Source organism: Mucilaginibacter aureus (assembly GCF_053514885.1).
On the sequence record NZ_CP170601.1, the window covers coordinates 3,860,394 to 3,918,064 of the forward strand.

48 protein-coding genes (2 of these 48 cut by a window edge) are annotated in these 57,671 nt (G+C 44.4%); 27 read left to right on the plus strand and 21 right to left on the minus strand.

Annotated features, from left to right (window positions below):
- Positions 1 to 411 carry the 3' portion of an energy transducer TonB gene (locus ACFGVR_RS16310; RefSeq protein WP_448698394.1) on the plus strand. The gene continues 51 nt to the left of window position 1, outside the view, so the window shows 411 of its 462 coding nt (coding positions 52–462); its start codon lies beyond the left edge, outside the window; its stop codon occupies positions 409 to 411.
- A 205-nt stretch (positions 412 to 616) separates the two neighbouring features.
- Here the strand turns inward: ACFGVR_RS16310 and ACFGVR_RS16315 are convergent, their stop codons facing one another.
- Complete coding sequence (locus ACFGVR_RS16315; RefSeq protein ID WP_448698396.1) at positions 617 to 2,938, minus strand: DUF5703 domain-containing protein; 2,322 nt, start codon at positions 2,936 to 2,938, stop codon at positions 617 to 619.
- Positions 2,925 to 4,373 (minus strand): sialate O-acetylesterase, encoded by a 1,449-nt coding sequence (locus tag ACFGVR_RS16320; protein ID WP_448698398.1) that lies wholly within the window; start codon positions 4,371 to 4,373, stop codon positions 2,925 to 2,927. The genes ACFGVR_RS16315 and ACFGVR_RS16320 overlap by 14 nt, the downstream gene beginning before the upstream one ends.
- A gap of 189 nt (positions 4,374 to 4,562) precedes the next feature.
- Here ACFGVR_RS16320 and ACFGVR_RS16325 point away from each other — a divergent pair, with 189 nt between their 5' ends.
- From ACFGVR_RS16325 to ACFGVR_RS16360, 8 genes are all read left to right on the plus strand, one after another.
- Entirely contained in the window at positions 4,563 to 5,258 is a 696-nt protein-coding gene (locus ACFGVR_RS16325) for a DUF3826 domain-containing protein (protein WP_448698399.1), read from the plus strand.
- A gap of 29 nt (positions 5,259 to 5,287) precedes the next feature.
- On the plus strand, positions 5,288 to 6,943 hold the full coding sequence (locus ACFGVR_RS16330; RefSeq protein WP_448698401.1) for a polysaccharide lyase: 1,656 nt from the start codon (positions 5,288 to 5,290) through the stop codon (positions 6,941 to 6,943).
- 175 nt (positions 6,944 to 7,118) lie between these two features.
- A complete protein-coding gene (locus ACFGVR_RS16335; protein WP_448698402.1) occupies positions 7,119 to 8,357 on the plus strand; it encodes a ribulose-bisphosphate carboxylase large subunit family protein in 1,239 nt (412 codons plus the stop codon).
- Positions 8,357 to 9,748, plus strand: coding sequence for a four-carbon acid sugar kinase family protein (locus ACFGVR_RS16340; RefSeq protein WP_448698404.1), 1,392 nt, complete (start codon positions 8,357 to 8,359; stop codon positions 9,746 to 9,748). Before ACFGVR_RS16335 ends, ACFGVR_RS16340 begins: the two co-directional genes overlap by 1 nt.
- Positions 9,745 to 10,404 (plus strand): aspartate/glutamate racemase family protein, encoded by a 660-nt coding sequence (locus ACFGVR_RS16345; protein WP_448698405.1) that lies wholly within the window; start codon positions 9,745 to 9,747, stop codon positions 10,402 to 10,404. Before ACFGVR_RS16340 ends, ACFGVR_RS16345 begins: the two co-directional genes overlap by 4 nt.
- Complete coding sequence (locus ACFGVR_RS16350) at positions 10,405 to 11,691, plus strand: bile acid:sodium symporter family protein (RefSeq protein ID WP_448698406.1); 1,287 nt, start codon at positions 10,405 to 10,407, stop codon at positions 11,689 to 11,691. It abuts the gene before it with no gap.
- Positions 11,692 to 12,228: 537 nt separating this feature from the next.
- Positions 12,229 to 14,271: a polysaccharide lyase family 8 super-sandwich domain-containing protein gene (locus tag ACFGVR_RS16355; RefSeq protein ID WP_448698407.1), complete on the plus strand. Its 2,043-nt coding sequence runs from the start codon at positions 12,229 to 12,231 to the stop codon at positions 14,269 to 14,271.
- A 179-nt stretch (positions 14,272 to 14,450) separates the two neighbouring features.
- Positions 14,451 to 14,831, plus strand: coding sequence for a response regulator (locus tag ACFGVR_RS16360; protein WP_448698408.1), 381 nt, complete (start codon positions 14,451 to 14,453; stop codon positions 14,829 to 14,831).
- Between the two features lie 8 nt (positions 14,832 to 14,839).
- Here ACFGVR_RS16360 and ACFGVR_RS16365 read toward each other — a convergent pair whose 3' ends face one another.
- Positions 14,840 to 15,073 (minus strand): hypothetical protein, encoded by a 234-nt coding sequence (locus tag ACFGVR_RS16365; RefSeq protein ID WP_448698409.1) that lies wholly within the window; start codon positions 15,071 to 15,073, stop codon positions 14,840 to 14,842.
- Between the two features lie 81 nt (positions 15,074 to 15,154).
- Entirely contained in the window at positions 15,155 to 16,453 is a 1,299-nt protein-coding gene (locus ACFGVR_RS16370) for a DEAD/DEAH box helicase (RefSeq protein ID WP_448698411.1), read from the minus strand.
- 75 nt (positions 16,454 to 16,528) lie between these two features.
- On the opposite strand from ACFGVR_RS16370, the gene ACFGVR_RS16375 reads away from it, so the two are divergent.
- From ACFGVR_RS16375 to ACFGVR_RS16385, 3 genes are all read left to right on the plus strand, one after another.
- A complete protein-coding gene (locus ACFGVR_RS16375) occupies positions 16,529 to 17,830 on the plus strand; it encodes a DEAD/DEAH box helicase (RefSeq protein ID WP_448698412.1) in 1,302 nt (433 codons plus the stop codon).
- Positions 17,831 to 17,841: 11 nt separating this feature from the next.
- Positions 17,842 to 18,066: a DUF1456 family protein gene (locus ACFGVR_RS16380; RefSeq protein ID WP_448698413.1), complete on the plus strand. Its 225-nt coding sequence runs from the start codon at positions 17,842 to 17,844 to the stop codon at positions 18,064 to 18,066.
- Between the two features lie 79 nt (positions 18,067 to 18,145).
- Entirely contained in the window at positions 18,146 to 19,492 is a 1,347-nt protein-coding gene (locus ACFGVR_RS16385) for a PAS domain S-box protein (protein WP_448698414.1), read from the plus strand.
- A gap of 5 nt (positions 19,493 to 19,497) precedes the next feature.
- Here the strand turns inward: ACFGVR_RS16385 and ACFGVR_RS16390 are convergent, their stop codons facing one another.
- Positions 19,498 to 19,812: a ferritin family protein gene (locus ACFGVR_RS16390; protein ID WP_448698415.1), complete on the minus strand. Its 315-nt coding sequence runs from the start codon at positions 19,810 to 19,812 to the stop codon at positions 19,498 to 19,500.
- A 65-nt stretch (positions 19,813 to 19,877) separates the two neighbouring features.
- Here ACFGVR_RS16390 and ACFGVR_RS16395 point away from each other — a divergent pair, with 65 nt between their 5' ends.
- Complete coding sequence (locus tag ACFGVR_RS16395) at positions 19,878 to 20,384, plus strand: DinB family protein (RefSeq protein ID WP_448698416.1); 507 nt, start codon at positions 19,878 to 19,880, stop codon at positions 20,382 to 20,384.
- A gap of 32 nt (positions 20,385 to 20,416) precedes the next feature.
- Here the strand turns inward: ACFGVR_RS16395 and ACFGVR_RS16400 are convergent, their stop codons facing one another.
- A complete protein-coding gene (locus ACFGVR_RS16400) occupies positions 20,417 to 22,006 on the minus strand; it encodes a peptide chain release factor 3 (RefSeq protein WP_448698417.1) in 1,590 nt (529 codons plus the stop codon).
- A gap of 175 nt (positions 22,007 to 22,181) precedes the next feature.
- On the opposite strand from ACFGVR_RS16400, the gene ACFGVR_RS16405 reads away from it, so the two are divergent.
- From ACFGVR_RS16405 to ACFGVR_RS16415, 3 genes are all read left to right on the plus strand, one after another.
- Complete coding sequence (locus ACFGVR_RS16405) at positions 22,182 to 23,177, plus strand: hypothetical protein (protein ID WP_448698418.1); 996 nt, start codon at positions 22,182 to 22,184, stop codon at positions 23,175 to 23,177.
- A 72-nt stretch (positions 23,178 to 23,249) separates the two neighbouring features.
- The gene (locus ACFGVR_RS16410; RefSeq protein ID WP_448698419.1) at positions 23,250 to 24,200 is read left to right on the plus strand and encodes an MBL fold metallo-hydrolase; all 951 of its coding nucleotides are present in this window, start codon (positions 23,250 to 23,252) and stop codon (positions 24,198 to 24,200) included.
- Positions 24,201 to 24,304: 104 nt separating this feature from the next.
- Complete coding sequence (locus tag ACFGVR_RS16415) at positions 24,305 to 30,406, plus strand: alpha-2-macroglobulin family protein (protein WP_448698420.1); 6,102 nt, start codon at positions 24,305 to 24,307, stop codon at positions 30,404 to 30,406.
- A gap of 57 nt (positions 30,407 to 30,463) precedes the next feature.
- On the opposite strand, the gene ACFGVR_RS16420 is transcribed toward ACFGVR_RS16415, so the two are convergent.
- A complete protein-coding gene (locus tag ACFGVR_RS16420; RefSeq protein WP_448698421.1) occupies positions 30,464 to 31,456 on the minus strand; it encodes a Gfo/Idh/MocA family protein in 993 nt (330 codons plus the stop codon).
- 133 nt (positions 31,457 to 31,589) lie between these two features.
- Here ACFGVR_RS16420 and ACFGVR_RS16425 point away from each other — a divergent pair, with 133 nt between their 5' ends.
- A complete protein-coding gene (locus ACFGVR_RS16425) occupies positions 31,590 to 32,126 on the plus strand; it encodes a pyridoxamine 5'-phosphate oxidase family protein (protein ID WP_448698422.1) in 537 nt (178 codons plus the stop codon).
- A gap of 59 nt (positions 32,127 to 32,185) precedes the next feature.
- Here ACFGVR_RS16425 and ACFGVR_RS16430 read toward each other — a convergent pair whose 3' ends face one another.
- The 3 genes from ACFGVR_RS16430 to ACFGVR_RS16440 form a co-directional block, all read right to left on the minus strand.
- Complete coding sequence (locus ACFGVR_RS16430) at positions 32,186 to 34,255, minus strand: YfbK domain-containing protein (RefSeq protein WP_448698423.1); 2,070 nt, start codon at positions 34,253 to 34,255, stop codon at positions 32,186 to 32,188.
- Between the two features lie 30 nt (positions 34,256 to 34,285).
- Complete coding sequence (locus ACFGVR_RS16435; protein ID WP_448698424.1) at positions 34,286 to 35,116, minus strand: energy transducer TonB; 831 nt, start codon at positions 35,114 to 35,116, stop codon at positions 34,286 to 34,288.
- A gap of 84 nt (positions 35,117 to 35,200) precedes the next feature.
- Complete coding sequence (locus ACFGVR_RS16440; RefSeq protein WP_448698425.1) at positions 35,201 to 36,049, minus strand: energy transducer TonB; 849 nt, start codon at positions 36,047 to 36,049, stop codon at positions 35,201 to 35,203.
- A 124-nt stretch (positions 36,050 to 36,173) separates the two neighbouring features.
- On the opposite strand from ACFGVR_RS16440, the gene ACFGVR_RS16445 reads away from it, so the two are divergent.
- The 3 genes from ACFGVR_RS16445 to ACFGVR_RS16455 are packed head-to-tail and all read left to right on the plus strand — an operon-like array spanning position 36,174 to position 39,173.
- Entirely contained in the window at positions 36,174 to 36,743 is a 570-nt protein-coding gene (locus tag ACFGVR_RS16445; protein WP_448698426.1) for an RNA polymerase sigma factor, read from the plus strand.
- A complete protein-coding gene (locus ACFGVR_RS16450) occupies positions 36,733 to 38,088 on the plus strand; it encodes an energy transducer TonB (protein WP_448698427.1) in 1,356 nt (451 codons plus the stop codon). The genes ACFGVR_RS16445 and ACFGVR_RS16450 overlap by 11 nt, the downstream gene beginning before the upstream one ends.
- On the plus strand, positions 38,088 to 39,173 hold the full coding sequence (locus ACFGVR_RS16455) for a DUF3810 domain-containing protein (protein WP_448698428.1): 1,086 nt from the start codon (positions 38,088 to 38,090) through the stop codon (positions 39,171 to 39,173). The genes ACFGVR_RS16450 and ACFGVR_RS16455 overlap by 1 nt, the downstream gene beginning before the upstream one ends.
- Positions 39,174 to 39,239: 66 nt before the next feature.
- Here the strand turns inward: ACFGVR_RS16455 and ACFGVR_RS16460 are convergent, their stop codons facing one another.
- From ACFGVR_RS16460 to ACFGVR_RS16470, 3 genes are read right to left on the minus strand one after another with little or no spacing between them, the layout of a single operon-like run.
- Positions 39,240 to 40,217: an alpha/beta hydrolase fold domain-containing protein gene (locus ACFGVR_RS16460; protein ID WP_448698429.1), complete on the minus strand. Its 978-nt coding sequence runs from the start codon at positions 40,215 to 40,217 to the stop codon at positions 39,240 to 39,242.
- Positions 40,218 to 40,574, minus strand: coding sequence for a TfoX/Sxy family protein (locus ACFGVR_RS16465; RefSeq protein ID WP_448698430.1), 357 nt, complete (start codon positions 40,572 to 40,574; stop codon positions 40,218 to 40,220). It abuts the gene before it with no gap.
- Between the two features lies 1 nt (position 40,575).
- Positions 40,576 to 41,160 carry a porin family protein gene (locus tag ACFGVR_RS16470; RefSeq protein ID WP_448698432.1) on the minus strand — a complete coding sequence of 195 codons (585 nt, stop codon included), beginning with the start codon at positions 41,158 to 41,160 and terminating at the stop codon, positions 40,576 to 40,578.
- 121 nt (positions 41,161 to 41,281) lie between these two features.
- Between ACFGVR_RS16470 and ACFGVR_RS16475 the strand changes: the two genes are divergently transcribed.
- Entirely contained in the window at positions 41,282 to 41,959 is a 678-nt protein-coding gene (locus ACFGVR_RS16475; protein WP_448703042.1) for a pseudouridine synthase, read from the plus strand.
- A gap of 447 nt (positions 41,960 to 42,406) precedes the next feature.
- Here the strand turns inward: ACFGVR_RS16475 and lepB are convergent, their stop codons facing one another.
- On the minus strand, positions 42,407 to 43,489 hold the full coding sequence (lepB, locus tag ACFGVR_RS16480; RefSeq protein WP_448698433.1) for a signal peptidase I: 1,083 nt from the start codon (positions 43,487 to 43,489) through the stop codon (positions 42,407 to 42,409).
- A 259-nt stretch (positions 43,490 to 43,748) separates the two neighbouring features.
- Here lepB and ACFGVR_RS16485 point away from each other — a divergent pair, with 259 nt between their 5' ends.
- On the plus strand, positions 43,749 to 44,222 hold the full coding sequence (locus tag ACFGVR_RS16485; protein WP_448698434.1) for a hypothetical protein: 474 nt from the start codon (positions 43,749 to 43,751) through the stop codon (positions 44,220 to 44,222).
- 97 nt (positions 44,223 to 44,319) lie between these two features.
- On the opposite strand, the gene ACFGVR_RS16490 is transcribed toward ACFGVR_RS16485, so the two are convergent.
- The gene (locus ACFGVR_RS16490; protein ID WP_448698435.1) at positions 44,320 to 44,496 is read right to left on the minus strand and encodes a hypothetical protein; all 177 of its coding nucleotides are present in this window, start codon (positions 44,494 to 44,496) and stop codon (positions 44,320 to 44,322) included.
- 133 nt (positions 44,497 to 44,629) lie between these two features.
- Here ACFGVR_RS16490 and ACFGVR_RS16495 point away from each other — a divergent pair, with 133 nt between their 5' ends.
- From ACFGVR_RS16495 to ACFGVR_RS16505, 3 genes are all read left to right on the plus strand, one after another.
- Positions 44,630 to 45,805 (plus strand): redoxin domain-containing protein, encoded by a 1,176-nt coding sequence (locus ACFGVR_RS16495; protein WP_448698436.1) that lies wholly within the window; start codon positions 44,630 to 44,632, stop codon positions 45,803 to 45,805.
- Positions 45,806 to 45,873: 68 nt separating this feature from the next.
- The gene (locus tag ACFGVR_RS16500; protein ID WP_448698437.1) at positions 45,874 to 47,499 is read left to right on the plus strand and encodes a M28 family peptidase; all 1,626 of its coding nucleotides are present in this window, start codon (positions 45,874 to 45,876) and stop codon (positions 47,497 to 47,499) included.
- Positions 47,500 to 47,589: 90 nt separating this feature from the next.
- A complete protein-coding gene (locus ACFGVR_RS16505) occupies positions 47,590 to 48,786 on the plus strand; it encodes a threonine synthase (RefSeq protein WP_448698438.1) in 1,197 nt (398 codons plus the stop codon).
- Here the strand turns inward: ACFGVR_RS16505 and ACFGVR_RS16510 are convergent, their stop codons facing one another.
- From ACFGVR_RS16510 to ACFGVR_RS16535, 6 genes are all read right to left on the minus strand, one after another.
- Complete coding sequence (locus ACFGVR_RS16510; protein WP_448698439.1) at positions 48,787 to 49,611, minus strand: DUF3667 domain-containing protein; 825 nt, start codon at positions 49,609 to 49,611, stop codon at positions 48,787 to 48,789. It abuts the gene before it with no gap.
- A gap of 101 nt (positions 49,612 to 49,712) precedes the next feature.
- On the minus strand, positions 49,713 to 51,227 hold the full coding sequence (locus tag ACFGVR_RS16515; RefSeq protein WP_448698440.1) for a malate:quinone oxidoreductase: 1,515 nt from the start codon (positions 51,225 to 51,227) through the stop codon (positions 49,713 to 49,715).
- 256 nt (positions 51,228 to 51,483) lie between these two features.
- The gene (locus tag ACFGVR_RS16520; RefSeq protein ID WP_448698441.1) at positions 51,484 to 52,596 is read right to left on the minus strand and encodes a glycoside hydrolase family 88/105 protein; all 1,113 of its coding nucleotides are present in this window, start codon (positions 52,594 to 52,596) and stop codon (positions 51,484 to 51,486) included.
- 104 nt (positions 52,597 to 52,700) lie between these two features.
- Complete coding sequence (locus tag ACFGVR_RS16525) at positions 52,701 to 53,030, minus strand: DUF3276 family protein (RefSeq protein WP_448698442.1); 330 nt, start codon at positions 53,028 to 53,030, stop codon at positions 52,701 to 52,703.
- Positions 53,031 to 53,160: 130 nt separating this feature from the next.
- On the minus strand, positions 53,161 to 54,948 hold the full coding sequence (locus ACFGVR_RS16530; protein ID WP_448698443.1) for an ABC transporter ATP-binding protein: 1,788 nt from the start codon (positions 54,946 to 54,948) through the stop codon (positions 53,161 to 53,163).
- A complete protein-coding gene (locus ACFGVR_RS16535) occupies positions 54,923 to 55,219 on the minus strand; it encodes a hypothetical protein (RefSeq protein ID WP_448698444.1) in 297 nt (98 codons plus the stop codon). The genes ACFGVR_RS16530 and ACFGVR_RS16535 overlap by 26 nt, the downstream gene beginning before the upstream one ends.
- Before the next feature lie 256 nt (positions 55,220 to 55,475).
- Here ACFGVR_RS16535 and ACFGVR_RS16540 point away from each other — a divergent pair, with 256 nt between their 5' ends.
- Positions 55,476 to 56,738 carry a mandelate racemase/muconate lactonizing enzyme family protein gene (locus ACFGVR_RS16540; protein ID WP_448698445.1) on the plus strand — a complete coding sequence of 421 codons (1,263 nt, stop codon included), beginning with the start codon at positions 55,476 to 55,478 and terminating at the stop codon, positions 56,736 to 56,738.
- A gap of 155 nt (positions 56,739 to 56,893) precedes the next feature.
- Positions 56,894 to 57,671, plus strand: partial view of a Glu/Leu/Phe/Val dehydrogenase dimerization domain-containing protein gene (locus ACFGVR_RS16545; protein ID WP_448698447.1) — the 5' portion only. It continues 311 nt past the right edge of the window; only the first 778 of its 1,089 coding nucleotides appear in the window; its start codon is at positions 56,894 to 56,896; its stop codon lies beyond the right edge, outside the window.

Here is a 57,671-nt window from a genome sequence, read left to right on the forward strand (position 1 = left end):
ACATGTTTTGCACAAACGACTAATTCGATAAAAGATGATAGTTTGAAGAATTTCTGTCGCTACCTCATGAAAAATATACATTATCCGGCTGTAGCTAAAGAAAACAATATCCAGGGAAAAGAAATTATTAGCATAACAATAACTCGACAATCGATAACCGATATTAAAGTGGTAAGAAGTTTAACTGCGCAATGCGATACCGAGGTAGTTAGAAAGCTTGAGAATTTTAATAAGAGTCTACACCCGGCCATTGAATTAATACCCGGAAAATATACATTGGTGATCCATTTTGCATTAGACTACAACGACGGTTTAAATCTTTCGAGTGTTCCTAATAAATTAATAAGCGACAATGTAATAGATATGGGGATAATTAGTTATGCCGAGGTAAAACATCAATCACTTAACTAATTATTATTTGCTAACATCATACAATAGCTTGAAAAAATTATATAGCAAATGGAAATTGACATCCAATACATTTGCTGTACAGAAATTAAAGTTTGTGACTGGATCTTGGTTAGAATCCTTTTAACTCCGCCCGGAGTACTTTAATAAAAAAACTTTAATTGGTTTATAATTGGCGTCCCGGTTGTGCAATACATCCGGGACTTTTTTATTGCAGCATATTCACTACATCCTTCATCCGTTCGGCAGGCAGTACTTTGAGCGATTCGACTTTGCCGTTTTTAAGGGTGCCTTCAATTGTAGTATTGTAGGGCGCGTGCAGTTTGAAATGTACATCCCATGTTTTTGGCCAGGCGGCAAAAAGGTATATTTTTTTATCATCGGTTTGCACCAGCATTTCCTGCAGGCCTATCATACCCGAACCACCCCAGTTATGGTCCGGGGTCCAGTCGAAACCTGGCCCCCAAAAAGCAGGGAACCTGCGGCCCGAGTCTTTCATTTTCAGGATGGTTAATTCGGCGGCGTCTTTGGTCAGGCCCATATCGGCTGCAAAAATGTTATCCTGTTTCCAGCCCATGTGGCTCCTGAATTTCAGTGCATCGGTATCATATTGCCAGGTATTGATAGCCGTTTGCAGGTCGGGTTTACCCACACCATACATATGCCAAGGGAAAACAGCATAAAATTCGGCAGGTTCGGTATTGTTAATACGTTCCCAGCTTTGTGCCGGTGCAATGGTTTTATGTCCGTCAAATTCGCGAAAGCTTAGGGGAGGTATACGCGAAAGCATTAGTGCCCAATCCTTACGTTTTTGCTCGTTGAGGTATTGAGGCGGTAAGGCCAGTAACCGGGTTAAGATGGTTTGCAAAGCGGCGATTGTGGTAGTAGAGTTGTAAGCCATTTTATAAGTTTCGGCAGCTGAGCCGGGATATAAAACCAGTTTACCGTTACCATCAAAGGTTTTGGCGCCGCGTTGTTTGGCTAAATACTGGTAATGCTCATCGTAAAAAGTAAGGCAGCTTTCAATAAATGGAACGTACCCGGATATATCTTTACCGGTATATCTTTCAGTTTCCAGCATCATCAGGCAAAACTGAAAAACGGTATCCCACTCGTATTCAAGCCAGGCATTATATTCCATACCCTTGTCATAGCCGGCAGGGCGTTTGGTGCCGTATTCGGCAAAGTTTGGCAGGCCAAAGTTCTCTATCTGTTCGGTAAAGGCAGCGCCGTTGTGTTTCCAGTAAACCTGGCTGCGTAATTCGGCATTGTGCAATGATTTTAAGTAAAAGTCAAACTGCGGCTTCATCATGTCCCAATCGCCGTTTTTAAGCATGGGGAAGTAAACCAGGCGCTGGTTTTGGGCAGTCATCAAGCCACCGCCCCAGTTACGGAAATCGGGCGTATAGGCATAATCTTTATTAACCAATACAGGGTCGTAAGTAAATAGGCCACCATTAAATTTAGTAGGCGAGGTGCCAAAGGCATTGCAGCCCAGCATATAGCGGAACAATTGATAATTGCGCCCAACCTGCCACGCTTCATCGGTTTGGGCCTTATCAGGAGCGATCTCTATACAACTTTTGTCCCAATACTGGTGCCACCAGTTAATAGTATTGGCAAATGCTGCTTTGCGCGATTGAGCAGCATCAGCAATAACTTTATCTAAACCTGTTTGCCAGTCAGCAAGTTTTGCCGACTGTGTGGTGTAGAGATCGAGTTCGATATTTTGCGTCCTGGTTGCTTTGTCGCTTTGTATTTTCCAGCCGGTAAAATCGGTATTGAGGTAAGTGCCGGTATAAGTACCGGCCGGGTGCATAGCGGTACCGTGCATTGAACCGCCAAATGTGAGGTTTTTAAGCGGATCGTACATTTCGGACTTTACCGCATCCATGCCCTGCTGCTTAACCGTTAAATCAAAAATGGTAGTATCGCGGTTGTGATGGTAAAAGGTGACCGCGTTTTTATTAAAGCTGATGGAATCGGCAAGGGTTAGCGTGTTTTTTGGCGCGCCAAACTTATAAGAGGACTGGTTGTTTTCGGTGCCCTTCATGGTGCGGTCGCGGTAACGCCAGCTTTCGTAAGCAGCTTGGGTTTTGATGGGCTGACTGGCGGTTACATCAATATGCACTACCGGGCGAAACACATCAACCCACACGGTAATTTGGGTGCTTAGTTCACCGTTACTGCCATTTATCTTGATGTAACCATCCCGCAAAAGTAGTTCCTGCTTAAAGTTTGTACCTGCGAAAGGGTTAGGGGTTAGCTTTACGCGGATGCGCCCGGCTTTGAGCATGGTATTGTTTTCATCGAACGTGCCGCTTTTAGATACGTAGATGAGCAGGTCGCCATTTTCAACCCAAACGTTCAGGCCAATGTCGCCGCCGCCGCAGGGCATTGATTCGCCGGAGTTTTTGCTTTGGCTGGTCCACAGCACATTATAACGGTTCAGCTCATCGGTTTGGGCTTTAACCTTTGCGAATGCCGCGAGGCAAACTAATAATAATATGGCTTTTTTATTGCGCATCATAATCCCAATCATCGGTGCGGAAAGATGATACCGGCAAACCATCGGTGCCAAAGAGTTCGCCCACTACAAAATCGCGGAAAGCGTAACGTACGGCAACAGGTTCTTTTACATTATCGGAGCTTACATTAACCGAGCTGCCGTTGATGGTGGCTTTTGCCGGGTAAAAATGTTTATCTGCCCCTGCAATTTCAAAGGTGGTTAGCGGTTTCAGGTATGATGTTAGTCCGTTAGGGCAATCTTTAAACTTAACTGTGGCTACACTACCTTTTACTTCCAGCGATTCATACGCCGGGCTTACACCGCTGAAACCTTTTACGCCATAAGTTTTAACCAACGCAATGTAGGCCAGGCGCGTGCCACCTTCTTCTTTATGGAAAGGGTGAATTGTGCCCTGCTGGCCAATATCCATCAGCACGGCCATACCGCTGTTGGGTATTTTATCCGCGTCGATACGTTGTGCATCGCGTACAAACGCCGAATTGTATTTACCGCCTTTATTATATGGAGGTAGTTGCGCATAGTCGTAAGGCGCTATCTGGCAATAGTAGAAAGGAAAATCGCCTAAGCCCCATACGCTGCGCCATTTGGCTACCATGGTTTCTAATAATCTTTGATACTGTGCAGGTTCGGTATAATTGGATTCGCCCTGGTACCATATCGCCCCCTTGATGCCGTAGCCATAAATGCCGCTAATCATCGCGTTATATAAGGTAGTAGGTGTGCGGCTTTTATCTTTAATACTGTCGGTAGGCGCGGGTACTTTAATTTCGGGGAAGGCTTTCAAGGTTTCAGGATCCATCCAGGCTTGGATAGATGAACCACTGTAGCTACAATTGATCAGGCCAACAGGCACGTCGAGCATTTTGTTAAGTAACCGGCCAAAGTAATAACCGGTGGCACTAAAATTGGATACGGTTTCGGGCGAGGCTTCTACCCATTTGCTGGGTTTAATATCGGTTTGCAGTGTGGTTGTTGAACCGCGCGGCACCGTAAATAAATGGATGTTCTTATTAGCGGAGGCAACGATAGCCTCGTTGGAGCCGATGATAGGTTGACCCTTAAAACCTTTCATCGGCATTTCCATGTTGGATTGCCCGGTGCAGATCCAAACCTCGCCTATCAATACCTCTTTTAAAACTACAGGCTTGCCATCGCTAACGGTTAAAGTATAGGGGCCGCCATAAACCGGTGTATTGATCTTAACGGTAAATTTGCCGGTTGCATCCGCCACAGCGCTGTAAACTTTTTTATCCCACGAGGTAATAACAGTGATATGGCTGCCGGCTTTATCCCATCCCCAAACGGGTACGGCCGACTTTTGCTGCAGCACCATGTTATCGGTAAATAACCCGGCGAGTTTAACCTGGGCGTGGGCTGTTGAAAACAAACCGCAAAACACAGCGGCAAGGCATAGGGGCAGGCGTAAGATTTTCATTTATTCAAGGTTTATGTATCAAATGTATACTATCTTTTTTTGATTGTTGCTGTGCGAAGGTTAAACAAGATAAAATTGTACAATTAGTTGCTAATCTACTCCAATTAACAGTCGTAATAGTAAGTACCTTTACTTTATCAATTATAATAATTGATAACCGATTGTTATAAACCCTTTATTTACCTGTACATGAAAAGAACCTGTTTGCTTTTAGCCTGCTGCTTTGCGTTAAGCGTGGCATGCCAACAAAGTTATGCTCAAACCACAACGCCTGCGGCTGAAAAACCTGCGGCAGCTAAGTCAAAATCTGACCCGGACGCCAAGGCTGCACAGTGGGTGGCTACATTAAACCTGAATGATGCCGCCAAAGAAGCCCGCGTAGCTGCGGTGATCACTACGCATTTAACCGCTGTGCGCGACTGGCACAATAGTCACGATTACACTTTGGTACCCGAAGGGATGAATCCCATCACCGGTAAGGTATTCAACAAGTTAGAACGCCAGGTGATCATTAACTCAACTATCCCGAAAACGGTGCATGAAGAGTTGATGGCTGGTTTGCGTAAAGACCTGACCGAAGAGCAGGTGGAACTGATACTGGATAAATATACCATTGGTAAGGTTGCCTTTACCATGAATGGTTATAAATCGATAGTGCCGAACCTGACCAAAGAAGATGAGACGGTTATCCTGACAAACCTGAAACAGGCGCGTGAGCAATCAATAGACTATAAAAATGTTGACCAGATCTCGACCATCTTTAAGATCTACAAAACCAAAATAGAGGCTTATTTTACCGATAGCGGCCGCAACTGGCGTGCCATGTATAAAGCTTATGCTGATGCGCAGAAAGCAAAAAAAGCCGCTGCACCGGCCGAACAATAACCATTAAAAAATTCTGATATCTTATTATAATGAACAACCCGAAATACTTTTTAGCCATTGCTGTGCTTGCAGTTGGCACATTTACATTTAACAAGGCAGAGGCGCAATATCCGCGTATTCCGCCTGCAGTTCAGGCTGTAGCCGATTCGGCCATGAAAGAGGCAAGTAAACGATCTGACGCGGCATGGGCAAAAGCACTGCCGATAATTGAGAAAGAAGAAAAGGAAGGCAAGCCCTATGTACCATGGGCGGCCAAACCGTCTGATCTGCCACAGGCAAAGATACCGGCGTTTCCGGGTGCAGAGGGTGGTGGTATGTACTCATTTGGCGGTCGTGGCGGCAGGGTGATCGTGGTGACTAACCTGAACGACCACGGCCCGGGCAGCTTTCGCGATGCCTGTGAGCAGGGCGGAGCACGCGTGATCGTTTTTAACGTAGCCGGTATTATTCATTTGACCGATCCGGTAAGTATCCGTGCGCCTTACGTAACCATTGAAGGGCAAACCGCTCCGGGCGATGGTATCTGTATTGCCGGCGAATCGGTTTGGATCGATACGCATGATGTGATCGTTCGTTTTATGCGTTTCCGCAGGGGCGAAACCAATGTGGCCCGCAGGGATGATGCCTTTGGAGGTAACCCGATAGGTAATGTGATGATCGATCACGTATCGGCAAGCTGGGGTTTGGATGAAACGATGTCGATGTACCGCCATGTGTATGATCGTAAAAATGATGGCAAAGGTTTGAAATTACCTACGCTGAACATCACTATCCAAAACTCGATATCGGCGGAATCGCTGGATACTTATAACCATGCGTTTGGCAGCACCATTGGCGGCCATAACAGTATGTTTGTGCGTAACCTGTGGGCAAACTGCATTAGCCGTAACCCTTCGGTGGGTATGGATGGCGATTTTAACTTTGCCAATAACGTGATATTTAACTGGTGGAACCGCAGTGCTGATGGCGGGGATAACAAATCGTTATATAACTTTATCAATAACTATTACAAACCCGGTCCGATAACCCCGCTGGATAAGCCGATAGGTCACCGGATATTGAAACCGGAGTCTGGCCGCTCGCCGCAGGAAAAAGGTTTGTTTGGCCGCGTATATGCTAATGGAAATATCATCGACGGTAACGAAAAGGTAACCAAAAACAATTGGGACGGCGGTATCCAGATAGCTGAAATGCCGGATGCCGGAAGATATACGGACAGCATCAAATCGACCACGCCTTTCCCAATGCCGAAAGTGACGCTTATACCTGCACAGGAAGCCTATACCTACGTTTTGGAAAACGTGGGTGCATTTTTACCAAAACGCGACGCAGTGGATACCCGCATCATCAACGTAGTAAAAACAGGTAAGATAGTTTATGTAGATAATACGGCAAGCAGCAAAGGGAGCGAGTATTTGAAACACCGTTTGGGTGATGAATCGTACAAACAGGGCATTATTACCGATATTAAACAGGTTGGCGGTTACCCCGAATACAAAGGTACGCCGTACAAAGACAGCGATAATGACGGCATGCCCGACGAGTATGAAACTAAACACGGTTTAAATCCGCACGATGCTAAGGATGCTTACGCTTATCCTAAAAATGGTGGTGGTTATACCAATATCGAAATTTACTTAAATAGCCTGGTGCCGATTGCGAAAGTGGTGCCCGGTGCAAAATAAAATAAATAACTTAGCTAATAAAGAATCCAGTCCTGATACCTAGGGGCTGGATTTGATTTATAAAATGGTTATTGACAGGCAAGAGTATGTTATTACGCGCATAAACACCTGCCATCACACTATTCCTGCGCGCCCCCTCTCAAGAGGGGAATTGGAATGATTTATATTGAAATAAGTGGAAAGAATAACTGCAAAATATTATATAGAAACACCTTACCCGGTTGAAAAGGCGGCGGCTGTATTAGCCGGCGAGCAATCGTCGGGGACCTTTGTGGCTGTGCCGGGTGAAACGGAAGAGTTGAAAGCGCGTTTCGCGGCGAAGGTGGAGAAGATAGAAGAACTGGAAATAGTGAGCCAGCCGGCTATACCGGGAGCTACGTCAAAAGATGGCCTGTACCGTCGCGCTAATGTTGAGGTATCGTGGTCGATAGAAAACTTTGGCTATAATTTGCCGGTGATGGTTTCGACATTGCAGGGCAATTTGTATGAAATAACGCAATTTACCGGCTTAAAGCTGATGGATATTGAATTACCGCCATCATACGCTGAACATTTTAAAGGGACACGATTTGGAATTGAAGGCTGCAGGAAGAGCACAGGTGTTGATGGCAGGCCGCTGATCGGTACCATTATTAAACCCAGTATTGGCATGACGCCTGGGCAGACCGCCGATATTGTTAAAACACTGGTTGAAGCCGGTATTGATTTTATTAAGGACGATGAATTGCTATCGGCTGCAGCCAACTCAAAATTTGAAGACAGGGTTGATGCGATAATGAAGGTAATTAACAACCACGCCGATAAAACCGGTAAAAAGGTAATGTACGCCTTTAACCTGAGCGACGAGGTTGACAGTATGCTGCAACGTTACGATTATATTGTAAAAGCAGGCGGTACCTGCGCCATGGTGAGTATTAACAGCGTAGGCCTGGCCGGAACTAAAAAAGTATGCGACCAGGGTGAGCTGGTTATCCATGGCCACCGCAATGGCTGGGGTATGCTTAACCGGCACCCATTACTGGGGATAGAGTTCCCGGCATATCAAAAAATATGGCGGCTGGCGGGCGTTGATCAAATGCATGTTAACGGTATTCAGAATAAATTTTGGGAGAGTGATGATTCGGTGGTTCGTTCTATTGAAGCTTGTTTGAAACCATTGTTCGGGCACACGGTGTTACCTGTGGTATCATCGGGCCAGTGGGGCGGTCAGGCGTTTGAAACCTGGCGCCGTACCCAAACTACCGACCTGCTTTACATGGCCGGCGGTGGTATCATGGCGCACCCGGGCGGAGCAGGCCAGGGCGTAAAAGCTTTGCAGCAAGCCTGGGAAGCGGCGGTAAATGGATTGACCTTGCACCAGGCCGCTGCGCAATACCCCGCATTTGCACAGTCGGTTGAAAAATTTGGTAAGTAATGGCAGAGCAGCAACTTTTACTGGCTTTTTATGGCGATGACTTTACCGGGTCGACAGACGCGCTGGAATTTTTGAGCCGCGCGGGTATAAAAACCATGCTGTTTATTGAGCCGCCAACAGCAGATAAGTTAGCACAATATGAAGGATTGCAGGCCATTGGTGTAGCGGGCATGACCCGTTCAATGCCGCCTGCGGAAATGGAGCAGGTATTAAAACCTGCATTCGAGGCTTTAAAAGAGCTTGCCATTCCGCATGTACATTATAAAGTTTGCTCCACGTTTGATTCGTCGCCACAAATTGGCAGCATAGGTAAAGCTGTTGATATTGGCGCTGAGGTATTTAATGCGCCGTTTGTGCCGGTTTTGGTAGCCGCGCCTGCATTGGGCAGGTACTGTGCCTTTGGTAATTTATTTGCCCGTATGGGGATAGGGAGCAAAGGTGAGATTTTCCGGCTTGACCGGCACCCCTCTATGAGCAAACATCCGGTAACCCCGGCAGATGAAAGTGACCTGCGGCTGCATTTAGCTAAACAAACCGGCCGGACTATTGGATTGGTTGATATTGCAGACATCGAGCAAAGCCAGGATCAGGCGAAAGCCAAATTGGAATTGCAAATAGAGACAGGCAGGCAGGTGGTGTTTTTTGATACGCTGGAAGACGCGCATCTGTTATCGGTTGCTAAACTGATCGACCCTTTTGCCACAAGCGGTAAATCTTTGTTTTCGGTAGGCTCGTCGGGTATTGAGATGGCCCTGGGCGCGCTTTGGCAGGAGCGGGGAATTGCTCAGCCTAAAACCGAATGGGCAATACCGGGCCGGGCAAAAACCATGCTGGTGGTATCGGGCAGTTGTTCGCCGGTAACGGCGAAGCAAATAAACTATGCAGCCGACCATGATTTTGCCGAAGTTGAACTGGATACTTTAGTTATTGCCAATTCAATCGATTTGAAAGCTTCGGTAGCGGTTTATATCCAATTAATATCCGAACTGATACAGCGCGGCATCCCGGTTATTATCCACACCAGTTTGGGTACCGATGACCCGCGGTTTGAAAAAACGTATCAAACATTTGCCGGGCAAGGCTTAGCGCAAAACGACATCCGTGCTAAAACGGCGCAGGTATACGGCACCGCCCTGGGCCTGATCGCGATAGGCGTTGCTGAAAAAGTAAACCTGCAACGTTTAATCATTGCGGGGGGCGATACCTCGGGGTATGTGGCGAGGGTTATGGGCATTGAGGCTGTAGAGATGATAGCACCAATATCGCCGGGAGCACCGCTTTGCAAAGCGTATGCGTCTAAAACTGCCGCTAACGGTTTGGAAGTGAACTTTAAAGGCGGCCAGGTTGGCGCCGAAAATTATTTTGAACAAGTATTACAAGGAAAAATATGAAACCAAAAACATTAGGGCTGATCCATACTTCGGCTACTTTAATACCCGTATTTAACGATTTATGCAAGCAGTACCTGCCTGGTGTTGCCACATTTAATATTGTTGACGATAGCCTGGTGCGCAATATTCGTGAGCGCGGCGAATTGACACCGGCCATATCCAAACGGGTTGCTGATTATGTGGCCTCGGCCGAAGATTCGGGTGCCGATTATATTTTGGTGACCTGCTCATCAATTGGCGCGGCGGTTGAGGCTGCTGCCGAAACTGCTGCGGTGCCGGTATTGCGTGTTGACCAGCCTATGGCCGACCTTGCTGTACAAACAGGCAAACGTATCGGCGTTATTGCTACGCTGGCTACTACTTTAGAGCCAACGAGTGACCTGGTTAAACGCCGCGCCGCTTTGGCGGGAAAAGAAATTGAACTGACTTCGGTTGTAGTTGACGGGGCTTTTGAGGCGCTGATGAGTGGTGACGCAGCAAAGCATGATCAACTGGTGGGAGATGCTTTGCGTATACTATCTAAAGATGTGGACGTGATCCTGCTGGCACAAGCTTCAATGGCAAGGGTGGTAGATACACTGAGTGAAGCTGATAAAATTGTGCCGATTGTTGCCAGTCCGCCAAACGCGATAAAATATTTGGCTTCGATCATATAAATGAAGGCGCTGCAAAAATTTTGTTTGGGTGTAAGCGCTTTGGCGCTGGTGGCCCTGCTTGCCGGGCTTTTTATGGCGAACCATGCCGTATGGCTGCCTGCCTGTGTGTGTCTTGCCGTATCACTGGCTATAGGTATTGGTGCGGTGCCGGCTTTAAAAAACTATCAATATACTGCGTGGATCATTGTGGCGGTGGTAGCCGCTATGGCTTATCCGCATGCTTTTTTAAAGTGGGGCAGCTTTGATCTGAGGAATAAGTGGCTCATTTTGATCATTGTGCAGATGGTGATGTTCGGCATGGGTATCCAGATGAGCATCCGCGATTTTTCGGGACTGGCGAGCACAGGTAAAGGCGTATTGATAGGCTTGCTTTGCCACTTTTCTATTATGCCTTTAATGGGTTTTACGCTTACACGGATATTTCATTTTGAGCCGGAAATAGCTGCAGGAATTATCCTGATCGGTTCGTGCTCGAGCGGGCTGGCATCAAACGTGATGGTTTACCTGGCACGGGCAAACCTGGTGTTATCGGTTACCGTTACCGCCATGGCAACTTTGGCCGCACCATTTTTAACGCCTTTGTTAATGCGTTTGCTGGCGGGTACACTTATCGAAGTAAAGTTTGTGAACATGATGATGGAGATCATCAAAATCGTGATCGTGCCAATTGGCGCGGCCTTTCTGCACGATTATCTAAAAACGGCATCCCCGAAAGGGAAACGAAATACCTATATTATTGCTGCTTTATGCTTGCTTTGGTTAATTATTTTACCTTTTGGGACGTGGAACTGGTTAAGCGAACAGTTATCGGCGCAAGCAGAACAATCTGCCGAGGTGTTTAACTTTTTAACCGGGGCATTTATTGTTGGTGCGGTTTATCACCAGATATACACCAAAAACAAAAAAGTTGACGAATATATCCCGTACCTGTCCATGTTCGGCATTGTGTATTTTACCACGGTTACTACTGCCGCCGGTCGTGATAATTTGCTGCATGTGGGTTTGTTGCTGTTCATCACATCGGTTGTTCATAACGGCGCGGGTTACTTTTTTGGTTATTGGCTTAGCCGGTTATTTAAGCTGGATAAAAATTCGGCGCGTACCATTGCCTTTGAGGTGGGACTGCAAAACGGGGGTATGGCATCGGGCCTGGCCGGTAGCATGGGCAAACTGGCTACGGTTGGTTTAGCTGCCGCGGTATTTAGTCCGTGGATGAATATTTCGGGGTCGATACTGGCTAATTACTGGCGCAAACGGCCACAGGATACGACCGATATAAAGGAGTAATTACTTGATAATGTGGGAGAAAATGCGTATATTGTATGGAGTGAGAGTCAAGAACCAAGATGCAAGAATTAAGACAAAAAACTATTTAAAAATACCGATAAATACCCACCATGTACCCACCCTACACCCACCTGCTTTTTGTGTGTTAAAATGACAAAAAGCATCATTATGCCATTTAAACAAGGATTTTGCGAAAAATAACATAAAAAATACCGACAAATACCCACCTTGTGAATGATTGAAAGATTGATTTTTGAATGATTGAATGGCAAAACATTGTGAAAATACCGAAGAATACCTATGTGCTCAAAGTATCGTTGCAAAGTATCGTTGCAAAGGACGAAGCAATGACGCATGAAGATGAAGCATGTTAAAAATGCCGACAATTACCCCCCTTGAAAAAAAGCCAAACGTGTTTTAACGTTAATGTCTGGATTCATTAAAATTCAGCGATAATGGATCGCTATTGCAGATATACGCATGTTATTGGCCAAATACGCTGACTTAACCCATGCTGAACTTTATTAAAATTGCGTAATGAAGAAAGTTGTTTTTTTGCTTTTGCTGTTGCCTTTTATATCTAAAACCTATAGCCAGTCGGACTTAAATCAAACCAGGTTAAAACCGATCTATGACCATTGCCGGGAACTGCTGTTATCAGATACGCCTTACGCGACCGAACAAAGTTATTTGCTGACCGACGAAGTAAAATATACTACCGACGGAGCCGGGTATTTTAAATTATTGACTGCCGAGGGCAACTGGAAGGATATTGATTATCAAAGCAAACAACCTGCGGCCTGGATACCTGCCAATCACTTATACCGGGTGCTGTTGCTGGCGCGCGCTTATCATAAAAACCATGACGCGGCATATTTGGAGGCCATACACTGTGCTGCAAAGTTTTGGATAAAAAACGATATCCAGTGTTCAAACTGGTGGCAAAACCAGATCAATACGCCATTTACGTTTTCGAGCCTGATGATCATGATGGACAAAGACGCTAATGCGGATGAGCTGGCATATCTGAATGATGTACTTGTAAAACGTGTGCCGATTAAAAACGCTACCGGGCAAAACCTGATATGGCAGCTGGATAACCAGGCACGGATCGCACTTATTCATCAGGACTTTGAGGCTTTCAGCACAAGCATGAAAAGTATGCAGGCGGTGATCAATGTATCGATCAAAGAGGGTATACAGCCGGATTACTCGTTTCAGCAACATGGTGTGATGCTGCAGTTTGGCAACTACGGATTGCATTTTGTAAATAGTTTGCTGTTTTGGATGACCATTACCGCCAATACACCGCTGGCATTTGATCGCGATAAGCAACAGATGCTTTTTGATTATTGCAGCAACGGCTTGCGATGGACAGTTTTTAAGGGTGGGATGGACCTGACCGCTATAGGCAGGCAGTTTCGGGAGGATTGTGATACCAAGAGGGGTAACTGTTTATTTGTAGATTTTAACCTGCTTAAATCGTTTGATAAAAACGACCCGTGTAAATATGTTTTGGATGGGATGGACAGCGCACCGGCATGTAACCTGACTGCCAATAAAAGTTTTTGGCGCAGTGCCTATATGACCACTTTAACCAAAGATAACTCTATGATGAGCGTTAAGATGAGCGGTTTGCTGGTTAAAAAGCTCGAATCGATAAACGGGGATAACCTGCGCGGTTCGTTTTTAAATGACGGTGTTACACTGATACAACGGACCGGGAAAGAGTATCATAATATTGAACCGGTTTGGAACTGGCGCATGTTGCCCGGTGTAACCAGTGATACCACCATTAACCCCGAAGTTAAGGAAACCTGGACCACAACAAACGCATCGGGTTTTGTGGGGCAGGTGAGCGATGGACAAGCGGGAATTAGCGCGATGGTTTATAACAGGTTGGGTGTAAAGGCTAATAAAAGTTATTTTTTTATTGATGGGATGATGGTTGCTTTAGGAGCAGGCGTTACCGGTAATAATCCCGAAAGTTTGATCACTACAATAAATCAAGCGTTATCGCACGGCAAAAAGTTTTACCCGGGCCACGATGCAGTGGGGGGAAACTGGCTTAACTTTGATCATATTGCCTATTTCTTCCCCGATAAGGGTCAAACGGTAAAAACGGACATCCGGTATGTAAAAGGTAACTGGGGCGACGTGGACAAAGGCTCGGGCAATGTGCCGGTTGCCGATTCGGTAATGACGGTTTATATCGAGCAGGCAAAGAGCGACCATTACGTCTATATCGTGAAGCCTAATATTACTGTAAACGATACCAAAAAACTGGCGGCAAATATTCCTGTAAAGGTATTGGCAAACACTCCCGATTTACAGGCAATAGCAGTTAACAAGCATGTACTGGCTGTTTTTTATGCACCGGGAGCTATTAGCATTCGCGGTGCTCAGAAGTTAAGGGCATCGGCACCATGTATAGTTATTTTTAAACCTAATGGTACTATTTGGGTTACCGACCCCACTCAAAAATTGACCGAATTGAACCTTGCTGTTAATGAGCACCTCGTTAAAGTTAAATTGCCTGCAGGTGATATGGCTGGATCATCAATAAAAGTTGACTACTAAAACAATTGTATAACCCAAACTTAATGCACAGGTAAACTGTTATGACTTCTTTTGTAGGAATTAAAAAATACGCCCTGCTGAAAAGATATTTAACAATTTAAGTAATAAATTAACTTTTAGTAAAATTTATTATCTTTGCGACCTCAAACCAAAAGCCAGTTAAGTTAATTTATACAATTATGCCAAAACGATTGCTGCTCATTGATGATGATGCTGAGGTGCTTAATATAATGCAGGAAGCACTGGTGTACGAAGGGTTTGAAGTTAAGATACTTGAAAACACACGTAACGTGTTCCAGGTGATTGCCGATTACCAGCCCGATCTGATCATGATCGATTATATTTTAGATGACATAAACGGCGGTGAGACCTGCCACGAGATCAAGGTAAACCCGGCAACAAGCCATATCCCGGTAGTGATCGTGTCGGCCTATTCAAAAGTGATCCTTTCGTTAGGCAATTACCGCTCTGATGCTTTTTTGGCCAAACCATTTGGGTTGGACGAACTGGTTAAACTGGTTGGCAGAATGCTGGAGACTCCGACGCTGCAGGCCTGCTGATCGCACAATCAGGGATTTTCGGCCTGATAGATAATAATTTCGCGACCAATGGTGTTGATCTCTTCGTCGGCGTCAAACAGCGGCAGTTCGGTTTCGGGATCTAATTTCAGCCATTGTTCTTCGGTGTCTTTTTGTATGGTTGCGTATTCGGCGCCTTCTTTAAAAATGACGTAAGTGTCGTTTCCTTCCGGGAAAACAGAGTAGGTAACCGGGCCGATTTCGATATCGAATGGTTCTTGCATTGTACTTGGTTATTGGGTTATTATGTTGTTGAGTTATTGGATTGACAAAGGATAAATTCGAAATTGAACATCCGAAATCAATCACCCGTGTTTTTTCTTTTTGTTCATTTTGGCCTTGGTGCCTGCGCTGTAGTTGTAATCCTTTTTGTTGCCTTCCTTTTTTTCGTGAAAGGCAGCACCGCGCTCCGGTTCGGCTACCTTTTTATGGTTGGCCTGTTTTTTAGCCGGTTCGTCCTTTTGTTCTTTAGCTATAACCAAGTCGGCAGGTAACTCCGTTTCATCCATTTTGCGGCCAACGGCATGCTCGATCTTTTTAACCAGGGCAAGCTCCAAATCGGTACTAAAAACAATGTACTGGTCTATGGTATCGTCATCACGTTTAATTACCCGGTTAATAAAGGTTTCTTTTTCTACGGGCAGTTCAAAATGGATCAGGTTATCTATCCGATACAGGTCAAGATCACCTTGCTGTTCATCGGCAATAATGAGCACTTTGCTATCGGTCTGATCCTTAAAGTCTTCAATGTGCTGGAAACCCCTGGTCTCAAAAAATATAGGGTTGAGCAACGCTGTTTTGGCTTTAATAACCGGCTGCAGGCTGTTCAGAACCTTTTCGGCGGTAAGCCTGGTATTTACAAAAACTATGGTTTTGCTTGTTGGAGCAGTATCGCGCAGCAATAAGTTGAGCAGGTTGAGTTTTGTGCGGAAATTTGGCAGATGATACAGCTGTTGCGGATGAACTTCGGTTTCGGCTTCTACAGCTTCTTCCACTTCGATAGTAGCAGGCTGCTGCATAAAAGGCGCTATCATTTGCTCGAGCTTGCCGTGCATTACTTCGGTAAAAACAAGGTGCTGGCATTTGATAATACTGTTGGCCAATTCCACAACCGGTAACTGCAAACCTTGTTTTACGATCAGCTCGGCGTCATCAACAACAAACATCATAATTTTGTTGAGGTTTAGCCCCAGCTTTAAATAGATGGCCCGGGCACGGTCGGGCGTTGCGATCACGATATCGGCGCCATCTGCAAGGGCGTTCATTTGCGTTTCGGTACCCGGGGTATTGTACAATTCAACTATACGGATGGATTCGTTTTTATTGAGCAGGTCAAATTGTTCGGCCACAGCAATCACACGTTCTTTATCCGGAACCAGGATCAAAGCCCTTGGTGCTTCTTCAAACCCATATTTTAATCGCGTTAAAACGCCTAAAATATAAGCCGTTGTTTTGCCGCAGCCTTCAGGGCCTATAGCGATGATATCCTGCCCGCCAATAATGCGCGACATGGTTTTGGCCTGTATCTCTTTCGGTGTTAAAAACCCCGCATCGGTAACCGAACGTACCAGTTGCTTACTCAGCTTTAATTTCTCTAACCACATTTGCTGCAAAGGTATGGGTTTTAGTTGTGAGTTGTGAGTAGTTGGTTGTGAGTATTATCTTAACTTTGACCACAAATGATAAAACAAGCCCTTGCCAACCTGAATATTGCTGAGCTGAACGAAATGCAGCAAGCTTGTTTAAATGCGGATCCGCAGAAAGACATGATCCTGCTTTCGCCCACCGGCTCAGGTAAAACACTTGGTTTTTTATTGCCGGTAGTTAAATCGCTTAATGCGGATATTGATACTGTACAGGCTTTGATCATGGTACCATCGCGTGAGCTGGCTTTACAAATAGAGCAGGTATTCAGAACCATGGGCACCGGTTTTAAAGTGAATTGCTGTTATGGCGGACATGATACAAGGGTGGAACGTAATAACCTGTCGCAACCGCCTGCAGTATTGGTGGGTACACCAGGAAGGATAGCTTATCACCTTAGACATGAAAACTTTGTTACCGACAACATTAAAACATTGGTTTTAGATGAGTTTGATAAGGCTTTGGAGTTTGGCTTTCAGGAAGATATGGCGCATATCATCGGTCAGCTAAAGCATTTAAAGCGGCGGATACTGACATCGGCTACAGCCATGGATGAAATACCTGCCTTTACCGGCCTGACCAATGCCATTACCATTAATTTTTTAAAGATCAATAAAAGTGCCTCAGCTTTAAAGTTGAAAGCCATTGTGACGAAAGCCGATGAAAAACTGGAAACCTTGTTTTCGCTGATATGCAAAATAGGTAATAAGGTAACCCTGGTTTTTTGCAATCATCGTGATGCTGTTGACCGCATTAGCGATCTGCTTTGGGATATGCGCGTGATACACGATGTTTTTCATGGTGGGATGGAGCAGGAGGACAGGGAAAAGGCATTGATCAAATTCAGGAACGGCAGTACGCAAATACTGATCACAACTGATCTGGCCTCGCGCGGGTTGGATATACCCGAGATAGAGTTCATTATCCATTACCAGCTGCCACACAATAAAGAGGCTTTTACACACCGCAATGGTCGTACCGCCCGAATGCATGCCGAAGGAACGGCTTATTTGCTGCTTACACCCGAAGAACGTTACGATTACCTGGAAACAGAGCCGGAGATTGAAACCCTGCCCGAAAGCGACACCCTGCCCGCACCTACGTCCTGGGCAACATTATATATTGGCGCAGGTAAAAAGGACAAGGTGAACAAAGTTGATATAGTTGGCTTGCTGCTTAAAAAAACTAAATTAGCTAAAGATGATATCGGTTTGATAGAGGTGCTGGACTATACCTCGTATGTGGCCGTAAAACGTAAGCTGATCAAACAAACGGTTGATATGATCAAAACCGAAAAGATCAAAAACAAAAAAGTGAAAATTGAGATCGCAACATAAAAGTACCTGATATGAGCAATAATGAAGTAATGAAAAAATTGCGTGTAGCACTTTCGCTGCGCGATGATGATATCATCGAGATACTAAAGCTGGCTAATTTTAACACCACTAAAACCGAACTGAGCGCGATATTCCGTGCCGAAGATCATCCGAATTTTAAACCTTGCGGCGATCAAATATTGCGCAATTTTTTAAACGGACTGGTTATTTACAAGCGCGGACCTAAGCCTCAATAAAGTTTATTCAAATTATCATTCTAAATACTATATTTATCGGTAATTAGCCCGCTGCTTATAAACCTGATCTAAATCTGAGATGATCAACGTAAGTGACTTTAATTTAACCGATTACCTGTTTAACGTATCCAAGAATTTCAACTGTCTTGCAGATGGTAATGGTAATATTATAGTTGCCAATGCATCGTTTTGCGAAGGGGTGAACATTTCTAAATCCGAATCCACAGCTAAAAATTTTCTGGATTTTGTACATCCCGACGACCGGCAGCTGGCTTTTAGCTGGATAAATAAAAGGTTGGCTTTAAACGCCCGTGCCGATCTGGAGATACGTTATTTGAATAATACCGGTGCGTTTGAGTGGATGGCATGGTCGGCGGTAAAGCTGCCAGATCAGAATATGCTGTATTTTTCAGGCCGGAACATCAAGAATTTGAAGGCCCGCGAAGAAAGGCTAAACCTTTTTTTAAACGACTATCAAAGGATATTTGATTCTTCGCTGGATGTGATATGTAGCATGGATAAAATGGGCAACTACATCCGCCTTAATAAAGCTGTAAACAAAATGTGGGGTTATCAGCCCGAAGAGCTATTAGGAACCAATTATCTCAACTATATTCATCCTGACGACCGGGAATCAAGCATTAGCGCCACCGAAAAAATAATGGCGGGTGAGGAACTTAAAAATTTTGAGAACCGGTTTATTCATAAAAGCGGAGAGATCCGGCATATTACCTGGTCGGCGGTATGGTCAAAAAGCGATCAGGTGATTTTTTCGGTTGCCCGCGATATTACCGAACTTAAAAAACAGCAGGAAGTCGCACTGATGCACGAACGGAGGCTCGAGTCGCTGGTGCAAAGCGGAGCCGACCTGATCGCTATCATATCAGCAGAAGGCGTATATACCTATATCAGTCCTTCTGTTAAAACAACTTTAGGCAAGCAGCCCGAAGATTACATTGGTAAAACGCCTTATGATTTTGTACACCCGGATGATGTACACATTATAGACAAAGCTTTTCGGGAGATTTTGACCTGTGAAAAGATAGATGTACATAGTCACCGTTACCAGGATGCGGAGGGCAACTGGCGCTGGCTGCAAACTGTGGCAACCAATTGCCTTAACGATCCTGCAATAAACGGGTATATCTGTAACACCACCGATGTAACTTTGCTGAAAGAAAGAGAATTGCGCATTACCGAACAGAATGAGAAACTGAAGGAAATAGCGCAGATCAATTCGCATGAGCTTAGAAAGCCCGTTGCCAGCATTTTAGGTGTGATGCAGCTGATGAACGAAGAAATAATCAAAGATGAGCTGAACATCACCATCCTGGGGCATTTGAAAACATTGACCGAAGAATTGGACGGGATCACCAAAAGGATCATCAACAACACACACGAAGAAGAAAGCAAAAACAGCCTTTAGCAATACTATTCAGATGCCTCTTCGCCCTTTTCACCCAATTCAACAATATCGCCTTTTTTAAACAGGATAGCCTGGAGCGTTTTTTTCCAAACCGGTTTTTGGCGTAATAAAAACTCCAGGTCCATACCAAAGTGCTTAAACTCTTCGTGCTGGGCATTTTGCATAATGGCTCTCGCCTCTTTGTTTTTTTCGACCGAGATGCGCTGCTCGTACCAGTTGATGGCTTCGGCTTCTTCAGTAAGTGATACGATCATGCGGGCAAAGGTGCGTGTCTCGTCTGACAGTTCGTTGGCGGGTTCGTGATATTGATCAAATGACATAGTTATGGTTTTTGAAACTTTTAACACAGATATGCTACATTTGTTTACGATCAATATAAATGAGTATGAACAAACCCGAAGTATGGCAACGCGGCCCGGTTGAGGGTGTGCCTGCTTTATTGCAACCCGTTGCCCATGCCTTGCTGCAAGCCAAAGAAGAAGCAGAGCAGTTGATGGACGGTTTTCCGGATAGGTTATTGTGGGAAACGCCAGCCAATATGGCTTCGCCGGCTTTTCATCTTGAACATATGCTGGGCGTGCTTAACCGGCTGCTTACCTATGCACGTGGCGAAGCTTTGGATGCGGAACAACTGAATTACCTGCGATCGGAAGGGAAGCAGTATCTTGATGATGAGGTTGGTGTAAAAATGGTTGCGGCTTTTGGTAAGCAGGTTGATGACGCAGTGGAACAATTGAGAAACACAGATGAAAATACACTAACCGCGGCACGCGGCATTGGTCGGGCGCAAATACCTACTACTGTAATAGGCCTGTTATTTCATGCTGCCGAACATGTAATGCGGCATACCGGGCAGTTATTGGTTACCGTAAAGGTTATTCTAAACAGATAACTTTACCTGTTCTGATAAATCTGAAATCGAAATTACAGGTCCCGCTTATGCTCTGACGTCGTATGGAACTCCACATCCGGGAAATCGCGTTTGGCCAGGTTGATCATAAAATCGTTATCGGCTAAAAATACCGGGTTATCTTCCTTATCCAATGCAATGTTATGCGCACGGCGCTGCATAATTTCGCCCAGTTTCTTCCTGTCGGTGGCGGTTATCCAGCTCGAACGCTTAAAAGTAAGCAACCTGAATGCGGCCTTTGCACCATATTCGTGCTCTAAACGGAAACTGATCACCTCAAATTGCAGCTCGCCAACGGTGCCGATAATTTTACGGTTACCGGGCTGTTGTATAAATAATTGAGCAACACCTTCCTCGGTTAATTGCTGTATACCTTTTTCCAGTTGCTTTGAGCGCAGCGGGTCACGGTTTTCCAGCTCCTTAAATATCTCGGGCGAAAAGCTTGGGATGCCTTTAAACTGCAATTGCTCGCCTTCGGTTAAGGTATCGCCAATTTTAAAGTTGCCGCTATCGTACAAACCAACTACGTCGCCGGGCCAGGCTTCTTCAACCAAACTCTTCTCGTTGGCCATAAAGTCCATCGGGTTACTGAATTTGAGCTTTTTACCTAAGCGGGTATGATAGTAAAACTTATTACGTTCAAACTTACCCGAACAGATACGCAGGAAAGCTATACGATCGCGGTGGTTAGGGTCGAGGTTGGCATGTATCTTAAATACAAAGCCTGTAAACGGTTTTTCGGTAGCTAAAACCTCGCGGGTTTCGGCTTCGCGGCTTTTAGGGCTTGGCGCTATGTTGATAAAAGTATCCAGCATTTCGCGGATACCGAAGTTGTTGATCGCACTACCGAAAAATACAGGCGCCAGCAAACCTTCCAGATACATTTCTTTATCCAGTTCGCCGTACACACCGCTTACTAATTCCAGGTCATCTTTTAAGGTAGATAATTCTTTGGGTTTTAAATGCTGGGCAAGTTTCTCATCTTCCAGGTCGCTTACGGCTATCAGCGATTCGGTAATACGCGTCTTATCCGGATCGAACAGGTTAAGCTGCTTATCATAAATATTATAAACACCTTTAAAGGTATAACCCTGACCGATTGGCCACGAAAGCGGGCAAAGGCTGATATTCAGTTCTTTCTCTATCTCATCCAGCAGATCAAAGGTGTCTTTACCTTCGCGATCCATTTTGTTAACGAAAACGATAACCGGGGTATTACGCATTCGGCAAACGCTCATCAGCTTTTTGGTTTGCTCTTCCACACCTTTTACACTATCCACAACCAAAATAACACTGTCAACAGCCGATAGGGTGCGGTAAGTATCCTCGGCAAAGTCCTTGTGGCCGGGGGTATCCAATATATTAATGCGTTTACCCTTATACTCAAAACCCATTACCGACGTAGCTACCGAGATACCACGCTGCTTCTCGATCTCCATAAAATCCGAAGTATTGCTTTGGTTGGCTTTGTTACGCTTAACTGCGCCTGCGGTATTAATGGCGCCGCCAAAAAGTAAAAACTTTTCGGTTAAGGTAGTTTTACCTGCATCGGGGTGACTGATAATGGCAAATGTTTTTCTTTTTTCTATCTCGGGGTTAACCATAACGCGTATAAGGGCTTGTGCAAGCCTGTTTTATTTAAGGGTGCAAAGATACGACTTTATAAAGTGATTACACAGATTTGAGCGTGATTACACTGATTGTAATTTAATTGTAGCAAGAGGATTGTTATAAGTATTGTAATTTGTATTTTAACAAAAAATAACCTTACCTATACTTATGAAACGCCTGATGTTACTTTGCTTGTTGCTTATCTTAATAAGCACAAGCCTGTTTGCCCAATACAATGATTTTAAGGATAAGTCGAAATTTGAAAACAGGCAACGGGCGGCCATCCGAAAAAATAAAATAAAAAAGGTATACCAGTATTTTTATTCGTATACAGATACCCTTAAAAAAACCACCAACTGGCCTCAGTACAGCATTGCTTACAACAAAAACGGTAGTATTGCAGCAATAATTTATTACAAAAGGTTTAAAGCAGGCACTGATATCCCTACTGATAGTATTGTATCAGTATATACCTATAATACTTTGCACCAGCTTACGGATATTACTTTACATGCTTTTTATGATCAGGAAAGAAAATTTGAGTACAATAATGGCGGCAGGCTGGTAAAAGAAACACGTGTTACCAATATTCCGTTGCAGGATACCAGCAAAAAAGCCGGGTATACCATTACTTACAAGTACAACAAAGAAGGATATATAATTGAACAAAAGCAAGATAATGTTGATGCCAAACTAAGTTATGATAAGCATTATCGGTATAACAAACGAGGCACCATGCTTTTATGCAATACGAAAATGTTTGATCCCGCCGGAATAATTATTGACAGGTATAGTTATGTAAAGAACAGGCAGCAGCTTACCAAAACTATAAAGAGTTATAAAAACAATGCGTTGATGATTGAGCGTAAATTTGTTTTTGATAGTAAAGGAAACCAAATAAAAGGCTATGAAATTCAGAATGGAAATACTAAAACTGTATGGGCTTACAACTATGGTAAAAACGGACAGATTTTAAGTTCATTGGGCGGGCCGGTAAATACAGACGACCTTACTGACAAAGACATTCGCCGCGATGGTTTAACCAAAATATTTTATACTTATGATGCGCAAGGTAATGTTATTGCTTTAACAAAACGCAATAAATACATGCCAACCAGTGCCGAATACACTTTTGATGAAAAATTAATTTATACAACAAATTAATCCGGCATGAACATCATATTAAACTGGTTAACTTTGTAAAGCCATCTCATTCTATCATTTGAACGTTCCGTAATGCGAATATTAGCTTTTGTTACCTTATCCTTATTTATTTGCAATATTGCGCTTGCCCAACCCAAACCTGTTTTTAAAGTAGTGCCTTTAGGCGTTTATGGTGGTAGCGATGAAAGTAACTTGTCGGCTTATATGCTGGCACCGGTAGGGTCAAATGCGTATATCTGCCTGGATGCCGGAACATTGCATACAGGTATTGCTAAAGCAATAGCAAACCATGTTTTTACTGTAGATGCTGATACAGTTTTGAAGCGCTACATTAAGGGTTATTTTATATCACACGCACACCTTGATCATGTGTCGGGGATGATCATTAATTCACCGGATGATGGGCCGAAGAAAGTTTACGGCTTGCCATATACGCTTAATGTACTGCGAGATAATTACTTTACCTGGAAAAACTGGGCCAACTTTGGCAGCGATGGTGATAAACCTGTGCTGAATAAATATCACTACACCCCACTTGTGCCAGGCGAAAAAACACCAATAGATAATACGGACATGTCTGTTCAGGCTTTTGTACTGAGCCACGGTAATCCGTATGAGAGTACGGCGTTTTTAGTAAGCAATAACGGTAATTATATGCTTTACCTGGGCGACACCGGCTCGGATGAAGTGGAAAAATCAACCAAACTACATGAACTTTGGGAATACATAGCGCCGCTTATTAAAAACAGATCGTTAAAAGGCATTATGATCGAGGTTTCGTTTCCGGATGAGCAGCCGGTTAAATCATTATTCGGGCATCTTACGCCACATTTGCTGATGCAGGAAATGGCCGTACTTGGTAAACTGGCGGGTGCATCCGCGATGAAGAACTTCCCGATAGTAATTACTCATATTAAGCCCGCAGGCCACCACGAAGCAGAAATTAAACAACAACTGGCTGTACAAAATGCCCTCGGATTAAAACTTGTTATGCCAATACAAGGTAAGCTGATGGAGTTTTAAGTCACAAATTTGCTATACTGGTATTTAGGTTATGGAATTATACTAAGCACTGCATCGTACTCCATATAATTATATAATTTTATATGAGCATCAAACCCAAACCTATGATCAGAAGATCGATTTTGGCATTTGCCTTAATATGTTTTTTTAACACCTCGTTTGCACAAACGTATAAACAAATAACCCACCGCATCGATTCGTTCGGTAAAGTATTACTGCCTAAATCGGCCCTCACAGAAGTAGATAAGCTGGACGATAAAGCACACCGCGAGAAGAATGCCTCCATGCAGATACGCGCGGCAATTTACCGCATGGCATTTCAATCGGTAATTGAAGAAAATGCCATCGTGCCCATTATCATTCGCTTAAAACAAGATATCGGGCAGGCTGGCTACCCGGTGAAACCTGTGTTGCAATCGCTGCTTGCGGATATGTACTGGCAATATTACCGGCAAAACCGCTGGCAATTTATGCAGCGTACACGTATTGAGCAACATGGTGATGATTTTACCAAATGGGATCTGCAAACCATCAACAGCGAAATATCCCGTAATTTCGATCTGTCGCTGCAAGCCTGGCAGCAGGAGCAAAATACCCCGATAGATGAATTGAACGATGTATTGTACGTTAATAAGTCGACCCGGTATTTGCGCCCCACACTATATGATCTGTTGGTGCAGCAGGCTTTTGACTTTTTCCTGTCGGAGGAAGCGGGAGTAACTAGACCTAAAAACCCATTTGTATTGACGGATCCGAAGCTATTTGGTGATAGCCGGACATTTAGCGAGTTAACCATCGCAACAAGCGACACTGCTTCTGTTTTTTATAAAGGACTAAAGTACCTGCAGCAAGCCACGCTTTTCCATTTGCGCAATCCGGCAGAGGAGGCTTTAGCCGATATAGATATGAAACGCCTGGGCTTTTTACAGGTGCATGTCAGCATTATCAATAAAGACTCGCTGTATTTGCAGGGATTAAGAAATATCGAAAAAGTGTATTCGGCGAAAGCCATCAGTGCTGATGCCTGGGTTTTGGAAGGCAAATATTTCCAGGATAAAAACGACCTGAAGAGCGCCTATGCCTATTATCAAAAGGCTGCAACTATTTACCCGGAAAGTATTGGCGGGAGAAACGGTGCCTTGAAAATAAAAGAGATACTTCACAAACAACTGTCGGGCATTGTAGAAAACGTGAACATGCCAGATAAACCCATATTGGCATTAATGGATTACCGTAATGTGAAAACGACACATGTAATTGTCTATAAGGTATCGGCAACGCAATACACCCAACTGGCCAAAATACCGTCAGATATCAGTCGCTATGCAGATGGTACAACCATTTATGCATCCGATTCGGTTTTTAAATATTTGAGTAAACTTAAACCCATTCAGGATAAGAAATTAAGCTTGCCCGAAACCGATGATTATATAAGACATACTACCGAGTTTAAGATCGATCCGCTAAAAAGCGGGCATTATGTTTTAATCTTGCGCGATGATCAATCGGATGATAAGGGGCTGGTAGGGTTAACAGGTTTTAAAGTATGTAAACTGGCCTACGCGGCGAGGCGAAAAGGGGCCAATCAGATTGAAGTTCAGGTAACGAACAGGGAAACCGGTCAGCCTGTTTCCGGTGTACAGGTTACCCTGGCCGAAACGCAGACAGTTGTGAGCAATGCCGATGGTAAATCCTATTTTAACAATGCGCCTGATCAGCTAAACTCATGTTCGGTTAAGCTCACAAGTACAACGGATACTTTATATACACCATCCAACTATCTGTACAATTTTACACAAACCAACCGTAAGCCAACCAATACCATTTTGTTTACCGACAGAGTATTGTATCGGCCGGGGCAAACCATTTACTTTAAAGGCTTGCATTTGCAAACAACAGATGGTAAAAGTACCATTGTAACCGGCGAAAAAATGACCGTGGATATTAAAGATAATAACAACAAGTCTTTAATTACTATCCCGGTTACAACCAGTGATTTTGGTACATTTAACGGCACTTATACGCTTCCTCAAAACCTGTTGAACGGTAACGTGACCATTAACACGGGCGACGGCAGTACTTATGTAAGGGTAGAAGAGTACAAGCGCCCAGGCTTCCAGGTAACTGTTTTGCCTGTTGAGGGAAGTTATAAGCCCAATGATTCGGTAACGGTAAAAGGTAAGGTAACAGCATATTCGGGTTATGGCTTATCGCAGGCTAAAGTGGCGTATCATATTACGCGCCTGGCATCGCTTACCGACTATCGTTTGTATCAGCAATACAGCGGGTTTTTGATGAGTAATAATGAGTTTGTTGTTGACACCATTGAAACAGACAACCAGGGTGCGTTTGAAATTAAATTTAAGGCATCTACAGATCCGGGTGCCGACCTGAGCAAGCTGAACTATCAATTCCAGGTAACTATGGATGTAACTGACGGCAGTGGCGAAACACGATCGGCAAACACCTGGGTAAAAGTTGGTATCAATAATATCAATGTTATCGCGGCAATACCCGAACGCGTTTTTGTTCGTGATTCGATCCGGCTGATGAGCTACATTGCCAATTTGAATGGCATCAGTCAAAAAGGCGACTTGCAGGTTAAGGTTTATGCTCTGCAATCTCCCGGTCAGTTATTTAAAGCGCGTTTATGGGGTAAACCCGATAAATATGCGATGAGCCGCGAACAATATAAAAAAGACTTTTCGGACTATGCTTATCAAGGCGAAGACGATCATGCCAATTGGGGTATGAAAAATAAGGTAGCCGAATTGAGTATGGCCACCAATAAAAAGCAAGTGTTTTTTAACCTTGATATGTTGAAAAAGCAGCCAACCGGGACTTACAAAATTGTAGTTAATGCTAAAAACGAGCGGGGCGATACCACGTCGGCGGTGCGCTATGTTTACCTGGTTAATGAACCCGGCAGGCCCGACGTGTTGAATGATTGGGAAATACCGGTAACCACGACAACTGATCCAGGTACACCGGCAGAGTTTTTATTGGGTACAGGTAAAGCCGGTAATGTACTGATGGAAAAGTATGAGGGCACAAAAATGATCTCGTCCGAATGGTTAAAAATACCAGCGGGTAAACAACAGTTAGTTAAAGTTCCGGTTAGTGAAGGGCAGAAATCATTAAGTGTACAGTTTTTAATGATTTGCGAAAACCGGATGTACAGTATGCAGCATCTTATTGTAAACAAAAAGGAGAACGCCGGCCTTGATGTTCGTTTTATGACTTTCAGGGATATATTACAGCCGGGCGAGAAAGAGCAATGGAAGTTAAGGGTGTCGGCTAAAAATAACGAAAAGCTGGCTGCAGAAATGGTTGCCAGTTTGTACGATACATCGCTTGATGACCTTGGCCGGCGCGATCACTGGAATACCAATGTAAATGCGTACCATTACCCGAACTATAACTGGGGGTATACTTTTGTGGATGAAGCTCAAACAAATCCGCTTAAATATAATGGGGAAACGTCATCATGGGTACCGCGCCAGTACGAAAAATTAAACATGTTTGGTTATAATTATTACGGCGGCTATAATTTTGCCTATCGGTCTTATTACGCTAAAGCGAAAAGTGAAAGAGTTATGGGAGACACCATGAACTATGATGCAATTGGTTATGGTGTATTGAAAAAAACTGATCTGACAGGTTCTGTATCGTCATTAAATGAAGTGGCAATAGCTGAGCCTGTTGGAAACTCTGCAATTGCCCTGAGTGGAAGGGTTAGCGGGGTAAAGTTAAACGGAGAAGATTTTTCCCCCATCAGAATCAGGGGCGCAAGCTCCTTGCCGGCAGACGTTATTGAAAATATCCAGGTAGTTGACGATTATGGCGACCAGGCAAACCTGGCCGGCAGACCAATTGCCACCCGTAAAAACTTTGCTGAAACGGCATTTTTTTACCCCGAACTGCATACCGATGAAAACGGCGAAATACTGATAGATTTCACCATTCCGGAATCGCTCACCAAATGGCGGTTCAGAGCTTTTGCCCATACTAAGGGTTTGAAAACAGGGTATATCGAGAAAGAGATCATTACCCAAAAGCAATTAAGCATTAACGCCAATATGCCGCGCTTTTTGCGCGAAGGGGATACTATTACCGTTTCGGCGCGATTGGCAAACCTGGTAGCAACTGATTTAAAGGGAAAAGTGAAGATGCAACTGTTTAATGGCATTACCATGCAGCCGGTTCAGTTATTGTTTAATGTGGCAGATGCACAGCAAAGTTTCGAGATCAAATCGGCAACTACCAAAACGGTATCATTTAAACTGGTGGTGCCGGCAGGTTTGGATGCCTTAACTTATAAGCTTACAGCGGATGCAGGGCAGTTTACCGATGGTGAAGAAAATACCTTGCCCGTGCTGCCTAACCGTATGCTGGTAACCGAATCAATGCCGATGATGGTGAGGCCGGGGCAATCGCGCTCGTATACGTTTGAAAAATTGACCAAACAAACCAGTACCACGCTTAAAAATAAAACCGTAACGCTTGAATATACTCAAAATCCAACCTGGTATGCTGTACAGGCTTTACCTTATATGATGGAGTTTCCGTACGAATGCTCTGAGCAGATTTTCAGCCGTTATTATGCCAATAGTCTGGGAAACAGCTTGGTAAATAAAATGCCTGTTGTAAAGCAGATATTTGATCAATGGAAGGCGGGCAATAGTCCTGAACTGTTATCAAACCTGGAAAAAAACCAGGAGCTGAAAGCTACGCTGATAGAAGAAACCCCATGGCTGCGCGATGCTCAAAATGAAACAGAGCAGAAGAAACGAATCGCTTTGTTATTTGACATGAACAAGATGAGCTATGAGTTGAAACAGAACCTGGATAAATTGCAAAAAAGGCAATTGCCTGATGGTGGTTTCCCCTGGTTTGGTGGCGATAGGTCTGACAGGTACATCACAATACACATTCTGGAAGGAATTGGACAGTTGTACCATTTAAATATTGCCAATTTGAAGGATCAGGAGTTGAAAGACATCGCCGATAAGGCCATGCAATATTTAAATAATGTTTTGGCTGATGATGCGAACTGGGAGAAAAAACATGATCAATATGAAGGGCGGATAGTGAGCCCGATAGAAATATTCAGCTATTATATCCAAAGCTACTACCCGGGCCGGGCCGTTACTGCCGAACAGCAGGCTTTGCAGGCTGATTACCTGCAACATGCCGGGAAGGAATGGATATACAAAGGCATTTATGAGCAGGGCCTTATTGCGTTAACAATGCTGCGCAACGGCAAGCCCGAAGTTGCCAAAGCGATCATCAGATCGTTAATGGAAACGGCACAGCAAAGTGAGGAGATGGGTATGTATTGGGCAAAAAACCGCCTGGGCTGGTATTGGTACCAATCGCCGGTTGAAACACAAAGTTTACTAATTGAACTGTTTACCGAGGCCGGTGATCACGATAAGGCTGTAGCCGAAATGAAAATATGGCTGTTGCGCAACAAGCAAACCAATAACTGGAAAACTACCAAAGCCACCGCCGCGGCCTGTTATGCTTTATTGTTAAAAGGTGATGATTGGCTGGCCGATCAGTCTACATCCGAAATTAAACTGGGTGGTAATGAGTTATCATCTTTAAAGCCGGATGTCAAAGCTGATGCGGGCACAGGTTATATTAAAACCACCTGGACGGATGAGCAGATCAAACCCTCACTGGGTAAGGTAGATATTAAAAACAACGGCAAAACCATTAGCTGGGGTGCTGTACACTGGCAATATTTAGAGAACCTGGATAAAATAACACCTTCGACAACTGACATCACGCTGGAGCGTAAATATTTTATACTCAAACGCACCGGTTCAGGTGAAATGTTAACGGCTGTTGATGCCGCACATCAGCCTAAAACAGGCGACCTGCTTAAGGTTGTTGTGTATTTAAAGGCCGGTCGCGATTATGAATACGTACAGCTTAAAGATATGCGACCGGCAGGCACTGAGCCCGTTGATGTGCTGTCGAGCTATAAGTATCAGGACGGTTTGTATTATTACCAGGTGACTAAAGATGTGGCGACCAACTTTTTTATCAGCAACTTAAATAAAGGTAACTATGTGTTTGAATACAGGCTACGTGTTGCACAGCCGGGTAATTTTTCAACCGGCATCACATCGGTGCAAAGTATGTACGCGCCGGAGTTTAATGCGCATTCGGAAGGGATGAGGATGGGGGTGAAGTAAATTTCGCCACATAATAATTAGCGTCATTGCTGCGATAGCGAAGCAATGACGCTTTTCTTATATCTTCACCCAAACTTTATCCTTAGCGCTTTTAACTATCCCATCAATAACTTTCATGTTGTTAAGGGCATCGGTAAGGGGAGTGGGCACAGGTGTATCATCCAGTATCGCCTTTGAAAATGCATCCCCCTGCAGGGTATATTGGTTTACCTTTTCGGTTTTTATCTCTTTTACCTCTCTGTTGATCTGTAGCCATAGTTTGGCAGGTTTATCCGCGATAGCATTAACCGGGATCTCAATTTCCAGTTTGCCTTTGGTGCCGAAGATATGTGCACGCTGGTATGGCTCTAATTGAGTAGAGCAGGTAAATGTAGCTGTTTTACCATCGCCAAAATCCAATATGCCCGATGTGATCCGGTCGGTTTGCAGGGCCGGGTCAATATCGGCTACAGCCACCACTTTTTGAGGCTCAGCATTAAATATAAACCGGGGGAAAGAAATGCAATAACAGCCAATATCCATCAATCCGCCGCCACCTGTTTCGGGTTTGTTGCGAATGTTGTTAGCATCGGCGTTAAAGTAGCTGAAAAAAGCGTGGATAGTTTTTATCTCACCCAACAGGCCCTGATCAACTATGCTTTTTGCCTTTTGCCATTGCGGATGAAAGCGGTACATAAAAGCTTCCATTACTTTAAGCCCCGGATATTGTTTGGCGGCATCTAACAGCTTCTGCGCGTCGGCAGTGTTAAGGCCGATGGGTTTTTCGCAAAGCACATGTTTGCCCGCCTGTAATGCTTTAATGGTATAAGGCACATGCAAATGGTTAGGCAACGGGTTGTATATGGCGTCGATATCCGGGTCGGCCAGCAAACTTTCGTAGTCGGGATAGCTTTTAGCGATCTTTAACTCGGATGCAGCGCGGGCGGCTTTACCGGCATCGCGCGAAGCAATAGCGGTTATGCTAACATGTTTACCCTTTTGCATGGCGGGTATAACCTGGTTTAAGCCAATTTTTGCGGTGCTTAGTATGCCCCAGCGTATTTTTCTCATGGTGATGATGTTTGGTCAAAAATACAAGTTTGCAATAAACTTACAGATATACTTAAATGATAAGTATTTATTTAAAAGTTAAAACACTGTAATGTTTAATGGGTTAATGCTAAACAAACTATGAGAAAAAAATATGGACAGCATTAATCAAAACCAACCTGAAGACGTTTTTAAAGACCTTGAAGGCAGCGAGGCAGTTGAAAAATTGCGCGAACTGGCAGGAAAGGCAGAATCGTGCTTTTTTTGCACCAATATAAAAACCGGCCTGCCGGTATCAACAAGGCCAATGGCTATATTAACGGTTGACGATGAAGGCAACCTGTGGTTTTTAAGCAGTAAAGACAGTCATAAAAACAAAGAGATTGCCGAAGAACCGCTTGTACACCTGTTTTTTCAAGCCACGCCGCATTCGGGCTTTGTGGATGTTTACGGTATTGCCAGCATTACTGATGATCAGGCAAAAATAGATGAACTTTGGAAGCCGCTTGCCAAAGTATGGTTTCAGGGTGGCAAGGACGATCCGCGGATAAGCGCCATTAAGGTTACGCCATCAAGAGGGTACTATTGGGATAACAAACACGGTAACCTGATAGCCTTTGCAAAAATGGCCGTATCCCTTGTAATCGGTAAAACTTTAGATGATTCGGTAGAGGGTAAACTGAGTGTATGAGTTAAAAGGGCCATTTCGCCTAATTGACGAAATGGCCTTACAATACACAAACTTAAAAACTATTCCTGCCTGACCGCAAGAACAGTACCTTTCATCATGCCTTTGGTGCTTTCTACCAGGCGGATAAACTCGGCGCGGTAGCCGTCATCATCCTTGCCCTTTGCACCTTTAGCCATGGCTATCAACTGATCGAATTTTGAATTTTGTTTAAACTGCGAATCGCGCAGCAATAAGCCGTATTCGGCAACTGCAGCCGCAAACCTGAAATCATCGGATGTTTTTGAAGCATTAAGCGGTTTATCGGCCACTACTACCGATTCCATTTTACTTACATCACCATCTGGTTGTTTATAACGGAATTTAACCGTCATTACGTCCGCTGAGTTGTTATGCACAGGGGGCTCGGCAGGCTTTTGATATTTTAACGGATCAACACTACCGGCAAAACTATCTTTTACACCAGCGGGGATGATCTCGTACAAAGCAGTTACCGTATGGCCAACGCCCATATCGCCGCCTAATTTGGTATCGTTATTAAAATCTTCCTTGTTCAGCAAACGGTCCTCGTAACCTAATAAACGGTAGGCCTGCACCTTGGCGGGATTAAACTCTACCTGCACTTTCACATCTTTAGCCACGGTAAACAACGTGCCGCCAAACTCATGCACCATCGATTTGGTGGCTTCCTGTATGTTATCGATATAAGCATAATTGCCATGACCTTTATCGGCCATGCGCTCCATTTTGCTATCCTTTAAATTTCCCATACCAAAGCCCAGTATTGATATGCTTACTTTGCTTTCGCGTTCTTCTTCTATCAGCTGCTCCATATCCTTGTTGCTGGAAGGGCCGACGTTAAAATCGCCGTCGGTTGCTAAAATAATACGGTTATTGCCGCCTTTAATAAATTTCTGGCTGGCTATTTTATAAGCCATCATTATACCGGCACCACCGGCTGTTGAACCGCCTGCACCTAACTGATCGATGGCATCTTTAATTTTTTCTTTTTCGTTCCCCGGTGTCGATTCCAGTTTAACGCCAACCTCGCTGGCGTACACCACAATAGCTACGTGATCGATGGGACGCAGATTATCAACCAGCATTTTCATAGATGTTTTTACCAACGGCAACTTATTCGGTTCGTCCATTGAGCCGGATACATCGATGAGAAATACCAGGTTTGACGGTGGTAACTTATCGGTTTTAACCTCTTTGGCTTTTAAGCCGATGCGAACCAGTTGATGCTGTGGGTTCCAGGGCGCGGTTGAAAGTTCTGTATGGATAGCAACCGGTGCTCCATTGGTTGGCGCAGCCAGGTCATAATGAAAGTAGTTGATCATCTCTTCAATACGCACGGCATTTTTTGGAGGCAGTTGCCCACCATTGATATACCGGCGGACATTGGCGTATGATGCCGCATCCACATCAACGGCGAAAGTTGAAAGGGGGGTGCTTAACGGGTTTTCGAATTTGTTTTCAATTATCTTGTCATATGACTCGTTTCCGGCCCGTCCGCGTAATTGCATATTCAGTATTTTGTTGGGTGCGCCCGATTTAATACCTGTTCTGCTGGCCTGATCACCATAGTCGTCAATTATCTGGATGTCTTTAGTAATATTAGCCGGGAGATTTCTCACTGCCTGTTGCACATTGCCACCATAATAATCTTTACTATTCAGTTTGGTTTTCGCTATTTGTTTGCCTTGCGCGGTAATATTGCCTTTCGCATCCACATTAACACCGGGCATTTTGCTTAAAAGCGTTACCTCGTTCAGGTTTTTTTCTTTAACTGTATAAGCTGATGCTTTATAATCGAAGGTATCGGCCTTCAATACCACCTTTTTTAAATAAACGTTCAACATATTGGTTTTACCGATGGCAAGCGTGGTCTTTTCATAACCGTTAAGGTTAAAAGACAGCTGCGATTTATCGCCCGGTATAGTAATGGTATAGTGTCCATACTGATCGGTGCCGGCATTTACACTGGTACCCATAACCTGCACCTGCACACCAGGAAGTGCTTTTTTTGTGCTGTTATCATACACGGTACCACTTATGGTGCGGGTTTTATCGGGCCTTAAAGCCGACAGGCTGAAAAGCGCCAGTAATAAAATGAGTAGGTTTTTCATTGTAATAGTAGTTTAAGTACACAAGTAGGTTTACTGATCGCCAAGACTAAAGTTTACCGGGATAGTGTATTGCACCCTTACAGGTTTGCCGTTTTGCACGCCCGGTTTCCAATGGGGCGACATTTTTAATACCCTGATCGCTTCTTCGCCCAAACCGCTGCCCGGGTCGCGCAACGATTTGATGTCGGTGAGGCTGCCGTCGCGCTCTACAATAAACTGGAGGTAAGCTTTGCCCTGTATACCGTTTTCTTTAGCGATGGAAGGGTAGCGGATATTCTTTTGCAGGAACTTGCCAAAAGCACTTTCGCCGCCCGGGTATTCGGGGTTCACTTCTACTGCTATAAATGGTGGATCAGCAACCGCTTCTGTCACCACCTTTTCGGTAGAATTGCCGTGCTCTTTTTCGCCAAGGTCTATGGGCATATTTGCATCGCCTTTTAAATCTTTCTGACCAGGGTTTTTATCAAGCAGGTCTATGTCCTTTGGCGGATCTTTCTCACGCACATCCTGGTCGGGGCGCACCACCGGAGGCGGGAAGCGGATCTCGGTTGTGTGGGGTTTTTGCGCTTCTTGCCTTGGTGGGGGGATAATTTTTTTCTTTTCAAGCATAGGTGGGGGTGGCAAAGTAACAACGGTTACCTTAACCGGTTCATCAGCCTTTGGGATAAAACCTTTGGCCCAGTTTACAATGGTTGGGGTAGCCAGTAAAAAGATAAATGCGGCTATGGCAATTATCAATGCCCGGTTGGTGTTGCGCGGGTTTTCGCGGCGCAGCTCGTAAGCGCCATAGGCCTGGTTGCGGCCGGCGAAAACTACATTCAGCCATTCCGATCTGAATATGTTGATGTTTGATCCTAACATGATTTTAAATTTTATAGGTTTATTATTTTGTTGCTCTGTATAAAAGATGCGGCCACAGTGCCGGTTCCATAAATGAAGACCGAATTAATTTTGATCGCCCAGGCTAAAATTTACCGGTACTGTGAACTGTACGCGAACATTTGTTCCGTTTTGACGGCCTGGTTTCCAATGCGGCGACATTTTGAGCACACGCTCGGCTTCTTCGCCGGTACCGCCGCCGGGGTTACGTACAATTTTAATGTCGGTAAGGCTGCCATCGCGCTCTACAATAAATTGCAGGTAAGCCCGCCCCTGTATACCATTCTCTTTAGCTATTTGCGGGTAACGGATGTTTTTTTGCAGAAACCTGCCAAAAGCGGCCTCGCCACCTGGGTATTCAGGCGAAATTTCAGCTGCCTTAAATATTTCGTTATTTCCTTCGCCTGCTGCAGGGCCCGCGCCCGTGCCGCTGCCTGTAGTGGCTATAGGTCCTGGAATGGCATCAATGGCTGGCGGGCCATCGTGTGTACCAGTCATGGTTACCTGTCCGGGATCGGTAATTTTCAATTGGGCATCAGTTGGCGGTTCTGTTTTGGCATCTTGAGTAACAACCCAGGGCTTATCTTCAATTATATTATTGATAGGTTTAGCCGCTGCCGGTTTAGCTTGCTGCTGTTCGGCTTTTGGTGGAATAATTTTATATACAGTGTTATCTATATCATGTTTGTCATAAATGGTTGGTTGCGTCACAATTTGTTGAGTACCCCTCACTTTACCAATAATAACAGGCGCTGCCATCAGTAATACAAAACTGCTTAGTGCAATAAGCAAAGCCATATTGGTGGTACGGGCATTATCCCTGCGCAACTGGTAAGCGCCATATTCCTGGTTACGGTCTGCAAAAACTACATTTAGCCACTCTGGCCTAAAAATGTCAATGTTGTGTACTGTCATAGCTGTAAGTGTTAGGTAAATAATTCGGTTAACTGGGTTAATTAATTATGGATTTATACAGCTATGATGCATCGTACAGATAGATTTCCATAAGCCATAAAAAAAAATTATTTTGTCGCCCTTAATGAACTTCTTAAAAAGCTCAAGGAAACCGGATGATTCGGGCGATGAAAAGCTGTTGCAGGAATACCGGCAAACAGGCGACATGGCCACGCTTGCTGCTTTGTACCAAAAATATATGCACCTGGTTTTTGGGATTTGCCTTAAGTATTTAAAAGATGAAGAGTTAAGTAAGGATGCAGTGATGCAGATATTTGAAGAGCTGATAGTTAAAGTAAACAAACATGATATTAAGCAGTTTAAAAGCTGGTTATATGTGCTGAGCCGCAATTTTTGCCTGATGCAATTACGGGCCGGTAAAAAAATGCAGACAGAAGCTTTAGATGACATTATGGAATTGGCTGAAGATTTGCATCATGATGATAACCGCGAAGAAGATTTGACGGCTTTAGAACGTTGTAAAGAAAAACTACCCGCGGCACAAAAACTCAGTATCCAATTGTTTTACATAGAGGAGAAGTGTTATAAAGAGATTGCCGATGATACCGGGTATAGTATGAACGAGGTGAAAAGCTATATCCAGAACGGGAAACGAAATTTAAAGATTTGCCTGGAGAAAAACCGTGAGCGCTAACAAAACCGACATATCGCAAATACGCAAGTACCTTAACGGTGAGCTTGATGCCAAAGCTATGCACCGGTTGGAACGCGAAGCGCAGGACGATCCGTTTTTAATGGACGCACTGGAAGGGTACGGTATGGTTGATACGGATCAGCAGGCTAATCTTGACGAGTTACAACAACGCCTGGCCGACCGTATCGCACCTAAAAAAGAACGCAGCATTATTTTATGGCGGGTTTTACCTATTGCAGCATCGTTGCTTATCGCGATAAGCATTGGGTACTTATTATTGAAACCTGCCAAGGAACCGCAAAAAGCCGCAACACTTGCTGTTATCGCGCCGCCAGCAACGCAAATCAGAAAATCCGACACTACGCTAAAGGAGGCACCTGCACAAACGCTGATTGCCCAAAATTCAATGCCATCAAGACGCTTTTCTGTACGGAGGCGATTAAGCGAACAGGTACGCATTGACGAAGCTGCCCGCGATGCGGACAGGAGAGCGATCAAAGCCGACACTACCCAATATGTGGCCAATGCCTATGCGATGGAAATGAAAACCAACACTGCCGAAGGTCTTTTGAAAAAATTACCCGGAGTTGAGGTAGATGCCAGCGGCAATGTTACCGCGCAGGGAAATCAAGTAAATCAGGTACGCATTAACGGTAAAAACTTTTTTGGCAATAACAACGTGAACCAGGTGGTGAAAAATTTACCGGCAAATGTGGTGCAGAACATACAGATTGTTGATGATTACGGCGATCAGGCAGCCAGAACGGGTTCACCTAATAAGATACTGGATATCAAAACAGATACCGGTAATATGCAGCAGTTAGCGTTGAATAATGCTTTGGCCGGCCGCGTACCCGGTATAAACGCCAGCGCACATCAGTTAAACGAGGTGCAGGTAATGGGCTATGGCACTGTGGCTAAAAAGGAGGTTACCGGTTCTGTAGCTACCATACCTGCTGCTGATCCAAATTTGGCGTATAATAAAAATGCGTCGGAGTTAAAAGCCAAAAAATTGCCTGCTGATAGTGTATCCTATCTTGCCGAAGTTGTAGTGCCCGGTTATGCTGATAAAAATGATTCGCCGGTAAGGCCGGTAAGCGGCTGGAAGCAATACCTCGGTTACGTTAAGCAAATGGCCGTAATGCTCGATAACTCGGTGGGTAAAGTTAAACTGGCCTTTAAAGTAGGGAAGGACGGCAACGCTTATGATATCCGGGTAGTTAAAGGCAATACCATGGCTATGAATCAGAAAGCTATCGAAATTGTAAAGAACGGCCCGGTATGGACACGCGGCAGTAACGGCAAAGAGATCACGCTGAAGATCAAATTCAGAAAAGGGTCCTGATGGTTAAAATAGCGCCTCATTTTAAATCTAAATTCAAAATTATAGCTATACTGGCTTTGGTTATCATTATCCTTTCGGTGGTAACTTATTATCCCGATTTTATCGAGCGCTTTTACTCACAGGGATTGTACTTGCTGTTTTGCCATATTTTGCACCCGGTTTTCAATATCTTCCCGTTTAGCGTTGGCGATGTGTTTTACATCGGTTTGATTATTTACGGCATATATGTACTGCTGCAGGTTATCCGTAGCCTGTTCAAAAAACGATGGAATGCATTGGCCATCATATTCCTGCAGGCGGTTATCCTGATACAGATTATTTACGTGATGTTTTACCTGTTTTGGGGGCTAAACTATTTCAGGCCGCCGGCATCAGAGCGGTTAGGTTTGCAGGACACCAGCTACACACTAAACGATGTTAAAGCGGTTACTTTGATGCTCATCGATAGTGTGAATGCCAGCAGGGCCACTTTGAAAAGCGAAGATACCCTGCAAACCAACCGCGAAATTTACAGCAACGCAGCTTATGCTGTTAACGGCATGGGTATTTCAAAGAACTTTCCGGCTATACATCCGGGTGTAAAATCGTCTGTATTAACGTGGGCGCTCAACTATATGGCTACCTCGGGCTATTATGATCCATTTACTTCAGAAGCGCAGATCAATTACCAGATGCCGGTGTTTTTAAGGCCGTTTGTAGCCTGTCACGAAATGTCGCACCAGATGGGTTTTGGCGCCGAAGATGAGGCCGATTTTGCTGGCTATATTATCGGCATTTCTTCGCACGACCGGCTTTTACGTTATTCGGCCTATTACGAGGGTACCGCCGAATTTATGCATGCCATATCGCGCCGCGATACCGTAATGTTCAAAGAACTGAAAACCCGGATAAGCAAACCCGTACTGGCCGACTTTAAAACCGACCGCCTGTACTGGAAAAGCTTTGAAGGCAAAGCCGGAACTCTAAGCGGCATCTTTTATGATCACTTTTTAAAGGCTAACAACCAACCTCACGGCATCAAAACCTATAACCGCATGATCAGGTTATGTATGGCCTGGTATCGTAAAAAGGACAGGCGATTGTAACTAGACAGCACGCAAAGTAAAGAAGTCTTAAAACTCTTAGCGCCTTCGCACTTTTGCGAGAGAAAACTACAATTTGTAAACCTTTTTCAAAAAACCATCAACATACCTCACCGTTTCATCAAACCAGGGGTAATACAGGCAAAACGTGTGCGGCGTATTGGGTATAGTATGTACCTCGCTGTAGGTGTGGTTGGCATCCAGCACCTTGATAAAATCTGTTCTGCCGGCATGCATCCTGTCAACAGCACTGTTGATAAACACAAACGGAGGCGTAGTTTTACCTACATGGTTTAAGGGTGATGCATCCTGCCAAAGCTGCGGGTTATCTTTTTTACTGTAACCAAACCAGTAGGTTCCAGCCGATATTTTTTTACTATCATCGCCCTCGCTCGATTCAGGATGAACAAACGATAACGTACCGTCAATATCTACCACAGCATTAACCCGGCTACTGTATTTAGTATTACCCTCTGTGCCTTCAAATTTTGCATCGCCGTTGGTAGCTCCTAAAAACGCCGCCAGCTCACCACCGGCCGAAAAGCCTAAAACGCTTATTTTTTCAGCATCAACATGGTATTGTTTCGCGTTACCGCGGATATACCGTACAGCGGCTTTGAGGTTGTACACAGCTTCGGGATAAAGCGCTTCGGTTGATAGGGTATAGTCGGCTGTAAAGCAAACATAACCCAGGGCAGCCAAATGCTCTGCTAAAGGGTAATGCATCGTCCGGTTGCCTGATCGCCACCCGCCGCCAAAAATGATCAGGATAGCCGGAGCCGCTTTTTTAACGCTTTTGGGGTAAAACACATCCAGTTGCAGATCGCGCCTGCCGTTATTGCAATAAGTAATATCCTGCTTACGGCCAACCGAAGCTGGTAAACTATCGGGCACTATTTTGATGTCCGGATACTTTTTAAGGTTTTTTTGATGATCGCTGGCGGTGCTGAACGAGGTATCGCGTACACCGGTCAGGCCGGTTGTCATCTGCGCAAAGCAATCCACATAAAGCGCAGTAAAAAATACTAATAAACAGGTTTTATACATTTAATCAGTTTTCTTTTTCTTTTTGGGCGATGCCTTCGCCTGGTTGTTAAACGCCAGGCAAAGGCTTATCCAATGGTCGAGTTCTTTTTGGGTGCGGAAACCTTCTTCGCCCACCATCACAAAGTCTTTCATTGGTTTGCCGCGCATCATCATCTGGCGGCAGCCATTTTGCTCAACGCATTTTTCAGCTTCCTTCCGGCCAACGCGGCACATCAACTCATCGCGACTAACATTGATGCACATTTTGTCGTTTACCAAAAAACTCACGCCGCTAAACATTACCTTTTCTTCAACATGGGGCAGATCGGCCAATGCTTCGCGGATACGGTTGGTAAGTTGCTCGTTGTATTGGCGCATGTTAAAACAATTTGTAAGCCAAACTTAGGTTAAATAAGTTCAATTTTTGGTCGTACCCGGTATTGTTCAAATTGGTTAATCCTAGCTCGTAGCGCAGGTCTACAGATAACTTCATAATATCTATCCCGGCGCCAAACTGCCATGCAAAAGCCTGGTTTTTTAAATCCAATGTTAGGGCGTTACCTACAGCATTGCTAAAACTTTGATCTTTGCTAAGAATGAACGAAGCCACCGGGCCGGTGTTTAACCTGCCACCCAAACCAAACGCGCCAAATTTATAGCCAACCAGTACTGGTAAATCAATACTGTTGATAGTTACCGTGTTTTCGGTGCTGCTGTTGCTAATGGTGGCAATTTTACTGGTGTAATAAAGTTCGGGTTGCAGGTTAAAGCCCAATGCGCCGATGCGCGCCCAAACCCCTGCAAGGTAGCCTGCCCGGTTGCCGCTATCAAAAGTGCCGCTGGTTGAAAATTTTGACAGGTTAACCCCACCTTTAACGCCAAACTGAAACGTGGGCAATACCTGTGCCGATGTAAACAGGGTAGCGGCCAGTAATATTGCTACTGTAATTGTAATCTTTTTCATGGTAGTATTTTAGTTGTTATCGGGTTTATAAAAGTAAATAATCAATTCAATTATTGTGTACAACGCTTATAAAAGCTGCATGTTTTAGTTAAACTAACGTTAACTTCGCGGCCGAATGAGGGTGCTCGATATTATTTACAACGATAACTGCCTGGTAGCCATCAATAAACCGCATGGTTTACTGGTGCATCGTTCATCTATAGCTGCCGATACCGACGCGTTTGCCTTGCAGATTTTGCGCGACCAGTTGGGGCAAAAGGTGTATCCGGCACACCGGCTCGATCGTAAAACCGGTGGGTTATTGCTGTTTGCACTGAGTAAGGATGTAGAAACAGCCATGCAGCAGGCTTTTATGGAAAACCGGGTAAGCAAAAAATACCTGGCCATTGTACGCGGCCATACGCCAGATACCGAAGAAATTGATTACCCGCTACGTAAAGAGAATGGTACTTTGCAGGATGCCTTTACCGCTTACCGCACCTTGAACCGCGCCGAACTGGATGTGCCTTTTGGCGGCCACCAAACATCGCGCTATTCGCTGGTTGAGGCGCAGCCCCAAACCGGGCGCATGCACCAGTTGCGTAAACATTTTGCCCACGTTTTTCATCCCATTATTGGCGACCGTACCCATGGCTGCAACAAGCAAAACAAGTTGTTTAAAGAACGCTGGGAAATGGAAACTATGTTGCTGCACGCCTCACAACTGAGCTTTACGCATCCGCTTACCCAGGAACAAATACATTTGGAAGCACCGCTGCAACCCGAATTTTTAAAGGTAATGGAGTTGATGGGATTTTAGTTTGATGTAAGATGGATGAGGTAAAATGGAAAAATGTCCTTACTTCGTTTTTTATTCAACAATCAATCCTTCAGTCATCAACAGGGTGGGTAAATGTGGGTATTTTACAAATTTTCCTTGAGCGTCATTGCCAGCACGAAACAATCCCCGACTTACAGAGCCGCTTTGCATAGGTCAAGCACATAGGTATTCTTCGGTATTTTTACAGTACTTTCTATCAAGATACCCCTTAGTAGCTTCAAATAAGCTTTTTTACTTTTTCATACCCATAAAACACATAGGTATGACATCGGTGCTACATAGGTATAATATCGGTGTTGGATCAGATGGTAAATACTACAGTTTTAGCATCGCGCTGTAGCATAAAAATACGCATTTTGCCGCAAAAAAGCAAATATTTTCAATCTTGCGGACTTTCTGACTTCCCGACTTCCGGACTCAGAAATCTTAATGTATCAGCCGCATTATCCGGCTCCAGCGTACTTTGTCGATAAAGGTTTTGGTACTGTCAATACTCATCCAGGTGATCACGGCTTTGCCTACAATATGGTCATCGGGCACAAAACCCCAGTAGCGTGAGTCTTCCGAGTTATGGCGGTTATCGCCCATCATCCAGTAATAGTTTTGTTTAAAGGTGTAGGTATCGGCCTTTTTGTTGTTGATCAATATGCCCTTACCTGTATGCTCCAGCTTATTGCCTTCGTAAACGGTAATGCAGCGTTCGTACAGGGCCAGGGTCGAGTCGTTAAGCGGTATGGTATAACCCTTTGCGGGGATCTTTAACGGGCCAAAATTATCCTGGCTCCATTTAAAATGCTCGTTATGCGGAAACAGTTCCGGGTGGTAAACGCCTTTAGGCTCAACATATGGTACTACCGATTTAACGTTAGTGTAACCTTTAAATGTGGCAAGGCTCTCTGCCGGGATGATCATCTCGAATGCGTTATCAGTCACCTGTCCGCGAACCTCGATATGCAGGTCATCATAAACCTTGGGGTTTAACGATGCACCTTCAATAGTTACCGCGTATGATGTTTGTGCCTTTTCGGCAGCTAAAAAAGGTTTGCCGTTAATATAAACCTGGCTGTTTATAATGGTGAGCAGGTCGCCCGGGGTGCCCTGGCAGCGCTTAATGTAGTGCGTGCGCATATCTACCGGCCTATCGCTTTCAACCGGGTAGTTAAACACTACCGGGTCGCCTTTTTTTACTTCGCTAAATCCCGGTAAACGGAAATAGGGAAGCTTAATACCATCCCAAAAAGTGTTATGATCGCCAACCTTCGACTCCATAAAAGGGATCGCCAAAGGCGTCATGGGCATACGCGGGCCGTAGGCCACCTTGCTTACAAATAAATAGTCGCCGGTAAGCAGCGAACGTTCCATTGATGCTGATGGTATCGCAAAAGCCGAAAACAGCAGACCCCGTATAATGGTTGAGGCCACAAATGCAAATAGTAATGCATCACCCCACTCGCGTAGTTTTGATTTTTTTACAGCCGGTTTCTTTTTCGAAATGAATGGTATTTTCATATCAGGCAAGGTTTTGCCTGTTTGATGTTTAGGATAGTAATTTGTTACAAATATGATGTTGAAAAAAGCAATTGGGTCTTCAAATTTCAATAAACAATATATCAAACCGGTTCGCCTTAACACGCACTTAGCTTAACATGCATCAACTAAAGTAGTATAACCGTAACCTGGCTAAATTCAATGTAACCAGGACGGTATGTTTTGCGTATTAACTTGTATTAATAATTGCTTAGCATTAATTTAAAATACTTTGATTAATATGGTACAAGCTCAAAAAAACATACAACAACCGGCCGAATGGCTCACAACTCCTTCGCAAAATTTAAATAGTAAACGTTATTTGGGCATTATATCTATTAAATCAAAGGAACAGAAAGCCGAAGACCCTAAGCCATTACCACAGCAGGCCATACTTAACGAGAACTTTGTAAGATCGTACGAAGATACCTGTAAGGTATTGAGTTTACTTAACGAATCGGATATTGATGTGATATCGGCAAGGTTAAAAGTCGAAACATTGAATCATTTACAAATCATGCTGTCTATTAAGCAAACAAAAGATCTGAACGATAAGATTGAAAACGTATATAGTTTTATTTATGAACTTGGAGAATCTTCATCTTCTGAAAACTATAATATCGATTTTTATATTATAAAAGCTACCGAGCATTTTAATGACAAGGGTATTGAAAAGGATGGTTATATCTATAAACATCCTTTAACAATTAATTAACTCGGTTCTGTCATAAGCTTTAGTCCGCACCAGCCGGTAAAATCACCGCTGTTCTTCTTTATAACTGCCCAGCGGCCAATGCCATGGTCAATAACTGTTACCTTACAAAAACGATGGTATCGCGGCTTTGCTGTATCTCGGTTAGCGGGTTGTTGCCCAGGTAGCGGTGTACTTCGGCAGAGCTATCCAGTTCAAACATACCGATAGCGTTGGTTGGTAATAGTTCGCGTAGTATCAGGCGTTCGGTTTCGGCAAATATTTCATAGTTGGGCAAAGTAACTCATGGGGGCTAAAATCGCCTGATAGATAATTAATTTGTAAAAAATTAACTAAATACTTCGTTTCTAAACGCCAATTACTATATTAGATTTTTAGTTAACTCACAATCATTACAAATTACCATACCCATGAAGAAATTCACAGCTACGGCTTTATTATTGCTACCGGCAGTAGCAATATTCGCGCAAAGCGGCACATTTTCAATTAAAGGTACCCTGCCAAACGCAGGCGCCACCTCAAAAGCTTTTTTATTGTATACTTCGGACGGTAAACCAGTAAGCGACTCAACCCAGATCGTAAACGGAGCCTTTGAGTTTAAGGGCACGGTTGCCAACCCTACTATGGGCACTTTATTGGTAACGCACTCAAACCAAAACTTAGGCGAATTACGCAGATCGCGCAAGGTAGATATGCTGAGCATGTATATCGAAAACGTAAACATGCAGGTTACCGGCACCGATTCGTTAAAACACCGCACTGTTATTTCCGGTTCGCCGCTTAACGCTGATAACGCAACATTAAAAGCTGCGTTAAACCCTGTTGATGAAAAAATGACAGCGCTTTACATAGAAGAGCGTGCTGCTAAAGATGCTACCCCGGCCCAAACCGAGGCCTTCGATAACCGCGAAAATGCGCTTGATGGCGAAAAGAAAGTTATTGTAACCAAATTTATTAAAGAGCACCCGGCATCGTTTGTAAGTTTAAATAACTTATCTACAGCAGCAGGTTATTATCCCGAAGCATCTGATCTTGAGCCGTTGTACAATATGCTTTCGCCCGAACTTAAAGCAACCAAACAAGGTAAAGCTTATGCCGAAAGGATTCCAAAATTGAAATTAGTTGCCATGGGTGCAACAGCGCCTGAGTTTTCGCAGGCTGATAAAGACGGTAAAATGATCGCCTTATCATCTTTCCGCGGCAAATTTGTACTGATCGATTTCTGGGCATCATGGTGTGGCCCTTGCCGTGCCGAAAACCCTAACGTGGTTAAAGCATACAATCAATTTAAAGATAAAAACTTCACCATTTTAGGTGTGTCGTTAGATCAGCCAAATGGCCGCGAAAAATGGCTGGCAGCTATTGAAAAGGATGGTTTGGTTTGGACACAGGTTACCGACCTGAAATTTTGGCAAAACGAAGCTTCAACATTATACGGTGTTCAGGCAATCCCGCAAAACTTTTTGTTAGATCCTAACGGAAAGATCATTGGTAAAAACCTGCGTGGTGCAGCATTGGTAAACAAACTGGCGCAGGTTACCGGCGGCAGTACCAAAACAACCGGCGACAAAGGAACTGAAAAATAAGATAAACAACTTTTTCAAAAATGTCATCGCATTAACCCGCGGTGACATTTTTGTTTTACAACATTCCCATGTTAAAAACTAAACTGACCATTATTACCATCGCGATAAGCGCATTAACGCAATTTACCCACGCGCAGCAAATTAAACTGAGCAAAAACGTAAAGCAGGCTTTAAATACTGTAGATAGCGCCGAAATTAAAGCCGATATTAAATACCTGGCGGACGATAAATTGCTTGGCCGCATGCCCGGCACGCCCGGTTACCAAATGGCTGTTGATTATGTAATTAGCCGTTTAAAAAAGCTGCACGTACAGCCCGCCGGCGAAAAAGGCACCTGGCTGCAAAAGGTGAGGTTGCGCAAGGCTATTGCACATGATGCCCTGATCACTTTTCATCCCGGTTCGTATATCATGTCGGCAGTAAAACCCACCGATTATGTAGTTTATCCAAACCCGGTTGTACCTAAAATTGAAACCCTGGGTAATGTGGTATTTGCAGGTTATGGTATTAGTCAGCCTGCATTGGGTTATGATGATTATGCCGGTGTTGATGTAAAAGGAAAGATCATTTTGGTGATGCGTGGCTCGCCCGATAGCTTTTCATCGTCGGTTAAGGCGCACGTTGCAAACACAACAACCATATTAAAAACTGCGGCTCAGCACGGCGCAATAGGGGTTATTATGGCTTCCGCCGATTCGACCGTTAAATCGTTGATCAATATCAATAAAGGCGTTTACAGCGTAATGGATAACCAGGGTAAAGTTGTCATATCACGTAGCTTCTATTCCGAACAGGTTGAGTTCTTTATATCAGCTAAATATAATCTGCTCAAATCTTTTTTGGGTAACGATCTGCAAAGCATAGCCCAACAGCTCAAAGAGGGTAAACCGCATTCGTTCGCAATTGATGGCGGAGCGATAGGGGTGTCTTTTACTTCAACTTATCAGGATATCATCAGCTATAACATCATCGGTAAAATACCCGGTTCTGATCCTAAACTCAAAAAACAATACGTAGTGCACAGCGCCCACCTTGATCATTTAGGCATTGGCGCACCTATCCAGGGCGATTCTATTTACAACGGCGCTCATGATAATGCATCGGGTGTGGCCAGCTTATTAGGCATTGCCAAAGTGTATGCGCACATGAAAGTTAAACCCAAACGCTCAATTTTGACGGTGATGCTAACAGGCGAGGAGATGGGCGATCTGGGTTCGGGCTATTTTACAGGTCATCCAACCGTACCGGTTAAAAGCATGGTGGCCGATGTAAATACCGATATGCCAACCATTATCGCGCCGCTTTTATCCATAACCGCGCTTGGGGCCGAACATTCGTCGCTGGCAAAGCAGGTTGACCAGGCTGCAGGTTATTTAGGTATCAGCGTTGAACCAGACCCCGAGCCTACCCAGGCACGTTTTACCCGTAGCGACCAATATAGCTTTGTAGTGAACGGCATACCTGCCCTGCACGTTAAATACGGCAACAAAACTGCCGATGGTAAAAATAACCTGGCAGATATTGTGGCCCCGTGGCGCGCTAAATACTATCATAAACCGCAGGACGATATTAACGGCGTGTTTGATTTTAATGCCGGCAAAAAATATGCGCAACTCAACTTTTTAATAGGTTACCTAATTGCACAGGATACCAAAAAGCCGTTTTGGAACACAGGAGATATTTTTAGTAAGTAGCATAAACCGTGTAAGCGAATTATTACACGCGTATTAAAATACAATACGGTGGATATGGTTAATTTTGTTGTTAACTGATCCACCTCTACTATGTCAACTTATACAGGTTTAGCTGATATTTCGCTTTTAACCTCGCTTAAATGCCCCGAATGTGGCGCCATCTATAATGCTGGCATCATCAATACGGTTTGTACCGACCCGGATTGTCGCTCAACACTGTTTGCGCAATATGATCTGCATGCCGGTCTCAATAAAGAAATACTTAAAAACAGGCCGGCCAATATGTGGCGTTACCGCGAATTTTTGCCTGTTGTCGATCCTGAGAACATAGTAACCTTGGGCGAAGGTTTTACGCCCATTATCCCATTAGCAAATTTAAAAGCCTTAGCAGGCGATAACGAGGTTTACTGGAAAGATGAATCGGGCAACCCAACGGGCTCGTTCAAAGCCCGCGGTATCAGCGCGGCGGTATCAAAAGCCAAAGAGTTAGGCGTAAAGGTGATGGCCATACCAACTGCGGGCAATGCAGGCGGTGCCTTAGCTGCTTATGCCGCCCGCGCAGGAATCAGAGCTGTTGTGTACATGCCAAAACAAACGCCGCAGGTATTTAAAGACGAATGCCGCTTGTATGGCGCCGATCTGGTTGAAATTGACGGCAGCATTAGCGATTGCGGTAAACTGGTAAATGAACACGCAGTGCAAAACGGCTGGTTCCAGGTATCTACATTGAAAGAACCTTATCGCCTTGAAGGCAAAAAAACAATGGGCTACGAAATTGCCGAACAGTTTAACTGGCAATTGCCCGACGTGATATTATATCCAACAGGCGGTGGTACCGGCCTTATCGGGATCTGGAAAGCCTTTGATGAGTTGGAACAATTAGGCTGGATAAGCAGTAAACGTCCGCGCATGGTAACCGTACAGTCCGAAAGCTGCGATGGCATTGTGCGGGCCTTTAAAGCGGGTAAAATAGAGTCCGACTTTGTTGATGGCGGCTTTACCATAGCAAATGGCCTGAGGGTACCAAAACCCTATGCTGATAAGCAGATCCTCAAAGTGCTTCGCGAAAGCAACGGCACCGCGCTAACCATAAACGATGCCGAAATGAGCAATGCCCTTAAAGAAATTGCCCGCAACGAAGGTATGCTGATAGCCCCCGAAGGCGCCGCTTTATGGCAGGCGTATAAAAAGCTGAAAACAGACAACTGGATAAAGCCCGGTGAGCAGGTGCTGCTAATCAATACCGGCAGCGGTTATAAATACCTGGAAAATATTGAGGTAGAGTAATTACCTGACATAAATGATCTTGTAAAACAACAGCATGCGGTAATACTGTATAAACATAAAGAAAGTACTGCCAACAAAAACACCAATCACCAGCGACCAAGCGGTGTGTGGCCGGTAATACCTGCGTACGGCAATTGCCGTATAAACAGCTATACCTGCGGCTATGCATGTGCTTAAGATGTTGTCAAAGTTTTCTGAATAACCGATTTTAGCAATTAGCGTAACGGGGAGGCTTATCAGGTAAAAGGTGATAAATATCAATATCAGCACAAAAGCCATAAAATGCGTGGCAAATACCAGGTGTTCTACAAAAAACTTCTTTTTCCAAAACAGGAACAAAAAAAAGATGACCCCATAAAACGGAACGAACAAAAAGATGTATTCTTTCGAATCGGCGATGATCTTTTCGTTGAACGATTCGCGGAACTCGGCATACGATAACTCTTTTTCCTTGATCCTTTTGTTAACTATTTGTACCGTGTTGTAATTGGTAAAGGGCTTGTAGGTTACATAATTATCCAGAGGCAGGCTGTACATGTTGTTGCCAATGATCAGGAAAAAGAACAACAGGTTCACCACCAGGAAAAACTGTACGGGTTTCATGTATCTCACCCTGCGCCCTTCTACATAATCAATAGATAGCTGCCCTGGTTTGGAAATTAAAGTTTTAACACTACGGAAAAACTTGGTGTCAAAATGGATAAAACCTTCAAAGGTTTCTTCAACAAAATGCTTTACTGATAACTGATTGGGATGGAATATTTTTTCGCCGCAAGCCGGACAGTAATTTTCCTGGTGTGTATTACCGCAGCTTTTACAGTTCATTGGTGAGTGAATAGTTTCACCAATATAAGTATAATTTAGTTTGAAGCAAAATAGCATGAAACGAAAAACTTATGGTTTCCCGTTTCATGCTTCAGGCTCAATTACGCTGTTACCAGTGTAGTTAAGTTCAATATTTCGCTGGTGCGGGCGCGGGTGTGCTCCAGCAGCTCAGCATCCTGCGCTAATGATTTTCCGTAAGACGGGATCATTTCGTGCAATTTGGTTTGCCACTCGTGGGTATACAGCTTGCCGGCAAAGCAGCGCTCCAATAAACCCACCATAATAGATACCGATGTTGATGCACCTGGCGAAGCGCCTAATAATGCGGCAATGCTGCCATCGCCGGCGGTAACTACTTCGGTACCAAATTCTAATATACCGCCATGCTCAGGGTCTTTTTTGATTACCTGTACACGCTGACCAGCAATTTCCAGTTCCCAATCGCTCATTTTAGCGGTAGGGCAGTAGTCTCTTAAAGCCTCAAGCCTGTCTTCCGGCGATTGCCTAACCTGGTCTATCAGGTATTTGGTCAACGGGATATTATCCAAACCGGCAGATACCATCGGGATGATATTGCTCGCTTTGATAGACGAAGGCAGATCAAGTAACGAACCATGTTTTAAGAAACGGGTTGAAAAGCCAGCATAAGGGCCAAATAACAATTCTTTCTGCCCATTGATCATGCGGGTATCCAAATGCGGTACCGACATTGGCGGCGCACCTACCGATGCCTTGCCGTATACTTTGGCCTGGTGTTGTTCAATAACCTCGGGGTTGGTACATTTTAGCCATTGCCCGCTTACCGGGAAACCGCCAAAACCTTTACCTTCCGGGATGCCCGATTTCTCAAGCAATAATAACGAACCGCCGCCTGCGCCGATAAACACAAATTTGCTTTTCAGCTTGCGTTTTTTCTTGGTGCCCAGGTTTTTAACGGTAATTTCCCAGTTGCCCTGGTCGTCCTGTTTCAGATCGCGCACTTCGTGGTTCATATCCATGGTAACGCCAGGCTGTTTGTTCAGGTAACTAAATAACTGGCTGCTCAATGCGCCAAAGTTAACATCGGTACCGATCTCCATACGGGTAGCGGCAACTTTCTCTCCCTCTTTACGGCCATCCATTACCAATGGGATCCACTGTTTTAAAGTATCTTCATCTTCAGAGTATTCCATGCCCTTAAACAGGTGGAACTGCTCTAACGCTTCATGACGTTTTTTTAGATAATCAACGTTGTCATCACCCCAAACAAAGCTCATGTGAGGTATGCTACGGATAAACTGCTCCGGATCGCCAACTAATTTTTGCTCAACCAGGTAAGCCCAAAACTCTTTCGAAACTTCAAACTGCTCGGCAATTTTTACGGCTTTGTTGGTTTCTATCGAACCATCGGCTTTTTGTGGAGTATAGTTTAACTCGCAAAGTGCCGAGTGGCCGGTACCTGCATTGTTCCACGCATCCGAACTTTCGCCTGCTACAATATCCAGCCGCTCAAAAACTTCAATGGTCAGATCAGGTTGCAATTGTTTTAACATCACGCCAAGGGTAGCGCTCATAATTCCGGCACCGATCAAAACCACATCGGGATTTGTTTCGGCAGCTTTTTTCTTTGTAGTCATATTCGTTATAAACAATTGCAAAGATAAAGCCAATTACTAATATAATTCGAAAAAAAATGAAGTTATTGATGTGAAAATGACAAACAAATGTGCTGTGGAGTATAAAATTTGCTTTCGTGATGAGATCGTCGATGTATTGTGCTGTGAAACAGCCGCTTCGCATAATAAACCACCCGCATTGTAACAAAGTTTTTAAACAAAAAACGGCCCCGTATTTTGATACGAGGCCATTTTGCCACAAAATAAGGTAGTTTTACTACATCTTGTTATGATCGAGATACTTGCAAAGCTGCGTGCCTGCCAGTAAAAATGCGCCAACGCCATAAACCTCGGTACTGTTTTCGTCAACCTTATCAGGCGCAGCGCCAATTCTTTGTACGTAGCCCAACATGCCATCCGGGTGAACCGATGTTGCCAGCGCCGCCCATGCTTTTTTTACAACCGGCCAATAGGTCTTTTTGTCTAATGTGCCATTGTTTAAACCCCAAAGTATGGCATAAGTATAAAAACCGGTACCGCTGGTTTCCTTAGGCGGGTAACTTGCCGGGTCAAGCAGGGATGCGTGCCAGCTGCCATCAGGCTGCTGTAATGCCGCTATTTTGGCAGCCATATCTTTGTACAGCTTGATAAATTGTTTCCTGTCAGGATGCTTGGCTGGCATATTATCCAGTACACGTACCAAACCACCCATTACCCAGCCATTACCACGGCTCCAGAATACCTTTTGACCGTTAGCTTCCTTTTTCTCAAAAAAGGTCTGATCCCTAAAGTACAACTGCTCGGTTGGCACATACAGGTAGTCGGTTGTTTTCCACCATAGTTTGGCAGCGCCATCCAGGTATTTTGGGTCTTTGGTAGCCGATGTAAGGTAACCCAGTGCCGGCGGACCCATAAACAGGGCATCGCACCAGGCCCATTCGCGTAAGCTGATCTTATTTTTCCATTCCAGCGATTCGGTATGCGGCGCGGCAATAATGCTGTCGGCCTGTACGCGCCATTTCGCTATCATTTTAGGCTCTTTGTATACCGTGTACAGGTTAGCGTAAAGCTGACCGATACAGTAATCATCAGCCATGCCTTTGCGCGGGCCGGTATTCCAGTCCAGGTCGTTACCAATGCTTACCAAAAATGGCAGGTAGGTATTTTTCTTGCTCATCTTTCCTAAATCAAACAAACCGGCATAACAGGCGCCGTTTGTCCAGTCGTACTTTTGATGCGTAAAACCTTTATCTTTCCAGCTGTTTAGTTGCCAGTCGGCAACGCGTTCCATAGTTTTTACAATGTTTTTGCGGTTAAACAGGGTATCCTGCGCAAACAGGGTTGAGGCTAATAGTAAAGCGACAAAACAGGCGGCCGCTTTTTTCGTCATAATGTTCATATGTGGTTTTTTCAATTGGTAGGCCGAAGGTATCACATTCGGCTCTAAAAACAAAAAGCCCCGCCGTTGGGCAGGGCTTTAGTTATTTATCTTAACTAAAGGCTGTCAAACGAAAAATCGTCGCTTTCTTTAACTGTTTCAGGTATTTCGCTGTACTCATAGCGTTTTTCAACAACGTCCTGATTGGCCTTGATATAATCGATGGTATCTTTCAACCCCTCTGCAAATTTTTCAAAATCTTCTTTGTACAAAAATATTTTGTGCTTTACAAAAACACCATCCTCCAAACGCTTCTTGCTTTCGGTTACAGTGATGTAATAATCGTTTGACCGTGTAGCCTTAACATCAAAAAAATAAGTGCGTTTCCCGGCTCTTACTTTCTTCGAAAAAACCTCCTCGCGATCCCTGTTTTCAAAATCTCCCATATAAAACTTTGGTGTTTAAATTTAGCTTGGGATAAATATAGAAATTTTTTGAAAGTACCAATACAAAATTTATCACAAAAATAAATTTTCCTTAACTATTTTATAATATAATCGGGCTAAAGGTTTAATATTAAGTGGTTTGTTCTTCTTCCAGCAGTTGTTTTTCATAAAGGTCAAAATATACCCCACGGGCATCCATTAGCTCATTATGTGTGCCTTGCTCCAGTATTTCGCCTTTATCCATCACCAATATTTTGTCGGCATTTTTGATGGTCGATATCCGGTGCGCAATAATAATACTCGTTTTATTTTGCATAATGCCGCCCAGGTTGCTCAGTATTTCTTCTTCCGTTTTGGTATCCACCGCCGAAAGACAATCGTCAAATATTAAAACCTGCGGTTGTTTAAAAATGCCCCGTGCTATTGATACCCTTTGCTTTTGCCCGCCCGAAAGCGTAATACCCCGTTCGCCTATCAGGGTTTCAAAACCTTTGTCAAATTCAATAATATTATGATAAACCGCGGCATCGCGGGCTGCCTGCTCAACCTGACTCATATCCAGCGTATCGGCGCTAAATGCGATGTTATTGGCAATCGTATCCGAAAATAAAAACACCTCCTGGGGTACAAAACCTATCTGCGCGCGATAGCTTTCCAGGTTTAGCGTACTTAAAGGTTTGCCGTCAATTAAAATATCGCCGCCGGTGGTATCATACATCCGCATCACCAGGTTGGCAATGGTGCTTTTGCCCGAGCCTGTGCGTCCGATAATGGCAACCAGTTCGCCCGGATTGGCCGTGAATGATATATTGCGCAATGCCGTAATGCCGGTATCCGGATAGGTAAAAGATACATTTTTAAACTCGATAGCACCGCTAATAGTTTGCGGTATTGTTGTTGGCGATTTGATCTCCGGCTCCTCGTGCAAAAACTCGTTGATGCGCTTTTGTGATGCGGCCGCGCGTTGTGTAAGGCTGCTCACCCAACCCAGGGCTATCACCGGGAAGGTAAGCTGACTTAAATACACAATAAACTCTGCAATATTGCCCGCGGTAATATTACCTTTTATAACTTCGATACCACCAATATAAATAGTGATGATCGAGCTTAAGCCTATCAGCAATAACATCATCGGGTAAAACAAAGCTTGTACCTGCACCAGCTCCATACTGTGTGTTTTATAGTTCTCGCTTTCTTTGGCAAAGCTTTCGCGGACGAACCCTTCTCTTACATACGATTTGATGATGCGGATACCCGAAAAATTTTCCTGCACAAAACTCGACAGGGCCGAGAGGCGCTCCTGGATCTGTTCGCTGCGGTGGTTGATGATATTGTTAACGTAAAATATACCGAACGCCAATATCGGCATCGGCATCAGCGAAAACAGGGTGAGCCTTACATTCACGCTCAGCATAATGCCTATGGCCATAATAAAAAGCGTGATCATGTTGATGGCATACATAATACCCGGCCCTAAATACATCCTCACGCGGCTCACATCTTCGGTAACGCGGTTCATCAGGTCGCCCGTATTATGGCGGCGGTAAAACGCTAATGATAAAGCCTGGTAGTGGGTATATATTTCGTTTTTCTGATCAAACTCGATATGCCGCGACATCAGGATAATGGTTTGTCGCATAAAAAACAAAAACAATCCGCGCAGCAGCGAAAGTACCAGCACCAGCACCCCAAACAAAAACAGGCTCGAGCCAAATATACCCGAGATCATCGATTGCCGCCCAAAACCATCAAATAGTTGGTAATTGCCAATGTTATCGGTAACCAGGTCAAACGCTATACGTACCACCTGCGCAGGCAATACACCAAATATGTTAGAGATGATCACGAACAATATGCCCGGTATCAAGCGCCAGCGGTATTTATAAAAAAACTTATTGAGGTAAGCCAGGTGCTTCATGTATAGCAAAGATAGGAGTTTTTGATTTCGGATTTCGGATTTCGGATTTTCGATTTCGGATTTTTTCTGCTTTGTCATTGCGAGGAAGAGCGCGTTGAAAACAGCGATGACGTGGCAATCTCATGCTATCCAGAGCCGCTATACAAATGGCAAAAGGACCAATAACCAATAACCACTGAACTGACTCCCCGCAGGGTGGGTATTTGTCGGTATTTTTATGTTGTTTTTCACTAAATCTTAATTTAAACAGCGTAAAGGCATATTTTGTCATTTAAACACACAAAAAGCAGGTGGGTGTAGGGTGGGGACATGGTGGGTATTTATCGGTGTTATTAAATAGTTTTTTGTCTTGATTCTTGCATCCTGATTCTTGACTCTCACTCCATACAATATACAAATTTTTGCCGGTATTTTCAAGTTTTAAATGACATATATTCAATCAATCAATCATTAATAAGCGAAGCAGGACAGTGCAGGACAGTTGAGGGTTAACGTTTTCTCAATTTTAAATCAACCAATATAGATCTATGAAAACCAACCGTCGTGATTTCTTAACTGCCGCCGCAATCGGGGGGGTAGCAGCCGCAATGCCTTTCTCATCGCAGGCTTCAACTATTTTTAATAATGAAGACCCTGTTTTTGCAAAGCTGGATGCAGCCATGAAGCAGCCGGTGCTGAAAAGGGAATTGTTTAAAGATCCGGTTATATTGGAAAAGATAGAGCTTTTGCGATATAAAGATACTTTTCTTTGCCGTGTACGATCAAAAGATGGTGCCGAGGGGATAGCCGTGGCCAATAGTTTGCAAATGCGTTACCTGTATCCAATTTTTACCAACCGCATTCAAAAATTTTTTATCGGTAAAGATGTGCGCGATTTTGAGGCGCTGATGGAAGAGGTTTATGTGTACGATAGCAACTATAAATTACAGGGCGTACCCCTGTGGGACCCTCTGGCCACGCTCGAATTTGCGGTTTTGGATATGCTGGGCCGCATTGCCAATAAATCTATCGGGCAGCTCATTGGCGATATCCATCACACCGAAATTAATGTTTACCAGGCCAACAGCGAACGCGATATCAGCGCCGAACTCACCATCGAGCACCTGCACAAACAGTTAGACGCGTCTAAGGCGAAAGCCATCAAATTTAAGCTGGGTGGCCGTATGAGCCATGTCGAGTATCCCGCCAAACGGTCAGAGCAGCTCATACCGCTGGTGCGCAAAACCTTTGGCGACCAGATGGTGATCTCTGCAGATGCCAATGGTTCGTATGACGTGCCCGAAGCCATCCGCATCGGTAAAATTATGCAGGATTATAATTACGACTTTTTTGAAGAGCCCGTACCGTTTGATTGGTACGAGGAAACACGGCAGGTGGCCAGGGCACTGAAAATCCCTATTGCCGGTGGCGAGCAGGAGCCAAGCATGCGCAATTTCCGCTGGCTCATCGGTAACGATGTATTAAAGATCGTACAGCAGGATCAGTTTTATTTTGGCGGCATGATCCGCTCTATGCGGGTGGCGCGTATGGCCCAGGTTACCGGTAAGGTTTGTACCCCGCACACTACCGGCGATGGTTTTGGCTATGTGTACCTGGCACACTTTATTTCGGCCATACCCAATGCGGGCCGGTTCCACGAGTTTAAAGATCTGAGCAAAAACCTGCCTTTTGAGTGTAAAACTTCAACTTTAACCAGCGTTAACGGTGTGGTTAAAATACCGCAGGGCCCCGGCCTGGGTGTGGATATTGATCCGGATTATATTCAAAAGCATGTGGTAGTTACTGGGTGATCTCTATTTACTCATAGTCGAAAACGCAGGTTTGCCGGCAGATTTTGCATGCGTTCGGCAATCAAATATTAATTCAATCACAAATAACATTACCTATTTCAAAAACAATACATACTTTTGTCGGAGCATCAAACCTTAATTGCAGTCAATAACAAATGTCAGCTACAACCCAACCCGATTCATCCGTGTTTAACCAGCTGAGTGTTTTTGGTCATCAAAAAGTTGTTTTTTGTAATGACGAGGCAACTGGCTTAAAAGCCATTATTGCCGTACACGACACGACACTGGGCCCTGCTTTGGGCGGTGTGCGTATGTGGCCCTATAAAACAGAACAGGATGCTCTGCGCGATGTTTTACGCCTTTCGCGCAGCATGACCTATAAAGCAGCAATTTCGGGTTTAAACGTTGGCGGTGGTTATGCCGTTATTATAGGCGATTCGCGCCGCGATAAAACCGAAGCCTTGTTTCGCCGCTTTGGCCAGTTTGTTAAAAACCTTAACGGCGAGTTTATTGCTGCCGAAGATGTGGGCACCAACACCCGCGATATGGAATACATCCGTATGGAAACCGAGCATGTAACCGGTTTGCCCGAAAGTATCGGCGGTAGCGGCGATCCTACACCGGTTGCGGCCCGCGGTGTTTACATGGGTATCAAAGCTTGTTTACGCGAACTTTATGGTAACGATAACCTCACCGGTAAATCGGTAGCGGTACAGGGCACCGGCCACGTAGGCGAAAACCTGGTAAAACTGCTGCGCGAAGACAACGCCAAAGTATATGTAAGTGATATTGATGAGGACCGCCTGCGCCAGGTAGCCAAAAAATACGGCGCCGAAGCTGTTGAGCATAACAGCATTTTCGACCTGGATGTGGATATCTACGCGCCCTGTGCTTTGGGTGCAACAGTTAATACCAAAACCATTAACCGGTTAA

Bases quoted from the DNA above. Each gene is read 5' to 3' on its own strand.
- ACFGVR_RS16315 (WP_448698396.1), bottom strand. From the start codon at position 2,938: ATGATGCGCAATAAAAAAGCCATATTATTATTAGTTTGCCTCGCGGCA.
- ACFGVR_RS16320 (WP_448698398.1), bottom strand. From the start codon at position 4,373: ATGAAAATCTTACGCCTGCCCCTATGCCTTGCCGCTGTGTTTTGCGGT.
- ACFGVR_RS16325 (WP_448698399.1), top strand. From the start codon at position 4,563: ATGAAAAGAACCTGTTTGCTTTTAGCCTGCTGCTTTGCGTTAAGCGTG.
- ACFGVR_RS16330 (WP_448698401.1), top strand. From the start codon at position 5,288: ATGAACAACCCGAAATACTTTTTAGCCATTGCTGTGCTTGCAGTTGGC.
- ACFGVR_RS16340 (WP_448698404.1), top strand. From the start codon at position 8,357: ATGGCAGAGCAGCAACTTTTACTGGCTTTTTATGGCGATGACTTTACC.
- ACFGVR_RS16345 (WP_448698405.1), top strand. From the start codon at position 9,745: ATGAAACCAAAAACATTAGGGCTGATCCATACTTCGGCTACTTTAATA.
- ACFGVR_RS16350 (WP_448698406.1), top strand. From the start codon at position 10,405: ATGAAGGCGCTGCAAAAATTTTGTTTGGGTGTAAGCGCTTTGGCGCTG.
- ACFGVR_RS16355 (WP_448698407.1), top strand. From the start codon at position 12,229: ATGAAGAAAGTTGTTTTTTTGCTTTTGCTGTTGCCTTTTATATCTAAA.
- ACFGVR_RS16360 (WP_448698408.1), top strand. From the start codon at position 14,451: ATGCCAAAACGATTGCTGCTCATTGATGATGATGCTGAGGTGCTTAAT.
- ACFGVR_RS16365 (WP_448698409.1), bottom strand. From the start codon at position 15,073: ATGCAAGAACCATTCGATATCGAAATCGGCCCGGTTACCTACTCTGTT.
- ACFGVR_RS16370 (WP_448698411.1), bottom strand. From the start codon at position 16,453: ATGTGGTTAGAGAAATTAAAGCTGAGTAAGCAACTGGTACGTTCGGTT.
- ACFGVR_RS16375 (WP_448698412.1), top strand. From the start codon at position 16,529: ATGATAAAACAAGCCCTTGCCAACCTGAATATTGCTGAGCTGAACGAA.
- ACFGVR_RS16380 (WP_448698413.1), top strand. From the start codon at position 17,842: ATGAGCAATAATGAAGTAATGAAAAAATTGCGTGTAGCACTTTCGCTG.
- ACFGVR_RS16385 (WP_448698414.1), top strand. From the start codon at position 18,146: ATGATCAACGTAAGTGACTTTAATTTAACCGATTACCTGTTTAACGTA.
- ACFGVR_RS16390 (WP_448698415.1), bottom strand. From the start codon at position 19,812: ATGTCATTTGATCAATATCACGAACCCGCCAACGAACTGTCAGACGAG.
- ACFGVR_RS16395 (WP_448698416.1), top strand. From the start codon at position 19,878: ATGAACAAACCCGAAGTATGGCAACGCGGCCCGGTTGAGGGTGTGCCT.
- ACFGVR_RS16400 (WP_448698417.1), bottom strand. From the start codon at position 22,006: ATGGTTAACCCCGAGATAGAAAAAAGAAAAACATTTGCCATTATCAGT.
- ACFGVR_RS16405 (WP_448698418.1), top strand. From the start codon at position 22,182: ATGAAACGCCTGATGTTACTTTGCTTGTTGCTTATCTTAATAAGCACA.
- ACFGVR_RS16410 (WP_448698419.1), top strand. From the start codon at position 23,250: ATGCGAATATTAGCTTTTGTTACCTTATCCTTATTTATTTGCAATATT.
- ACFGVR_RS16415 (WP_448698420.1), top strand. From the start codon at position 24,305: ATGATCAGAAGATCGATTTTGGCATTTGCCTTAATATGTTTTTTTAAC.
- ACFGVR_RS16420 (WP_448698421.1), bottom strand. From the start codon at position 31,456: ATGAGAAAAATACGCTGGGGCATACTAAGCACCGCAAAAATTGGCTTA.
- ACFGVR_RS16425 (WP_448698422.1), top strand. From the start codon at position 31,590: ATGGACAGCATTAATCAAAACCAACCTGAAGACGTTTTTAAAGACCTT.
- ACFGVR_RS16430 (WP_448698423.1), bottom strand. From the start codon at position 34,255: ATGAAAAACCTACTCATTTTATTACTGGCGCTTTTCAGCCTGTCGGCT.
- ACFGVR_RS16435 (WP_448698424.1), bottom strand. From the start codon at position 35,116: ATGTTAGGATCAAACATCAACATATTCAGATCGGAATGGCTGAATGTA.
- ACFGVR_RS16440 (WP_448698425.1), bottom strand. From the start codon at position 36,049: ATGACAGTACACAACATTGACATTTTTAGGCCAGAGTGGCTAAATGTA.
- ACFGVR_RS16445 (WP_448698426.1), top strand. From the start codon at position 36,174: ATGAACTTCTTAAAAAGCTCAAGGAAACCGGATGATTCGGGCGATGAA.
- ACFGVR_RS16455 (WP_448698428.1), top strand. From the start codon at position 38,088: ATGGTTAAAATAGCGCCTCATTTTAAATCTAAATTCAAAATTATAGCT.
- ACFGVR_RS16460 (WP_448698429.1), bottom strand. From the start codon at position 40,217: ATGTATAAAACCTGTTTATTAGTATTTTTTACTGCGCTTTATGTGGAT.
- ACFGVR_RS16465 (WP_448698430.1), bottom strand. From the start codon at position 40,574: ATGCGCCAATACAACGAGCAACTTACCAACCGTATCCGCGAAGCATTG.
- ACFGVR_RS16470 (WP_448698432.1), bottom strand. From the start codon at position 41,160: ATGAAAAAGATTACAATTACAGTAGCAATATTACTGGCCGCTACCCTG.
- lepB (WP_448698433.1), bottom strand. From the start codon at position 43,489: ATGAAAATACCATTCATTTCGAAAAAGAAACCGGCTGTAAAAAAATCA.
- ACFGVR_RS16485 (WP_448698434.1), top strand. From the start codon at position 43,749: ATGGTACAAGCTCAAAAAAACATACAACAACCGGCCGAATGGCTCACA.
- ACFGVR_RS16495 (WP_448698436.1), top strand. From the start codon at position 44,630: ATGAAGAAATTCACAGCTACGGCTTTATTATTGCTACCGGCAGTAGCA.
- ACFGVR_RS16500 (WP_448698437.1), top strand. From the start codon at position 45,874: ATGTTAAAAACTAAACTGACCATTATTACCATCGCGATAAGCGCATTA.
- ACFGVR_RS16505 (WP_448698438.1), top strand. From the start codon at position 47,590: ATGTCAACTTATACAGGTTTAGCTGATATTTCGCTTTTAACCTCGCTT.
- ACFGVR_RS16510 (WP_448698439.1), bottom strand. From the start codon at position 49,611: ATGAACTGTAAAAGCTGCGGTAATACACACCAGGAAAATTACTGTCCG.
- ACFGVR_RS16515 (WP_448698440.1), bottom strand. From the start codon at position 51,227: ATGACTACAAAGAAAAAAGCTGCCGAAACAAATCCCGATGTGGTTTTG.
- ACFGVR_RS16520 (WP_448698441.1), bottom strand. From the start codon at position 52,596: ATGACGAAAAAAGCGGCCGCCTGTTTTGTCGCTTTACTATTAGCCTCA.
- ACFGVR_RS16525 (WP_448698442.1), bottom strand. From the start codon at position 53,030: ATGGGAGATTTTGAAAACAGGGATCGCGAGGAGGTTTTTTCGAAGAAA.
- ACFGVR_RS16530 (WP_448698443.1), bottom strand. From the start codon at position 54,948: ATGAAGCACCTGGCTTACCTCAATAAGTTTTTTTATAAATACCGCTGG.
- ACFGVR_RS16535 (WP_448698444.1), bottom strand. From the start codon at position 55,219: ATGACAAAATATGCCTTTACGCTGTTTAAATTAAGATTTAGTGAAAAA.
- ACFGVR_RS16540 (WP_448698445.1), top strand. From the start codon at position 55,476: ATGAAAACCAACCGTCGTGATTTCTTAACTGCCGCCGCAATCGGGGGG.